Here is a 57,671-nt window from a genome sequence, read left to right on the forward strand (position 1 = left end):
CGCCAAGTGCCAGCGGCACCAAAGGCTTCCTGGACAAGCTGAACAACCCGAATAACGCCTTCAAGATACCGCTGCTGCAAGACTTGTCCAAAGTGCTGGACCTGATCATGGGCAAACCGGTAGACCTGGTGACCTACACCCCGCCTAGCCTGGGCGTGGGTGTCATGATCGATGTCGGGGCTTTTGTGTTCCCGGGCCTGAAAGTGGGCATGCGCGGTTCGCTGGATATCGCAGTGAACCTGACGCTGGGCTTTGATACCAGCGGCATCATCAAGTTTATCGACTCGGGTAATGCGCTGGATATCTTCGACGGCTTCTATGTCAGCGATAACTTCAAGAACGGTATCGACCTGCCGGAAATCGACGTGCTGGCCAAACTGGCCATCTACGGTGAGTTCAACGCCGGTGTGCTGCGCGCCGGTATCGAAGCGGGCCTGAAGCTGAAAGGCGAAGTGGACTTCTGGGACGAGGAAGGCCCGGGCGCCAATGACGGCAAGTTCCGCGCCAAGGAAATCATCAATGCCCTGATGTGCAACCCGCTGAACGTGGTAGAAGCCAGCATTGCCGGCTCGCTGTACGTGGATGTGTACGTGAAGCTGTTCGTGCTGTTTGGCTGGGCCACCGTGTTCGACAAGACGCTGCTGGAGGTGGACCTGTTCGAGCTGCAGTGGACCCCGACACCGTGCATGCCGATCCTGGCGTCCGACGACAACGGCGACGGCACCTGGGTGCTGCATATGGGCTCGTTTGACGGTGCCAACCTGATCGACGTGGATGCCACCTACGGCAGCGACATCAACAAACAGGCCCGCGACCGCATCAACCGCAATATCGAAGACGGCGACGAGAAATTCGTCATCAAGGAAATCGGTAACGGCGAGATCGAAATTACCGCCACGCTGGACGGCGTGGAGTACGTCAAGACCTATAGTGGCGTGAAGCGCATCCTGGGCTACGCCGGCAAGGGGAATGACATCATCGACGCCAGCGGCCTGAAAACCATCCAGGCCGTGCTGGTGGGCGGTGCTGGCAAGGACCAGATTCTTGGCGGTGCCAAGGACGATATCCTGATCGGCGGTACCGGTACCACCATCCTGCGTGGCAATGCCGGTAACGACCTGCTGCTGGCGCGCGGTGGCAGTACCGAGATGATCGGCGGCAGCGGCAGCGATAGCTATCGTTTCCTGGAAAACTGGGCCAGCGCCACCGTGCACGACGACGATAGCGGCGGTGCGGCCAACGTGTTCGACTTCTCGGCCGTGGCCAGCAGCCTGGTACTGGATACCGCTGGCCTGAACGTGTCTGCCGGCAGCAACCTGATGAGTTTCGATGCTGTTACCGAAGTGGGCCTGTTTGTGGGTGGCCAGGGTGACGACACCATCGACATGTCGGCCGAAGAAGCCATGCTGCATATCAATGTCAGCAATGTGGCCGAAGACGTCGCCGCACTGCAGGCCGGTATGGGCAGCAAAGCCGCTGCCAAACTCGATAGCCTGATCACCGCTGACGAGGCGCTGGACGAAGGTGTCATCACCAATACCGCCGCGGGCAAAGCCAATGGCGACAATAACTTTGGCGACCGCCTGTTCCGCTTCCTGGGCGTGGAAAACCTGATTGGCGGCAGCAATAGCGATGTATTCGTGTTTGCCAACCAGGCCGCCATTACCAACAGCCTCTACGGCGGCCCCACCCGTGGTGTTGGTGTGTCTGGCGGCAACGAAAAAGCCGGTGCCCGCAATATCCTGGACCTGTCGCAGTACAACAGCGGCGTGCGCATCAACGAAAGCGGCCGTGCCTACACCATTCCGGCAGCCGTAAAAGGCCCGCTGGCCGACGTGCCGTCGGAAAGCCGCTTTACCAACGAGGCGGCCAAGGTCACCGTGCGCGGCTTCCACACCATGATCGGTGGTGCCGGCGACGACGTACTGGTGGGCGATGCCAGCCAGAACGTGATACTGGGCATGAAGGGTAGCGACGTACTGGTCGGCATGGAAGGCAACGACCTGCTGGTGGCTGACACCCTGAAAATGAAAGAAAGCGGCAAACTGGTCGAGCTGGTGTCCGGCAAGCCGGCGTGGGAGCTGCTGCCAAGCCGTACCTGGACCTGGTACGGCACCACCATCCAGAACGCCAAACTGGGCGACCTGCCGGGCGCGCAAGTGCTGATTGGCGGCCTGGATAGCAACGACGGCAACGACGTGCTGATGGGCTCCAGCGGTGCCGACCGCTTCTACACCGGTGGCGGCGACGACACCGTGGTAGGCGACTTTGGCCGCCTGGCGTTCGAAGCCCGTGGCGAGCTGAAAGACGGCGATGCCAGCCAGGCGCAGTCCACGGCTAACGGTGGTGGCGGCAACGACACCATCGTCGGCCTCAACGGCAACCATGTGGTATTGGGCGGCCTGGGGCAGGACAGCATCACGCTGGGCAACGGCAATAGCCTGGTGCTGGGCGACCTGGGCAGCTTTACGCTGAAATCCGATACCCGCCTGACCCTGACCGCGCAAACCAGCGTGGGCAACAGCTTTGACGAAAACGGTGCGACCGACACCATTACCCTGGGTAGCGGCAGCAATGTGGTGATTGCCGGTGCCGGTGCCGACAGCGTCAGCATCAACGACGCCGCCGACAGCCGCAATGTGGTGCTGGGCGATAGCGGCCAGGTGGTGTTTGGCAGCGCCAAAAAGGATGCGCATCTGCTGCAAAGTGTCGACGCGCAAGTGCGTGAAACCACCGGTGCCGCCGACAGCATCAGCCTGCAGTCCGGCAATGCCGTACTGGCCGGTGGTGCCGGTGCCGACGTGATCACCGTGAGTGCCGCGGCCTCGGCTGCGGCCAACTACCGCTACATCAGCGGCGACCACGCCATCTTCAGCTTCGACACCCTGGGCGGCCTGACCGACCTGGTGACGACTGACGTGGCCGATGCCACCGGCGGTAACGACAAGATCACCATCGCCAGCAGTGGCATGGCCAGCGATATCGGCCTGAACATGGTGGTGGCCGGCATGGGCAGCGACACCGTACTGGTGAGTGCCGAAATCGACCCGGTGACCGGTGAAATCCGCCGCGGCACTGCCACCAGCCAGGACATCCTGCTGGGCGATAACGGCGAAATCCACCGTACCGCCGCCGATGCCGGCAATGGCCAGCGCAACCTGATGCTGCAGGTCAAGAGCACGGTAAACGACAAGGGCGGCAACGATATTCTGGCCAGCGGCGACGGTGGCAAAGTGCTGCTGGGCGGTTTTGGCGCCGACACCCTGTACGCCCGCGATGGCGCACAGCTGGTGGTAGGCGATAACGGCGAGCTGAACTACGACAGCGTGGCGCGCAACGGCATGCTGCGCGAGATGCAGAGCACCGACCCGGTGATCGGCGGCGCCGACCGTATCTTGCTGCGTGACGGTATCAAGCACGTGATCGGTGGCATTGGTGCCGATGTGGTCGATATCGACGCCACCGGCCTGCCGCAGTCCAGCAGCCCGGCCACGGTGACTGGCCTGGATCTGCAAGACAACCTGGCCGGTAGCCAGGGCCGTTTTGTGGCCGGCGACAATGCCCGCTTCAGCTACGACGCGCGCAGCGGCCTGACCGACCTGGTGACCACCGATGCCATTACCGCCACCGGCGGTGACGACGTGATCAGCCTGGGCCAGAAAGACCTGGCGACCAACCTGGGCCTGCAAGTGGTATTTGGTGGTATGGGTGCCGACCAGATCGTGGTGCGCAGCGTGGCGCGCAGCCAGGACATCCTGTTTGGCGACAACGGCGAGCTGCGCCGTAAACCGCTGGGCTATGGTGTGCTGTCGGCTAGCAGCCTGGCTGCCAGCCTGGGCGGCGACGACCAGATTCGTACCGGCAAAGGCGACAAGCTGATCGTGGGTGGTTTCGGCAACGACCGCATCGTGGCCGAAACCGTGCGCGAAGGCAGCGCGGTAGAGCGCGTGCTGGCGCTGGGTGATGCTGGCCGCGTGGTGTTTGATGCGGCCGGTAGCGTGCAGCTGCAAAAAATGGAAAGCACCGACATCGGCTTTGGTGGCGACGACCAGCTCACCCTGGGCGATGGTGACATCACCGTGATCGCCGGCTATGGCCGCGACGGGGTGCAGGTCAATAGCACCGAAAACGCCTTCCGCACGCTGGTGGGCGACAACGCCCAGCTGCTGTTCTCGGGCGAGGGCAACGTGGCCCGCCAGGCGGCCAGCCTGGTATCCCTGCTGACGCTGGACCAGACCGCGGTGACCGGTGGCGGCGATACGCTGCAGATCGGCAGCACCGGGGCGATAGCCGGCGAGCTGGGCGAGGCGCAGCTGGTAGGCGGGATGGGCGAGGACGTGCTGTCGGTCTACGGTGCCTCGGTCAATGCCGTGCTGCTGGGCGATAACGGCCAGCTGCAGCGTAACAGCGGGCGCAATGCTGCGCTGACCAGCGTGGGCAGCCTGCTGCCAGAACAAGGCGCGGGCGATACGCTGACCCTGACGCATGGCGAGCACGTGGTGATTGCCGGCCAGGGTGCCGACAAAGTCACCGCCGGCAAAGGCTTTGGCGTGGTGCTGGGCGATAGCGGCAATGTGAGCTTTGGCAGTAGCGGCAAGCTGGCCTCGGTCAGCAGCAGCGGCATTGCCCAGGGCGGCAACGACGTACTGCAGCTGGGCGTGGGCGTGTCGGCTATCGACGGTGACAAGGTGGTGGTGGGCGGCTTTGGTGCCGACACCATCAGCGTGCAGTCGCAGCGCGGTACCGCCAGCCTGGCGTCCGAACGCGCGGTGGCGGGTGATAACGCCAGCATGATCTTTGATATTGCCGGCCGCCTGACTTCGTTTGGCACGCTGGATAGCGACCCGTCTACCGGCGGTAACGACGACATCACCGTGTCGATGACCGGTGATGCCATTGCCGGCGTGATGGCCGACTTCAATATCGTGGCCGGCGGCATGGGCAGCGACCGCATCAATGTGCTGGGCAGCGTGCTAAGCCGCGACGTGGTGTCCGGTGACAACCTGGACTACCGCCGCAGCGGTGCCGCTAGCGGCTACCAGCACCTGTTTGCCGAAAGCAGCCAGCCGCAAAGCGGCGGCGACGACAGCATCCGCGTGGGCAGTGGCGACAAGCTGCTGTTTGGCGGCGCAGGCAGCGACAAGGTGGAATCGCTCACTGTCGCGGGCGACCGCAATATTGCCTTTGGCGACGCGGGCAGCGTGTCCTTTGCCGTAGACGGCAGCGGCAAGCTGGTGCGCGTGGGCACACAGAGCGACAGCAGCGGTGGCGACGACACGTTGAATATCGGCGCCGGTACGGCCTATGTGTTTGGCGGCTTTGGCCGCGATGCCCTCACGCTGAGCGGTGGCGATGCCGCCTTGCGCGTGGTGGCCGGCGACGGCGCCCAAGCCAATTTTGATGCCACAGGCGCACTGCAGCTGGTGCAAAGCACCGGCAGCGATGCCGCGGACCCGCTGCTGACCAGCGACAGTTTCGTGCTGCCCAACAGCGGCCGCAATATCGTACTGGGCGGCACCGGCGTGGATACCTTGTCCGGCAGCGCAGAGCTGGATGCGGCCAACCCGCAGCACAGCATTATCCCGGGTAGTGGCCTGGCCGACCTGGTGCGCCAGATTGTCAGCGTGGTGATGCTGGGCGAGTACGGTGAAATGGGCGTGACTACCAGCGGCTACGTGAAACCGCAAAACGGTGGCGGCAGCGGTACGGTGGAAGGTGACCTGGACGGCAAGGGCACGCTGACAGAAGACAGCAGCACCCGTGCCAGCGGCCGTATTGCCTACCCGGCGCTGTCGGGCGGCGTGGCCAGCTTCGACCCGGCTGCCAACACCCAGCAAGGCCGCTTCGGCAAGCTGGAAGTCAAGGTGGATGGTAGCTGGAGCTACACCTTGGGCAACGACAGCACCAGCAATGCCCGTGTGCAAGCGCTGCGCGACGGCGATGTACGCAGCGAGGTGTTTGTGCTGACCACCACCGACGGCAGCCAGACCACCGTTACCTTCACCATCAACGGCAGCAACGACCAGCCGCAGGCACAGCTTGCCAGCCTGGTAGAAGACGGTGCCACCAGCAGCAGCGGCCGCCTGCAAGACAGCCTGGCGGGCCTCGCCAGCGTGTTCTTGCCGGGCAGCTTTGTGGGCGAGCTGGGTACGCTGCAGCTGTCGGCCGACGGCGCCTGGCAGTTTGCGCTCAGCGCCAATGTGCAGGCGCTGGCAGCCGGTAGCAGCCGCCGCGAGAGCTTTACCGTGCAAACGGTAGACGGCGCCACTACCACGCTGACGGTGGACATCATCGGTGTGAACGACGCCGCCATCATCAGCGGCCAGCAAAGCGGCAGCGTGGCGCAAGACGGCGCGCACAGCAGCAGCGGCCAACTGCAGATCAGCGATGCCGACGACGGCGAGGCGCAGTTCCAGGCAGGCAGCCAGGCAGGCAGCTACGGCACCCTGCAGCTGGATACCAACGGCAGCTGGACTTACACCCTGAGCAACGGCGCGGCCGTGGCCAAGGGCCAGACCGTGGCAGAGCAGTTCACCGTCCTGGCCAAAGACGGCACCAGCAGCAGCGTGAGCATCAGCGTAACGGGTGGCAACCACGCCGCCCAGATCGCCGGCCAGCAAAGCGGCGCCGTGGCCAAAGACGGCCAGCAGCAGGCCAGCGGCCAGCTCAGCATCAGCGATATCGATGCGGGCGAGGCAGCGTTTGTAGCGCAGACCATCGCCGGCCAGCATGGCAGCTTCAGCCTGCAGGCCGACGGTAGCTGGGCCTACCAGCTGCTGGATGGCAGCAGTATTGCCAAGGGCGCTACCGTGCAGGAAAGCTTCCAGGTACAGAGCGTAGACGGCAGCAGCAGCACCGTGGTGGTGGCCGTGACCGGTGGCAACCATGCCGCCAGTGTTAGCGGCCAGCTGGCGGGCGCGGTTGCGCAAGATGGCCAGCGCAGCAGCAGCGGCCAACTGCTGGTGAATGACATCGATGCCGGCGAAGCGGTATTTGTGGCAGGCAATAGCCAGGGCCAGTACGGCCAGCTGCAGCTGCAGGCCGATGGCAGCTGGGTGTACTTGCTGCAAGACGGCAGCAGCATTGCCAAAGGGGCTACCAGCCAGGACAGCTTTACCGTACGTACCGCCGAAGGCAGCACTGTGCAGCTGGTGATTACCGTGACGGGTGGCAACCATGCCGCCGTGATCGGTGGCGCACTGGCCGGTGCCGTGCAGCAAGGTGGCAGCACCCTGGCCAGCGGCCAGCTCAGCATCAGCGATAGCGATGCTGGCGAAGCCGCCTTTGTGGCGCAGCGTTACCAGGGCAGCTACGGCGTGTTCAGCCAGGCAGCCGACGGCCAGTGGCAGTACCAGCTGCAAGACGCCAGCGCACTGGCCAAAGGGGCGGTGGTAAACGAGACCTTTGTGGTGAACAGTGTGGATGGTAGCCAGACGAGCGTGAGTATTGCGGTAACGGGTGGCAACCACAGCGCGGTGATCAGTGGCGACAGCCAGGGCAGCGTGAAGGCGGATGGCAGCCAGCAGGCCGCCGGCCAGCTGCAGGTCAGCGACATCGACCAGGGTGAAGCCAGCGTGCAGGCAGGCAGCCTGGCAGGCGTGTACGGCCAGCTGAGTCTGGCTGCCAATGGCCAGTGGCACTACCAGCTGGCAGCAAACGCCAGCCTGGCCGCCGGTAGCCAGCAGCAAGACCGCTTTACCGTGCTGTCGCAAGACGGTAGCGCCCGTTTCGATATCGTCATCTCGGTCGCCGGTGCCACGCTGGTAGCCCAGCCAGTCACCGACCAGCAAGTAGTGCAGGCGCAACAGCTGGCCAATAGCGGTAGCACGGCAGCGGGTGGCACCACGGCTGGCAGCACGGCCAATGGCAGCCAGGCTAGCCAGCAGTCCGGCCCTGGCCAGACCATGGTTGGCCGCACGGAAGCTGGCGGTAGCGCCAGCAGCCAGCAGGCAGAAGAGGGCGAGCAGGACAGCCAGCAGCCAGTGGTGTCTGTTGCCACGCTGGGCGATGTGCTGTTTAGCGCTACCCAGCCGCTGCAGGGCAGCTTGCCGCCGGTCAGTACGGTGGCGGTCGAGCTGGCACCGGTAGCCACGCCGGCACAGCAAGCCATGCAGGACGTGGTGCTGAGCACGCAGGCCGAGCCGGAAGCCGACGCCACGCCTGCTGCCGAGGCCGCATCCGCCCAGCCGGACGTGCCGGCAGATCCTGCCACACCTGCCGCTGAAACTGGTAGTGATGTGGTATCCTCTGCCGCGCCTGTTGCACCGGAAAATATCCCGGCCCAGCCGCAGCCTGCCGCGCCGGCAGCCGCCGCCGAGCCGGGTAATACCGCCGCAGCCGGTGCCGCTAGCGATGTGATGGCACAGGCGCAAGACCTGGCCCTGGGCTTGGCCGCGCTCACCAGCGCGGGCCGCAGCAAAATTCTGTGGGACCGTCAGCCAGGCAGCGACAAGCGCGCTGCCGAGCGCGGCACCAAGAATCGTCGATAACAACGTTTTTTCGTAACCATTGCTAGATGCAAGGAATGAACATGAGCCAACAACAAGAGAACAACGAAGCTGTCGTGCCGCAAATCGTCTGGGATGATTCCCGCATGGTGACCAGCTACGCCAACGTGTGCAATGTGCTGGGTACCCGCGAAGAAATCATGGTGCTGTTCGGTGCCAACCAGGCCTGGCAGAGCGACCAGAAACAGGTACAAGTGACCCTGAGCAACCGCGTTGTACTGAACCCGTACGCGGCCAAGCGCCTGCTCACCATGCTGGAGCTGGGCCTGAAAGAGTACGAAGCACGCTACGGCGAGCTGAAACTGGGCTAAACCCCATCGCGCCGCCAGCCTTGCCGCTGGCGGCTTTTCTTTGTCTGCCGTTTGCCGTTTGCCTACATGACCACACACTCCACCGGCGCGCCTGATGCCTGGTTGCAGCTAGCCCATGCTCCGTATAACGACCACGCCTACTGGCAAGCCTGGCTACAGTGCTGCCGCCAGGGCCTGCCGGCCTTGGCCGAGCTGGCGATTGTGTTGTCCGACGTGCCGGATGAGGGCCCCTATGCACCGGCCTTGCTCTGGCCCAGGGCCGACAGCGTGTCGCCGCTGCTAGCCAGCCTGTGCGAGCGTGTGCTGGATATGCGCCTGCCGCTACAGCAGGTGCAGGACGGCGTACTGGTGCTGGCTCTGCCGGTGTTGGCGGGCGAGCAGCTGCACGGCGTGCTGGCGGTGTCCATGCCGGCCGCAGCCTATACCCGCGAAAGCCTGGCCTGGCTCAAGTGGGGGCAGGGCTGGCTGCTGCCCGCCGCGGCAGGCGTGACGGCAGACAACGCCGCTTTTACCGAGCGGCTGCTGAAATCACTGGATTTGCTGATGCTGGTGGTGGGGGAAAACACCGCCCACGACGCCAGCCATGCCGTGGTCACCGATATGGCCGTGGCGCTGGGCTGCGACCGCGTATCGGTAGGCTTTGCCCAGCGCATGACGGTCAAGCTGCAGGCCTTGTCGCATTCTGCCGAGTTTGCCGGGCGGCAAGATCTGGCCGCTTTTCTGGCGCGGGCCATGAACGAGGCCGCCGACCAAGGGCAGGCTTTTTACTTTCAGCCCGGCGAGGCCGGCCCGGCAGGGGGCTTACGCATCGACCGCGAGCACCGTGCGCTGGCCGAGCGCTTTGCGGCCAACCATATTCTGAGCGTGCCGTTTTATCTGGATAAGCAGCGCTACGGTGTGTTTGTGTTCGAGTGGGCCGAGCCGGTATTGCCGGACGAAGCCAGCCACCTGGCCCACATGCTGTCGCCCATTGTTGGCCGCATGCTGCTGGACAAACGCCACGCCGAGCGCCCGTGGTGGCGCCGCGCAGCCGATGCACTGAAAACCGAGCGCGACCGCCTGCTGGGCCCGCTGCACGCCGGGCGCAAGCTGGCGGCCATCGTGCTGCTGGCGCTGGGGCTGTTTCTGGGTCTGGCCACCGGTGACTACCGTGTCGGTGCGCAGTCGGAGCTGGAGGGGGCGGTAAAGCGCACCATCGTGGCGCCGTTTGACGGCTTTGTGGCGCAGGCCTACAAGCGCGCCGGCCAGGTGGTACCGGCCGGTGGACTGCTGGCGCAGCTGGACGACCGCGACCTGCAGCTGGAAGCCAGCAAATGGCGCAGTACCCAGTCGCAGTACCAGAACCAGCTGCAAGACGCCCAGGCGCAAAGCGACCTGTCGCAGATACAGATTTCCATTGCCCAGTCCGAGCAGGCACAGGCGCAGCAGGCGCTGTCGCAAAGCATGCTGGAGCGCTCGCGCATTCGCGCCCCGTTTGCCGGCTTTATCGTGACGGGTGATTTGTCGCAGCAGCTGGGTGGCGCGGTGAAGAAGGGCCAGACCCTGTTCGAGATTGCGCCGCTGGACTCCTATCGCGTGATTCTGTACGTGGAAGAAGCCGATATCGACGAAATCAGGGTAGGGCAGCAGGGCCAGCTGATGGTTACCGCCATGCCGGGCGAACGCTTGCCTTTTAGCGTGTCGCTGGTGACGTCGGTGGCGCAGGCGCGCGATGGCAAAAACGTGTTCCGGGTAGAAGGCGTGCTGGCTACACGCAACCCCACACTGCGCCCCGGCATGGATGGCGTGGCCAAGGTATACGTGGGAGAGCGCAAGCTGGTATGGATCTGGACGCATAGCCTGTTTGACTGGCTGCGGCTGAATATCTGGTCGTGGCTGGGGTGGTAGGCGCATGAGTGCATCGCTGTTTTCCCCGTCCTGGTACCGCGTGGCCCCGCTCAAGCCGCGCCTGCGCCAGCAAGCCAGCCTGGTGCGCCATGTCTACCGCGGCGAACGCCACTATATTCTGCAAGACCAGGGTAGCGGGCGCTTTCTCAAGCTGAACCCGGCTGCCTACCAGATTGTGGCGCTGATGGATGGCCAGCTCACGCTGGACGCCATCTGGCAACGCACCTGCGAAACGCTGGGCGACGATGCCCCGACGCAGGACGAAGTGCTGAACCTGATGACCCAGCTGCACCAGGCCAACGTGCTGCTGACCGACCAGGCACCCGATCTGGCCGAGCTGAACGAGCGGCGCCAGCGCCTGGGCCGCATGAAGCTCAAGCAGTACCTGATGAACCCGCTGTCGCTGAAGATTCCGCTATTCGACCCGGACCCGTTCCTTACCCGCCTGTACCAGCTGGCCCCCGCCTGGCTGCTGCGCTTCATCCTGCCTTTGTGGCTGCTGGTGGTGGGCAGTGGCGTGGTGATGGCGGGCATGCACTGGGACGAGCTGACGCGCGACCTGACCGCGCGCGTGTTCCGCCCGGATAACGTGCTACTGCTGGCGCTGATCTTTCCGCTGCTCAAGGCCATTCACGAGATAGGGCATGGCCTGGTGGTAAAGGCCTTTGGCGGCAGCTGCCATGAAACCGGCGTGATGATGCTGGTGATGATACCGGTGCCCTATGTGGACGCCGGTTACGCCATCAGCCTGCCATCGCGCCGCCAGCGCATGCTGATTGGCGCGGCAGGCATGATGACCGAGCTGTTCTTTGCCGCGATTGCCATCTGGCTATGGACCTGGGTGGCACCGGGCGTGGCCAAGGCTGCACTGCACCAGGTGGTGATTCTGGCGGGGGTGACCACCTTGCTGTTCAACGCCAACCCGCTGGTGCGTTTTGACGGCTATTACATTTTTTCCGACTGGCTGGAAATCCCCAACCTGGGGCAGAAGGCCAACCAGTACATGGGCTATGTGTTCAAGCAGCACGTCTTCCGTGTGCGTAGCGAGCAAACCCCGCCGCCCACCACCCCAGGCGAGCCGGGCTGGCTGGTGTTCTATGCCATCGGCTCGTTTTGCTACCGCATCATGCTGTCGCTTTCCATCATTTTGCTGGTGGCCGAGCGCTTTTTCTTTGTCGGCGTGCTATTGGCAGTGTGGAGCGCGGTAAACATGCTGCTGCTGCCGCTGTCGCGGCAGATCCGCTTCTTGCTGGATGACCCGGTGCTGCAGGGCGTGCGGGCGCGGGTGCTGTCCATCGCGGGCGGGCTGCTGTTGGGCTTGCTGCTGCTGGTGCTGCTGGTGCCGGTGCCGTCGTGGACCATGGCCGAAGGCGTGATCTGGATGTCGGAACAGTCGCGCGTGCGTGCCCCCGCCAGCTGCATCGGCAGCCGCGTGCTGGTGCCGTCTGGCAGCCAGGTGGTGCGCGGCCAACCTTTGCTGGCGTGTGACGAGCCGGAGCTGGGGGCGCTGCTGGCGGAAACCCGCTCCAAGATTGCCGAGATGGAAAGCAAGCGCAACAAGGTGTTGCTCACCGACCGCGTGCAAGCCCAGATCATCGAGGCCGAAACCGGCTACCACCGCAACCGCCTGCACGACCTGCAAACACGCCAGGACGCGCTGCTGATCCGCAGCCCGCTGGCTGGCCGTTTCGAGGTGGCTTCCACGCTGGATTTTGTCGGTGCCTACGTAGCGCGTGGTGATGTGGTGGGCTATGTGCTGGACCCGTCACGCTACACCCTGCTGACGGTGGTGCCGCAGGCCGATGTCGACCAGGTGCGCCGGCACAATATCGGCGTGGAAATCCGCAGCGCGGTAGAAGTAGACGGCCTGATTCCCGCCACCATGGTGCGCGAGGTGCCCGGCGCCACGCGGGACCTGCCCAGCCTGGCGCTGTCGCTGCAAGGCGGCGGCAAGATCGGCCTGGACCCGGACGCCAGCCACGAGGCGCCGGTAGCGCTGAATGCGCTGTTCCAGTTCGAGCTGCGTTTTGATAACCGGGCCGTGCCGCGCACCCTGGGTAACCGTGTGTACGTACGCTTTATCCAGCAGCCCGAGCCGCTGGCCAGCCAGTGGTACCGTGCGCTGCGCCAGATGTTCCTCAAACGCTTTGCGGTGTAGCCATGTTTGCCCTTTCCCTGCTTGCCGACCTCTACCCCCAGCGCCGCGACTGGCAAGACCGCAGCTGGCTGGACCGCCAGAGCGAGCGCCTGCGTACCTGGCTGCAAGCCAGGCTTGGCCTGTCGCCGTGGCGGCTGAATCGTTTTGTGCGCCAGGTGGATGCCGCCCAGCCGGCGGTGGACGCGCTGGACGAGGCAGCCCTGCAGGCGCTCACCGCAGAGCTGCAGCTGCTGCTGCGCCGCGATGGCCTGCAAGACCGCCACGTGGCGCGGGCTTTTGCCCTGGTGCGCCGCCGGGCGGGCGAGCTGCTGGGCAAGCGGCATTTTCCGACCCAGCTCAAGGGTGGCTACATCCTGCTACAGGGCTTTTTGCTGGAAATGGATACCGGCGAGGGCAAAACACTCACCGCCACCCTGGCTGCGGCGGTGGCCGCCATGGCCGGGCGCAAGGTGCACGTGGTGACGGTGAACGACTACCTGGCCGAGCGTGACGTGGCGCTGATGGCGCCGCTGTACCACGCGCTGGGGCTGAGCACCGGCCTGGTACGCGAAGACATGAAGCCGGACGAAAAAAAGCCGGGCTATCTGGCCGATATTGTCTATTGCTCCAATAAATCGGTGGTGTTCGACTACCTGCGCGACCGCCTGGCGCTGGCCGACAAGATGTCCCCCATGCAGCTGGCGCTGGGGCGGCTTAGTGGCCGCAGTGCGGCCAACATACTGCTGCCGGGTTTGCAGTTTGCCATTGTGGACGAGGCCGACAGCGTGTTCATCGACGAAGCACGCACGCCGCTCATCATCTCGGCCAGCCGCCCGGGCAGCGAAAGCGAAGCCTACTACCGCCAGGCCATCGAGCTGGCGCGCGCACTGCAAGCGGGTGTGCATTTCGAGCACGCCGGCCCCGGTGCGCACCCGCATCTGAATGGTGCCGGCCGCGACGAGCTGGCCAGGTTGGCCGCACACCTGCCAGCGGTCTGGCGTGCGCGCAACCGGCGCGAAGAGGTGGTGGGCATGGCACTGATGGCCTGCCATGGTCTGCGGCGCGATATCGATTACATCGTGCGGGAGGGCAAGGTGCTGATCGTGGATGAAAACACCGGCCGCACCATGGCCGACCGCTCGTGGGAGCGCGGCCTGCACCAGATGGTGGAAGTCAAAGAAGGCCTGCCACCGGGGGACGAGCGCGAAACGCTGGGCAAAATCAGCTACCAGCTGTTCTTCCGCCGCTACCTGGTGCTGTCCGGTATGACCGGTACCTGCCGCGAGGTGGCCGGCGAGCTGGGCGAAGTCTACGGCCTGGGGGTGGTGCGTGTGCCGCCATACCGGCCATCCAGGCGCCGCTATCTGGGTGCCCGTCTGTTTGCTACTGCCGACGAGCGCTGGCGCGCCGTGGTGGGCGCGGTGCAACAAATGCAACAGTCTGGCCGGCCAGTACTGATTGGCACCCGCAGCATCAAGGCGTCCGAAGTGCTGGCGGGCTACCTGCAGGCCGCCGGCATCGGGCACCGCGTACTGAACGCCAAGCAAGACGCCGAGGAGGCCGATGTGGTGGCCAGGGCCGGTGCTGCGGGGGCGGTCACCATTGCCACCAATATGGCTGGCAGGGGGACCGACGTGCTGCTGGATGATGACGTGAAAATGAAAGGTGGCCTGCACGTGATCCTGACCGAGCGCCACGATAATGCGCGCGTGGATCGCCAGCTGATCGGCCGCTGTGCCAGACAGGGCGACCCTGGCAGCTATGAAATCATGCTGTCGCTAGAAGATGATCTGGTCGTGCAATTTGTAGCAAAATTTAATGTTATATTATCGAGATTGTTACAAACTGCTAAGTATCCTCTAATTGGTGGCGCAGGTCTGCTGTACTACCGCGCGGCACAGAGATACGTGGAATGGCAACACCGTCGGCTGCGGCAGCACATGCTGAGCGCAGACTTCAGGGCACGGCAGGCACTGTCTTTTTCTGGCCAGTCCGAGTAGCCCGGCACAAGGGAAAACAACACAACAATGAACCAACTTGTCACTCACCCCCCGCGCACGCTGGGCGCTATGTTTCTTGTCTGGCCGTTGCTGGCTGCTGCGGCGCCGGCAGCGACGACTTGCCTGATTGTGCCTTCGCTGGAAGTCAACGTTGGTACGCCGGTAGACGGCGTGCTGGGTCAGGTGTTGGCCGACCGTGGTGATGTGGTGCGCGCTGGCCAGCTGCTGGCCAAGCTGCAAAGCGGTGTAGAAGAGGCCGCGGTGGAATATCAGGCGGCCAAGGCGCAGTTTGGTGCCCGCAAGACACAGCGCAACCAGGAGCTGCAAAAGAAACAGCTCATTTCCAGCCAGGAGCTGGACGAGATGGCCACCGAATACAAGCTGTCCGAACTGGAGCTCAAAGAGCGCCGCGAGCAGCTGCGCCTGCGCAGCCTGTTCAGCCCGATTAACGGCGTGGTGGTAGACCGCTACCGTCAGCGCGGCGACCTGGTAAAGCAAGAGCGTATCTACCGTATTGCTCAGCTGGACCCGCTGTTTGTGGAAACCGTGGTGCCGGCCGCGCTGTTTGGCAAGGTACGCAGTGGCCAGAGCTACGATGTGACGCCGCAGCTGTCCAGTAGCCCGCTGAAGGCACGTGTGGCCAACGTAGACAAGGTCATTGATGCCGGCAGCGGCTCGTTCCGCGTGCGTCTGGTCCTGCCCAACCCCAAGTACGCGCTGCCATCCGGCCAGCGCTGCAAGATTACCTTCCCTGAATAAACGCGCCTGGGTCACATCACAACACCATGGAACACTCCAGTCAGACTACCCGCCAGCGCCGTGCCAAGCCCGCCACCCTGAGTGTGCCGGTTGTCGCGTTTTCCCTGCTGCCTCTCGTGCTGCCGGCTAACACCGTCATCGCTGCCGTTACCCAGACACCGCCGTCGCAGGACGCCGGTGTCGTTTTCAATGCCCAGAAGTTGCCACCCGCCAGCCTGTTTCCGCGCAAGCGCGACAAGGTACAGCTGCGCGCCAGCATGCCAGAGGTTAAAACCGACAACGAGGCTATCCGCTTGTCGATAGGTGGTTTCCGCTTTGAGGGGGAAACCGGGCTGGACCAGCAGGCTTTGCAGGGGGTGTTGCAGCCATGGCAGGGCCGTGACCTGAGTTTTGCCGAATTCGAGCAGGCCGTACACGCCGTGGCAGAACACCTGCGTACCCACGGCCACCCCTATGCCGAAGTCAGCATGAACCGCGCCATGCTGGGCGAAGGCACCGTGGCCATTGCCGTGCAGGGCCTGACCATGCCGCCGGAGCCTGTGGTACCGCAGGTGCTGGTGACCGGCTTCAGTTTTGAAGGCCTGACCCTGGCCAGCAATGAAGAAATGCAGTCGGTACTGAAAGCGCAGCTGGGCAAACCGCTGAGCCTGCCACAGCTGGAAGCGGCGGCCCAGCAAGCGGCCGCCCACCTGCGCGCCAAGGGCTACCCGCTGGTGCAAGCCTACCTGCCGCCGCAAAAAATCCAGGACGGCGTGGTACGCATCGCCTTGCAGGAAGGCGCACTGGATGGCGCATCCGGCCTGAACGGTATTGTGGTGCGCAGCAATGCGTCGCCAGTAAAAGACAGCACCGTGGCAGCCTTGCTGGCTGAGGGCGCGCCGGCAGGCAAGCCTATCCAGGCCGCCGAGCTGGAGCGCGCGCTGCTGGTGGCGGGCGAGGTGCCGGGTATCAAGAAAGTGCAGGCCGAGCTGACGCCGGGTAGCGTGGCCGGCACTACCAAGGTAGAAGCCGACGTGGAAAGCGCGGGCCTGTTCAATGGCGCCGTGTGGGCCGACAACTACGGCAACCGCCATGCCGGTATCGCCCGCCTGAATACCCAGCTGAACCTGAACAGCCCGCTGGGCTACGGCGAGCAGCTGTCGCTGAACGCCACCAAGTCCGACAGCCTGGATAGCGGCAAGGTCGCCATTCAGCTGCCGGTAGGCCACCGCGGGGCCAAGGTGGGCGTGTCGGCATCCAGCATGAACGTGGATATGGGCATTACCACCGACGTGCCGCGCAACCTGAGCGGCGATACCAAGGTGGTATCGCTGTTTGGCAGCCTGCCGCTCACCCGTTCTGGCACGGCCAACACCACGCTGACCGCCAGCCTGGACCAGAAAGACATGAAAAACAGCCTCAGCACGCTGACGCTGGATGACCGCAAGATCACCATGCTGAGCCTGGGCCTGAATGGTGACCGCTACGACAGCTGGGGCGGCCGCCTGGGCTGGAGCGCCGTGCTGTCTGCCGGCGATAACGACCTGTCCCGCGACCTGGGCTACGCCGCACTGGACGACGCCTCGGCGCGTACCGGCGGTGGTTTCCAGAAGCTGAACCTGGCGGTAAGCCGCCTGTCGCGTCTGGACAAGGCGGGGAACTACCAGCTGGCGCTGTCGCTGTCTGCCCAGCTGGCCAGCAAAAACCTGGATAACAGTGAAAAACTGCAGCTGGGTGGCCCTAGCGGCATCCGCGCCTACCCGATGGGCGAAGGCCTGGGGGATGACGGCTGGCTGGCCAATGCCGAAGTGCGTACCGCGCTGGGCAAATTTGCCGGTGGCGATGTCACCTTGTTCGGCTTTGTCGATGCCGGTGGTATCAAGCAGTACAAGCACACCTGGAACGGTGCGCTGCCGGCCGGCAAGCCTAACCAGTACACCCTGGCCGGTGCCGGCGTGGGCATGAAACTGAGTTACGACGATAAAGGTGGTGTCAGCATCACCGTGGCCAACAAGCTGGGCAGTAACCCGAACCAGAGCGCCAACAACACCGATGCCGATGGCCGTAACCGTGCCGCCCGTGTATGGGTAATCGGCAATATTGCCTTCTGACCGCGGCTGCAGAACGGATAAAGATAATGAAAGCAAACCACTCGCGCGATGTCGCTCACCTGGCCATCCGTACCCTGCCACTGTTGGTGGCCATGGCCTTTAACCCCGCACTGGCGCAGCTGGCAGGTAATGCCCTGCCTACCGGTGGCCAGATCGTGGCTGGCCAGGGGGCCCTGCAGCAGGCAGGCAATACCCTGAACGTGCTGCAAAACAGCCAGCAGATGATTACCAACTGGCAAAGCTTCAATATCGGCCAGCAGGCGGCGGTGAACTTCATCCAGCCCAATGCCAGCGCCCTGGTGCTGAACCGGGTCATCGGTGCCGACCCGTCGCAGATCTTTGGCCAGATGCGTGCCAATGGCCAAGTCATGCTGATTAACCCGAACGGTATCCTGTTCGGGCCCACCGCCCAGATCAATGTGGGCGCGCTGATGGCGTCGTCGCACGCCATCAGCAACGAAGATTTCCTGTCCGGCAAATTCACCCTCGGCGGTGCCAGCCAGGCAGTACGTAACGCCGGTAGCATCAATGCCGCAGACGGTGGCTATGTGCTGCTGGCCGGTGCCCAGGTAGACAATAGCGGCAGCATTACCGCCAACAACGGTACCGTTGCGTTGGCCGCTGGTCGCGATATCAGCGTGACCGTAGGCCAGACCGGCCTGTTGAAAGTGAAGGTAGACACCGCCGCGGCCCAGGCCAGCATCAACAATGCCGGCGCGCTGGTAGCAGATGGCGGCCATGTGTTGCTTACCGCCAAACAGGCCGCGCCGCTGGCGTCGGTAGCCATCAACCAGACCGGCGTCGTGCGCGCGGATACGCTGAACCAGAAACAAGGCGAAATCTGGATCGACGGTGGGGCCGGCAAGGTAGTGCTGGCTGGCGACACCCGCGCCCAGGCCGCCAGCGGCCAGGGTGGCCGTATTGTGGCAACCGGTGGCGAGCTGGAGATCAGCGGTACCGTGAATGCCTCCGGCGCGCAGGGCGGCGGCCAAGTGTATCTGGGCGGTGGCTGGCAGGGTAAAGACCCGGCTATTGCCGAAGCCGGCAGCGTCACCATCCAGCAGGGCGCACACGTGGCCGCCAGCGCTACCGACGCCGGTAACGGCGGTACGGTGGTGGCGTGGTCGGCCGATGCTACCCGCCTGCTAGGCAGCATCGAGGCAAAAGGCGCAGGCCAGGGCAACGGCGGCCAGGTGGAAACCTCCAGCCGCGGCGTGCTGGGTGTATCCGGCAGCGTTAGCGCCGCGGGCGGGGCGGGTGGCCAGGCCGGCCGCTGGCTGCTGGACCCCACCGACATCACCGTGGTGGGCGGCGCCACCGGTACGGCATGGCCAACGGCCAATGGCCAGTCCGGTGCCGTGAATAATGTGCTGGCCAGCAGTATCGAAGCATCCCTGAATGCTGGCAGCAGCGTAGAGCTGCAGGCCGACAACAAGATCACGATCCAGAGCGATATTTCCAAAACCGCCGGCGGAGATGCCTCGCTGGGGCTGAGTGCCGGTGGCGATATCCTGCTGGATACCGGGGCGGATATCTCGTCTACCGTGGGCAAGCTGAATGTGGATTTTGGTACCGCCAGCAAAACTGCCGGCAGTGCCACCCTGAAGGGTACGGTGAACACCAACGGCGGCAATGTCACCTTCCACAAGGAAGCCGTCCTGGCGCACGGCACGCCGATTTCCACCAAGATTACCCAGACCAGCAGCGCGGCCTCCGGCAACATCACCTTCAATAAAGACGTGAAGTTGGCCGCACAGGCCTACAGCGTGGCCCTGAATGCACAAGGCGCGCAGAGCGGCGCCAACTACACCGGTAGCGGTGGCAATATCATTTTCAACGGCAGCATCACGTCCAGCACCCCGGACCTGGTACCGCTGTCGCCGCAGGCGCTGTCGCTGGACAGCACCGGCAGCACCGCCGGCAACATCATTCTGGGTAGCCAGGCCAGCGACCGCATCGGCGGTAGTGGCAACGAGGCGCTACGCAGCCTGACGCTGGCAGGCGATACCGATATCGCGCTGAAGGCCGGCACCATCAATCTGCTGAGCTCCAGCGGTGATGTGCTGACCGCGTCCAATATTGCCAATACCACCACCACGCTTACCCTGAACGCCGACACGGTCATCAATGTGGGCGGCGGCACCATTCCGGGGGTGGCTACCGGTTATACCGACTACCGCCAGCAAACCTTCAATATCAGTGGCCAGGCGTATGCGCTGACCATCAACTCGGCACGTTCCATCAAGCTGAAAAACACCGGTATTGATGTCAAGACCCTCAGCCTGAACGCCTTTGCCGACAGCGCCGCCACAGCTGGCGGTGTGCTGCTGGACAACGCCAGCCTGACCACCCGTGGCGGTAATCTGTTCATTGGCAAGGATGGCGGTTTTGCTACCGGCTACGGCGGTGATGCAGACGGTGTGACAGACGGCGTACGCCTGAGCAACGCGGTGATCAACACGCAGGGCGGCAACCTGCAGATCAGTGGCCAGGCGCCCACCAGCAGTAGCGCGGGTGCCGGTGTGAAAATTACCGGTGCGGCCACGCAGGTCAATACCGGTGCCGGCAATCTGACGATCAACGGCAAGGTGGCCAACCAGGCCGGCTCCGGCAACAAGGACGGCGTGATTATTGGCGAAGACGGTGCCTCGCGCGTGACGCTGCAAACCAGCAGCGGCAAGCTCACCATCGACGGTGATGCCAGCAGCCTGACCACTACGCCTACCGGCGGTACGCGTTACGACGGGGTAATCATCTCGTCCAAAGCGCTGATCAAGACCGATAGCGGCGATATCCAGATCACCGGCAAGGGCGGTGGCGGCAGCCACGCTTTCCTCACCGAAAACCACGGTATCCGCATCGAAGACACCGAAACCAGCATTGTGTCCGCCAGCGGCGACATCACGCTGTCCGGTACCTCGGGCGGTAAGACCAGCGCCACCGGTGGTGAAAACAGCTTTGGCATCTACGCCAAGGGCCAGACCATGTACCTGGGCAGCTCGGCCACCGAAAGTGTTGCCGCGACCGGCGTGGTGACTGTCGAAGCCGACAGCATGCAGTTTGTGAACAGCTCGGACTTCCACCTGAACGTGGCCAGCAGTGGCGAGCTGCGCGTGCTCCCGCTGAGCACCGGGCGCAATATCGATATCAGCAGCGCCGGTGCGGTAGACAAACTGTACCTGGGCAACGACTGGTTCAATGGCAGCAGCCGCGCTATTTTCCGCCCCGGCTTTGGCAGCGGCAGTGCGGCCAACCCCGGCATTACCCTGGGCCGTACCGATGGCACCGGCAGCCTCACGGTCAGCAGCGCCACTACCCTGCGCGACAACACCGCACTGGTGATGGGCGGCGCAGGCGGCAAGGTGCTGATCAACGCCGCACTCACGGTAAAAGCCAGCGACGCAGCGCAAAGCCGCCAGCTGGTGCTGGACGTGAACGGCGGTGCCACCGGTAACGGCGTGATCAATACCAACAAGCTGTTGCTGAACGGCAGCGGCGACGTGGTACTGGGCGGCGCCAACCTGGTGGACACCCTCACGGCCAACCTGGCCGACCGCCTGGACTACACCAACGCCAAATCGCTGCTGATTGGCCAGGGCAGCTATGTACGCACCAACGACCCGCTGGCGGCCAACCTGCAGCCCAATACGCAGACCACCACCAGCAGCGACGGCATTGTCACCAGCAACGATGCGGTCAATATCACCCTGAGCAACGGTGACCTCACGCTGGACCGCAACATCAGCGCGGGCACCGCCACGGTGGCGCTGACGACCCAGGCCGGCGGCATCACCGAGCAATCGGCGGCCATCATTACCGCCGACAAGCTGGCGCTCAGCAGCCAGGATAGCGTGACGCTGGATAACACCAACCAGATCAACGTGCTGGCAGCCAACGTGAGCGGCAGCGGCGCGGACCTGAAACTGACCAACGGCAAATCGTTGCTGCTGGACCGCGTGGCCGTGACCCCGCTCAGCGCCGACAGCAGCGCCACCGTGACCGCAGGCAGCACGCAGCAGCGCGATGGCGTCAGTGTGAACGATATGGCGCGCCTGAACCTGAGCGCCGGCGACCTGAGCCAGTCCGCCACCGCCGGCCAGGGCCGGGTGACGGCGGCCAACGTCAAGCTCACCCTGGCCAGCGGCCAGGTGGCACTGAACGACACCACCAACGACATCGGCACCCTGGCGGCCACGCTGCAAGGCAGCGGCAAAACCCTGAGCGTGAAAGACAAAAACGCGCTGCAGGTCGGCACGGTAGACGGCAGCAACGGTGTGCAGACTACCAACGGCGACATCACGCTGGAGGCCTCGGCCGACGCTGCCTCCACTGCGGGTGACCTGCAGCTGGCCCAGCAAGTCAACGCCGGTACCGCCGACGTGCGCCTGGCCTCCGGTAAAGGTGCCATCAACGAAACCGCAGCCAGCGGCATTATCACCGCCAACGAGCTGAAACTGGTGGCCGTGAATACGTCCACGCTGGACAGCAATAATGCGGTAGACGAAGTGACCGCCAGCATCAGCGGCAGCGGCCAGGGCGTACGCCTGAGCAATACCCGCAGCCTGGTCGTAGGCGACCTGGACAGCCAGACCGGCATTACCGCGCCTGGCGACGTGCGCCTGACGCTAGCCGCCGGTAACGCCAGCGTGCGCAACCTGACGCAAACGCAAGACATCAAGGCTGGCGGCCTGAACGTGGCCAGCGACACCGGCGATATCACGCTGGAGCGTACGACTAACGAAATCGGCAAACTGGCCGCCCGTCTGGACGGTGCCGGCAAAGCGCTGAAGCTGAAAGACAAAGACGGCATCGAGATCGCCACCGTGGATGGCCGCAGCGGCCTGCAAACCAACGGCGGTGACATCAACCTGGTGGCCGCAGCCGACGCTGCCAGCAGCAGCGGCGACCTGGTGATGACAGCGGATGTCAGCACCGGTGGCAGCAACGGCGTGGTGCGCCTGTCCTCGAAACAGGCCGCCGTCAGCGGCGCAGGCAAGCTTACCGCCAAGGCCCTGCTGGCACAGTCGGTGTCCGGCGTGAACCTGTCCAGCAAGCTGAGCGATGTGGACACTGTGGCCGGCTCGGTCAGCGGTAGCGGCGTGTTCAGTTACAAGGATATCGATACGCTGGAGGTGGGTAGCGTGGCCGACGCGGCCAACGTGGCGGTAAACGGTATCAGCACGCAGAACGGCAACGTACAAGTGTCGGTAGCCGAAGATACCACCGCCACCGGCGGCGACCTGAACCTGACCCAGTCGGTAACAGCAGGCGGCAGCGGCAAGCATATCGCCCTGCAGGCGTACAAAGGCAAAGTCACTGAAACGGCCAACGTGAGCCTGAGCGCTGACCAGCTGCAGCTGCTGGCACGCGATACCACCGAGCTCACCAACCCGGCTACCGGTAGCGGCGTACACAATATCGGCACGCTGGCAGCCACCATTACCGGTGCCGACCAGAGCCTGACGTACTTCAATAGCGGCGCGCTCACCGTGGGTAGCGTTACCGCCAACGACAGCGTTAACCCGCTGCAGGGTGTCAGCACCGCCAGCAGTGGCCACATCGCCATTGCTACCGGCAACGGTGCGCTGACGCTGGACAAAAACGTGAGCGCGGGCGGCGCAGGCTCGGTAGACCTGCGTGCCGGTAGTAGCGGCAGCGATATCGTGTTCAATGGTGGCCAGGCCACATCCGGCAGCGGCACCGTGCAGCTGGTGGCCGCGCGTGATATCAGCACCACCACGAATAACAGCCAGGTCAACGAAGTACAGACCACTGGCAATGTGCTGCTGCAAGCTGGCCGCACCATTGGCGCCGACGGCAAGCGTATTGAAGTGGCCGACGCCGACAAGCTGGCCGCCGGGGCCGGTGGCGACGTATGGCTGCACAAAACCCGCCAGAGTGGCAGTGGCGATGTGAAAGTGGATGCCGTTGGTAAAACCACTTACAACAACAGCAGCTTTGGTGGCGCCGCCAGCGACCAGTCCGGCATTCGTGCCGATGGCAATATCGCCCTGAACGTGGCGGACGGCCAGCTGGCCATCAACCGCGACATCGTCGCTACGCAAGGCGGCAGCATCGACCTGCGCACTGGCGGCAGCGGCAAGCACATTGTGTTTGACAGCACCGCAGGCGTAGAGAGCAGCGGCAACAGTGGCGACCGCCGCATCCAGCTGATCAGTAGCGGTAATGTGCTGGCTAACGGCGTGGACGCCGATGCCAATAACGAAATCCGTACCAGCGGCAGCGTGCTGATCTCGGCCGCCGGCAGCGTGGGCGCCAGCGGCAACCGCATAGAAACCAGCGCAGTCGATACGCTGGCGGTGGAAAGCGGCAGCGAGCAGTGGCTGCGCCAGCATAACGGCAGCCTGACCATCGGCAGTGTGGCGGCCCTGACGCCCGGCGACAATGCGCTGACCCGCACTGCGGCCAACCTGTCCGGCCTGGTGAGCAAGAGCGGCAACAGCGCCATCCATCAGGATGTCAGCGCCGGCCAGCTGGTGGTGGACAAAACCGTGTCCGCCAGCGGCAGTGGCGCGGTAGACCTGCGCGCCAGTGCGGCCATGCGGGTGCAGTCGGGTGCCAATATCACCTCGCAAAGCGGCAACATCCTGCTGTCTACCGGCGGCACCTTCAGCGCGACGGATAACAGCCTGGGCGTGCAGACCATCAGCACCGCTGGTGGTACGCTGGTGATCGAATCCAATGGTGCCATCGACCTGAGCCAGGGCCGCCTGGATACCTCGGGTGCGGCAGCAGGTCAGGGCGGTGAAATCTACCTGCACAATGCCGGCGCCAACGGTGCCATTACCGTGGGCCAGCGCATCAAGAGCCAGGGCGGCAGCAACGCCAATGGCGGCACCGTGACCCTGCGTAACCAGAACGGCAACATCCTGCTGGCCAACACCATCGACGTGACGCGCGGCATTGGTGGCAGTAGCGATGGCGCCATCCAGCTGCAGGCGCATGGTGACATTACCGATACCGCCAACGGCCTGCTGGTAGGCGACAGCAATGGTGAACTGTCGGTCAGCAGCAGCGATGGCAAGATCAGCCTGCTGGCCAGCAGCAACGGTGGCCACCAGATGGCGACGGCAGCCTTTGCCACCAGCGCCAGCGGCAAGACAGCCACCGTGGACTACCACGACAAGACCGCGCTGACCGTGGGTACCGCCGGGGGCAAGGGCTCGGCCCTGGCCGGCCCGCAGGCCGCACCGAGCAGCCAGGTGGCAGCTGTATCCGGCGTGCGTACCGTAGCCGGTGGCGCACAGGGTAGTGTGGTGGTGCAGAGCGGCGGCGCGCTCACGGTGAGCCAGGCCATCAATACCCAGCCGGCCACCGGTACCGGTGCCAAGGTAACGCTGCGCAGCGACGGCGCCCTGCAAACCCAGGCCAGCATCAATACCTCGGGCAGCGTAGCCGGTGGCGACGTGCTGCTGGCGCGTACCGGCAGCGGTGCCGCCGACATTACCGTGGGCGCCGCTATTAATAGCAACGGTAGCCAGGGCGGTAGCGTGACCCTGCACAACCCGGCCGGCAAGCTGCTGATCAATGGCCAGATCGACACTGACGGCAGCAGCCAGGGTGGCCGCATCCAGCTGGCCAGCAGTGGTGACATCAGCCAGAGTGCTGCGCTGAAAGCCAGCGGTGGCAGTGCCGGCGCGTTGAAGATCATCAGCGCCGGTCAGGTCACGCTGGAACACACGGGTAACAATGTCGATACGCTGGCGGCCAGCCTGAGTGGCAGCGGCAAGGCGTTCAGCTACCTGGACGCAGACGGCCTGACCGTGGGTAGCGTGCCTGCCCACGAAGGCCAGGCGGCCATCGCCGGTATCAGCAGTAACAACGCCGACATCACCCTGCGTAACCAGGCCGGTGACATCACCGTGGCGCAAGCCGTGGCGAGCCAGGGCGGCAAGGTGGTACTGAATGCCGCACAGGACGCGCTGGTGAACGCCGGCGTGGCCACCAGCGCGGGCCAGGCCCAGCTGCAAGCCGGCCGTGACATCACCCTGGGTGCCGATGTGCAAACCGCTGGCGGTAACGCCATGCTGAGCGCCGCGCGCAACCTGACACAGCAGGCGGGTAGCCTGCTGGCTGGCAGCGGCCGCGCCACTGTGACTGTGGGCGGCGCCGCTACCCAGGCCGGGGTTGGCCGCATCGAGGCGGGCGAGCTGGCACTTAGCGCGGTGAACAACAGCAGCCTGCAGCAAGCCAACAATATCGGCACCCTGGCGGCCAACATCAGCAACGGCAGCCTGCAGCTACGCGATACCGATACCCTGCGCGTGGGCACGGTGGGCAGCCTCAGCGGTGTAACAAGCAGCGGTGCGCAGCACATCAGCGTAGACGGCGGTGACATCAACGTGGCGCAAGCCATGCAGGCTAACGGTGGCGCACTGACGTTGCTGGGCGGTACCGGTGCCATCAGCATCAACGCCGGCCTGACGGCGCAAGGCGGCGACTTGACCGTGCGCAGCACCAACGGTGCCATTGCACTGAACGGTGATGTCAACGCTGCAGGCAGCACGGCCACCTTGGCCGCAGGCGGTGCCAATGGCCAGCTGCAACTGGCGGCCAACGTCCGTGCCGATACGGTACTGCTGGATGCGGCGCAGGATATCCTGCAGCAGGGTTCGGGCAGCCTGTCGGCTACCCGCACCGAGATCAAGGCCGGTGGTAGCGCCCGCCTGGAAGGCAGCAATAACCTGGCTGGCATCCTGGCTGCACGTACTGGTGGCCAGCTGCGCTACCAGGACGCGGGCGACCTGGCCGTAGGCACGGTGAACGGCAGTCAGGGCATTCAGGCCGGCGGCACCCTGTGGGTGCGCGCCAAAGGGAATGTCTCGCTGGATCAAAGCCTTAGCGCGGCAGGTGGCGGCAATAACGCGCTGGTGCTGGTGGCTGGCAAGCGCCTGCTGAACAATGCCGGCAGCAACGCCCTGCAGGCCAGCAATGGCCGCTGGCTGGCCTACGACGATAACCCGCTGCTGTTGCCAAACGGCTTGAACTACACCTTCCGCCGCCTGGCTACCCACTACGACCGCTACAACGAGTTTCAGGTGGCGGAGCAGGGTAACGGCTACCTCACCACGGCCGTGATCGGCTTTACCGAGCAGTACTCGCGCCTGAACGGCGGTGCGACCGAAGCGGCCGATGCTGGCGTGGGTGTGGCGCTGCCTGGCGGTGCCACCCGCAATCGCGTGCTGGAAGTGCCGGTTCAGCAGCCCGCATCGCTGTACGCAGCCGTGCTGAGCCGCCCGTCGCTGGCCAGCCCGCAGGTATCGGCCAACGGCCCGGTGATCCAGTCCAGCATGCCGCTGGTACTGCCGGTGCAGCCAGGGCGTGATTTCGTGGCCGCCTTCCGCGACCTGGTAGGCAATGCCACAATCGAGTCGGTACGCATGGCCGATGGCAGCGAGCTGCCCAACTGGCTGCTGGTCAACAGTAGCGACCAGACGCTGGCCGGCAGCTTCCCGAAAGACCTGAATACGGCCGTGAAGCTGCAGGTGCGCGTGATGGACGCGGGTAGCTCGGACATCTACCCGGTGGAACTCACCATCCTGCCGCGCGATCGTATGGCGAGTGTCGGGTACCGTTGAGCCTTCAGTGGTTTACAGCACGACAACCCCGGCCAGGCCGGGGTTTTTTCTGACAGGGCAAGGATGGGCATGAAATCCAATATCAGCCGTCTGCTACCGTACGGGCCTGCGATGGCCTGGTGGGGTGTGATGGTCTATCTGCTGTGGTTCAAGGCGGGCGGGCCGCCGTCGGCGATACCGCATTTTGACAAGGTAGGGCATTTTGCCCTGTTCGCGGCCTGGGCGGCCTTGTTGGCCGCACCGGCTTTGTGGCGCGGCCAGCCATTACGCCAGCTCATGCCTGTGGTGCTGTGTGCCTGCCTGCTGTGGGCCGTCGGCTCCGAGCTGGGGCAGGCGCTGTTTACCACGACACGCAGTGCCGAGGTGCTGGACGCCGTGGCCGACATGGCGGGTGCCTTGACCGGCGTCATGTTGGCCGCGCATGGCATCGCCCTGTGGCGTGCACGGGTGTAAACTGGGCGCCGTTTTCTCCTGCCGGGTATGAACACCATGCCACTTAGCCTGCAACACCGCCGCCAGCAGCTGCTGGCCAGCCTGGGAGATGCCATTGCCGTGCTGCCCACCGCACCGCTGGTGATCCGCAATGCCGACGCGCATTACCCCTACCGCGCCGACAGCCATTTCCTGTATCTCACCGCGTTTGACGAGCCGGAAGCCGTGCTGGTGCTGGACGGCCGCCGTGGCAAGTCCATGCTGTTTTGTCGCGATAAAAACCCGGACATGGAAATCTGGGACGGTTTCCGTTATGGCCCGGCAGCGGCGGCCGAAGCATTCGGTTTTGACGAGGCCTACAGCATCAGCGAGCTGGACACCCGCTTGCCCACGCTGCTGGAAAACGTCCCCGCCCTGTACTGGCCGGTGGGCAATGCCCAGATCGACGCCCGCGTGGCCGGCTGGCTGGCCAGCGTGCGCAGCCGCGCCCGCGCCGGGGTAGACGCCCCCGCGCAGTACGGCGACCTGCTACCGCTGATCGACGATATGCGGCTGCGCAAGGACGAGCGCGAGCTGGCGGTGCTGCATCAGGCCGGGCACATCTCGGCCGAGGCGCATGTGCGCGCCATGCGCGCTACCCGCCCGGGTATGTACGAGTACGAAGTGGAAGCCGAGCTGCTGCACCACTTCATCCGCAACGGTGCGCGCTACCCGGCCTACGAAAGCATCGTCGCCGGCGGTGCCAACGCCTGCACGCTGCACTATGCGGCCAACAATGCGCGGCTGAACGACGGCGACTTGCTGCTGATCGACGCCGGTTGCGAGTTTCGCGGCTACGCCGGCGACATCACGCGTACTTTCCCGGTAAACGGGCGCTTTAGCGGCCCGCAGCGCGACCTGTACGACGTGGTGCTGGCCGCCGAGCTGGCCGCCATCGACACCATCGCTCCCGGCGTGGCGCTGAATGTGCCGGCCGACGCTGCGCTGCGCGTCCTGGTGCAGGGCATGCTGGATTACAAGCTGCTGCAGGGAACGGTGGACGGGGTGATCGAGTCTGGTGAATACCGCCGCTTTTACATGCACGGCATTGGTCATTTCATTGGCCTGGACGTACACGATGTGGGCCTGCGCAGGCCGGGTGGCCAGTGGCGCTGTTTTGAGCCAGGCATGTGCACCACCATCGAGCCGGGTTTGTACATTCGCCCGCACGATAGCGTACCGGCGGCGTATCACCATATCGGTATCCGTATCGAGGACAATGTGCAGGTGACGGCCACTGGCCACCATGTGTACACCGATGCGGCGCCCAAGCGTATCGACGATATCGAAGCCCTGATGCAGGCCTGACGCCTGCGCCAATGTGGAGGCCGCGCAGGCGGCAATAAAGCATGCAGAACATACCTCAGCATAGTGATGTGGTGATTGTGGGCGGTGGCCCGGTCGGTGCCCTGGCCGCCCTGCGGCTGGCCCAGGCCGGCCGCCAGGTGGTGCTGATCGAGGCGCGCGCCGAGAACGAGCCGGTACGCGATGCCCGTGCGCTGGCGCTATCGTGGTACAGCCGCGAGCAGCTGGCGCTGGCGGGTGCCTGGCCGGACAGCCTGCCGGCCACGGTCATCGACACCGTACACGTATCGCAGCAGGGCGGTTTTGGCCGCACCGTGCTGCAGCATACCGACCTGGGCCTGCCGCACCTGGGTGTCGTCATCGACTATCCGGTGCTGACCGCGGCGCTGGCGCAAGCCTTGGCGGACTCTGGCGTGACCGTGTTGTGGCAAACCCGCGTCGAGCAGGCTCGCGCGCTGGCGCGCTACGCTACCGTCACACTGCGCCAGGCCGATGGTGCGCAGGCCACGCTGACCAGCCGCCTGCTGGTGCTGGCCGAAGGCGGGGCGCTGGCGGAAAGCCTGCCGGGCATCCGCCGTCACGTGCACGACTACCAGCAAAGCGCTGTGCTGGCGCAGGTGGAAACCAGCCAGCCGCATGAGCACCGTGCCTACGAACGCTTTGCCAGCGACGGCCCGTTTGCCCTGCTGCCGCACGGCGACAGCATGATGCTGGTGTGGACGCGCAGTCACGCTGACGCCGCCCGCCTGCGCGACGCCGACGACGCCGTGGTGCTGGCCGAGCTGCAGCAAGCGTTTGGCGAGCGTCTGGGGCAATTCACCGCCGTGGGCCCGCGCGCGGTGTTCCCGCTGGCCCTGCGCCAGCTGAACCGGGTAACGTCCGGCCGCGTGGTGATGATAGGCAACGCTGCACAAACCATGCACCCGGTGGCCGCGCAGGGCTTTAATCTGGGCCTGCGCGATGCGGTAGGCTTGGTAGATGCAATAGCGGGCGCTGCTGACCCGGGTGACGCCGCCGTGCTGCGCCGTTACAGTGCCAGCCGCCGGGTAGATAGCCACGCCGTGGTGGGTTTCACACACGGTCTGATCCAGCTGTTTGACGGCCATCACCCGGTAGTGAAAGCACTGCGCGGTGTGGGCATGTCGGCGGTCGACGCAGTGGCGCCGGCGCGGCGTGCCTTTGCCAGTCATCTGGTGTTTGGCGTGGGTGCGTAGCCTTTGCCGTTTTCCTGCGGCCAACCTTGGGTTAAGGTTGGCCGCAGCCATGTCAGAAAGCAGAAAATGAACGAGCAATACGATGTGCTGGTAGTGGGTGGCGGCCTGGTGGGCGCCGCCCTGGCGCTGGCACTGGACAAACAAGGCCGCCGCGTGGCGCTGGTAGAGGGGCAGGGCGAGTCGATCGATAGCCTGCAAGACGGCTGGGATGCGCGCATTTATGCCATCAGCCCGGCCAACCGTGCCTTTCTGGATGGGCTGGGCGCCTGGCCGGACATGTCGCGCATCGGCACCATCGCCAGCATGGATGTGCGGGGCGACCAGGGCGGGCAAATTGCCTTTTCGGCGGCCGATGCCGGCGCCGCAGCGCTGGCCTGGATCGCCGAAAACCGCTGGGTGCTGGCCGCCATCTGGCAGCAGCTGCAACACGCTAGTGGGGTGGAGGTCATCCGTGGCCAGCGCCCGCAAGCGCTGTGGCAGGTGGCTCAGCACGCCGGCCTGGTGCTGGAAGACGGACGCAAGCTGCAGGCGCAGCTGATCGTGGGGGCGGACGGGGCGAACTCGTGGGTACGCCAGCAAAGCGGCATTGCGGCCAACATCAAACCCTATGGCCATAGCGGTGTGGTGGCTAACTTTGCCTGCGAAAAGCCGCATGGCGACATCGCACGGCAGTGGTTCCTGGGTGATGGCATCCTGGCCTGGCTGCCCATGCCCGGCAACCGCATCAGCATGGTATGGTCTACCAGCCAGCCCGAGCCGCTGCTGGCACTACCCGCCGCGCGCCTGGCCGAGGTGGTGGCCGATGCCGGTGGCCATGCGCTGGGGCGCCTGGATGTGCTCACGCCCGCGGCGGCCTTCCCGCTGCGCCTGATAACGCCAGAGCAGGTGATTGCCGAGCGCGTGGCCTTGGTCGGTGACGCTGCCCATACCGTCCACCCGCTGGCCGGGCAGGGCGTGAACCTGGGCTTTCAGGATGCCGCCAGGTTGGCCGCAGCGCTGGCCGGCCAGGCCGATTGTGGCCAGTGGCTGGCGCTGCGCCGCTATGAACGAAGCCGCAAGGAGGCTGTCCGAACCATGCAACTTACCTGCGATGCCCTGTTTGGCCTGTTTCATGCCAAACAGACGCCTGGCCTGGCCTGGCTACGCAATACCGGGCTGAATCTGACTAACCGCCTGCCGCTCATCAAGCGGCAGCTCGCCCGCCACGCCGTGGGTTTTTAACCGTATTCAAAGGACTACCATGTCATTCCGTCTTCGCCAGTTTGCGCTGGCCACCCTGATGTTGCCGCTGATGGCCTGCAGTGCCTCGGCCGCCGAAGAAAGCGCCGACACCGTCAAGGCTGCCTTCAAAACCAAGTTTCCGCAGCACGAAGTCAGCACCGTACAGCCTGCGCCCGTGAGCGGCCTGTACGAGGTGGTGGTGAAAATGAAGCGTGGCGGGCGCGAAGAATTTACCGTGGTGTACGTGGATGGCAAGGTGGATCACCTCATCACCGGTGACCTGATCGACACCAAGACGCGCCGCAGCGTAACCGAAGCTCGTCTGGATGAGCTGAATAAAGTGGTGGTGGACTGGAAGAGCCTGCCGCTGGCCAAAGCCATCAAGGACGTACGCGGCAAGGGCGAGCGCAAGTTGGTGGTGTTCTCCGATCCGGACTGCCCGTACTGCAAACAGCTGGAGCGCGAATCGCTGGCCAAGCTGGATAACGTTACCATCTACACCTTTCTGTACCCGCTAGCCCAGCTGCACCCGGATGCCGAGCGCAAATCCCGCCAGATCTGGTGCAGCAAAGACCCCGCGCAAACCTGGACCGCTTTCATGCGTAGCGGTACCGCGCTGGCAGGTAAAGACAGCTGCCTCACGCCGCTGGCCGAAATTGCCGCATTGGGCGAAAAGCTGGGTATTACCGGCACGCCGGCGCTGATCTTCCCGAATGGCACGCTGGTGCCGGGTGCCATTCCGCTGGCAGCCATAGAGGAAAATCTGGCCGCCAAGTAAGTCATGCATTTTTTGCCACAGAGCCAGGGCGAGCGGCTGCTGGCCAGTACCTTGCTGGCCGTGGCACTCCATCTGATAGTCTATTTGCTGCTGGATGGCTTGCCGCCTGCTAGCCAGAGTCAGCTTGGGCTGAGTGTGCGTCTGGCCAGCCCGCCGGCTCCGGCGCATGCGGTAGCAGAAGACGTGCACCGCCCGGTGGAGGCAGCTCCGGCGCTGCCGGTGCCAGTGCCGGATGCGGCCAACCCTGAGCAGGCCAGCGAGGTCATGCCGGCTCGCCCGCTGGCATTGGCGCGCTATTATCCGGCCAACGAGCTGGATACGCTGGCCGAGCCGCTACAGCCCATCTTGCTGCCCGATCTGGAGGACGAGCTGCCGCCAGACACGATACTGGACGTCTATATTGACTATCAGGGTGTCGTGCAGCGCGTGGTACTGCCGGAAGGGCTGGATGCGAACTTTGCCGCGCAGGTCATGCAGCGTTTTCAAACCGCACGTTTTTCCCCTGCGCTGAAAGATGGCATGCCGGTAAACAGCTTCAAACGCATAGTGCTGCAGCCGGAAGACTTGTGAAACGATCGTTTCATGGTAAATTTGCCACAGCCAGTATCGATGGCGGCTAACAACACATGAACCGGTGGGCGCCAGACGCACCACCCAGAATAGAGAAGGAATCAATATGTCCGATTTGAAAGCACTGTTCGAACAAGCTCAGAAAGACGTGACCAGCCTGGCCGAGCGCCCGGACAACCAGACACTGCTGCAGTTGTATGCGCTGTTTAAACAAGCCACCGAAGGCGATGTGCAGGGTGAGCGCCCAGGCATGATGGACTTTATTAACCGTGCCAAATACGACGCATGGGGCAAGCTGCAAGGCCAGAATGCCGAGCAAGCCATGCAAGGTTATGTGGATGTTGTCAAACAACTGATGGCGTAAATAGCACTTTAATAAAAACTTCGCCTGATGACAGCTGACTTTGTCAGCGCTTCACGCCTATAATGCAAAGGGTTGGTCTCCAATCCTTTGCTTTTTTTTTCTGGAGTGACTTATGAAGAAAAGCCTTATCGCTGCCATGATCCTGGCCGCTGCCGCGATGCCAACCTTTGCCCAGTCTGCCGCTGCAGTTTCTGGCGGTGCAACCGGTGGTACCGCTGGCGCTGCTGCTGGTACCGCTGGCGCAGCCGCTGGTAGTGCTGGCGCCGCTGCTGGTACTGTTGGTGCAGCCGCTGCTGGTGCGGGCGCTGCTGCTGCTGGCCTGTCGGTTGGTACACTTGCCGCGGTTGGTGCTGCTGCAGCTGCTGCTGTTGCTGCATCGTCCAACAGCTCGACTACCACCCACCACTAAGCACTTGCTTGGTCGAAAGCTACCCCTGCCTGGCTTGGGTAGCTTTTTTTTGCCCTATTCCCGGATATCTCATGCGCCTGACCCCGATAGCTTTGTCTTTGTTGTGCTTGCCCTTTTATGCCATGGCGGTCCCCTCCCTGACTGGTCAGTCCGGTCTGATGAATATGCCGGATGGACGGGTGGAAGTGGATGGCCAGTACGGGCTTGGGTATAGCTACGATAGCCCCTATAGCACCCTGTGGACCAATCTGACTTTTCTACCTTATTTGCAGATGAACGCGCGTTTTGTCGGTATTCGGGGGACGCCGGGTTTTAACGGTAAATATCAAGACAGCTATGGTAGTTATAAAGATAAAGTTATCGATTTAAAATTGCGTGTACTGGAGGAGGGGGCGATTCTGCCTGATCTTTCGGTGGGCAAAACAGATATATTGGGCACGGGTCTTTTTGCCGGGCATTATATAGCAGCCACCAAGCAGTTTGGCCGTTTTGATACTACCCTGGGTTATGGCTCGGGTCGTATCAATGGGGCATTCGGCGGTGTGCGCTGGTTGTTACCTTATGGCGACGGCGGCTGGGCACTGTTGGCCGAGTACGATGCCAACAATTACCAGAAGGATTTTCGCGCCAGCCAGACATTTGCAGGAAAGCGGCAGAATGGCCCGGTTTTGGGGGTGAGTTACCGTTGGGGGTGGTTGGGTGCCGAGCTGGTACGAAGCCGTACGCATAGCAGTATCAATACCTTTGTCAGTATCCCTTTTAACGAACGCGAGTTTGTCCCCAAAATCTACGAACCTGCCGCTTATCAAGTGGTACGTTCGCGACCGGATGCACAGGCATGGCGTGCAGACCCGCAGCACCGGCTGGGTTTGCTAGACGCCTTGCACAAACAAGACTATCGCGCAGTTTCCCTAGCCTATCAAAATGGTGTGCTGCATCTGGATTTTACCAATACCCGTATCAGTGATATCGGTCGCGCGGTAGGGCGTGCTGTGCGTACGGCGATGTACTATGCACCGCTTGAAACGCGCGTTATCAAGTTGCGCGTCAATCGGCGTGATCTGGCGGTGGCCGATTATGAATTTTTCAACCTTCCGGTTCTGACTGCCTACCTGAATGGTCAGGCGACGCGTGCGCAACTGCGCGATGTTGCATTGGTCAGCCACGCAGACCCGGACAAGAGCCGGGAGGAGTTTGATGCACTCTCGGCCGAGCTGGATCAGGGCGTTGACCTGGGTCTGATCGCGAACGAAGACGGGCAAAGTATCCAGCTCAAAGGTCAGGATAAGCAGCTGAACCGCTTTAGTCTTGCGCCCAAGCTGGTGATGCATTTCAACGACCCTTCCGGCGCCTTGCGCTATGAGGTTAACGCCCAGGCCACTGGACAGTGGCGCCTCAGCCCGCGCAATTATGTGGATGGAGCGGTCACGTATAAGCTGTTCGAAAACGTCAGCAAACTGGATAACCCGTCTAACAGTTTATTGCCCCATGTACGTACCGATATTGCCGAATACAAAAAGGGTAATCCACTGCGCCTGGGGCAGTTGACGTATACGCATTTATTCCAGCCTGCACAGCGGTTATACGGCAAAGTATCGGCGGGTATGTTCGAAGAGATGTTTGGTGGTGTGGCTGGCCAGTTGGTTTATTTTCCCCCAGCCTCTCGTTGGATAGGTGAGCTGACCGCGGAGGCGGTGCAGCAGCGCGATTATCAGGGCTGGTTCGGGCGGAAAGATTACAAAACCGTCACGGCTTTGGCCTCATTGCATTACAAGCTGCCAGCTGGGGTAACGTTGACCGGGCGCGCCGGGCGTTTTCTGGCCAAGGATAGCGGCGTGCGCATGGAAGTGAAGCGCCGCTTTAATAGTGGTATCGAGGCAGGGGCTTGGTACACCTATACGGATGGTAAAGACATTACTTCTCCAGGCTCGCCCAGCAGTCCTTATCATGATAAGGGCCTTTTCATGAGTATCCCCCTTAACAGTATGTTGGCCGTGGATACGCAGTCGACTGTCAATATGTCGATCTCGCCGTGGACGCGCGATGTAGGGCAGCAGGTAGAGGTGCCGCATAACCTGGTACGCGAGATGGCCGATGTCGAGCGGCAGTTGGCCGTGGGGGATTCGCTGGGTCGGCTGGGTGAGCGTGACGATGAGCCCCAGGGTGGTGATTTGCCAGACCCGGCGTGGTGGCCGAGTGCGTCCGGTGTGCGTATGCGGATGGACGATAGCCTGGCGGCACTGCCAGAGCTGGATTCGGCAGCGATGGCCACTGTCCTGGGTGTTTCTGCCGTAGCAGTGGCCAGTACGCGTGACAAGGCTACCTACAAGCAGCTGGCAAAGCATGGTGACAATCAGGTAGTGAAAGCTTGGGATGTTGCCGGGCGGGCCGCGCCGTTGCTGGCAGTGGGCGCGGCAGGGGCGGCCATGACTCTGGCTGATGACCCTGTACTGGTCAATACCGGTATCATCAGCTTACAATCCGCAGCGTTGGCGGGTGGTGCGTCCATGTTGGGCAAGCGGCTGATCAATCGGGCTCGCCCTGCCGAGTCTGGTTCGCATGTGTGGCAGCAGTCTGCAAGTGGTGATCCCAGCTTCCCGTCCAACCATGCTGCTGTCACGATGGCTGCCATCACGCCATTTGCCGAAGAGTACAAATTGCCCTGGCTCTATGTGGCGGGTGGCATGGCTTCTGCAGGCCGGGTGGCAAAAGGAAAACACTGGCTCTCTGATGTTGTAGCGGGTGGATTGCTTGGTTACGGTGCAGGTTATACCCTGTGGAAAGGTCAGCGTAACACGCTGTTGGCACCATCCGTATCAATAGCAGACAAGGCCGTATCACTCAGTTTGACTCATCAATACTGATCATGTTGGCCGCGGCCCGATAAAACAAAACTGGTAGGACACAATGAACAAGAAGATTTGCTTGCTTGGCTTGATAGGGTTGGTGGCTACCGCACAGGCGGCCGATGATGTCGATAGTGTGCAAAGGTCAGGCGCCTCAGCTTCGCCCGTGCTGGCTAATCAGTCGGCCAAGCGTGACGGAATGACCGTTACCCAGGTAGTCGCGCCAATGCCGGTAGCAGCCGTGCTGCCCGAGTTTGCACGCTATGTGGCAGACAGCACGGGCGATCAGCTGCCGTTGTTTGGTGCTGCCTATTTTAGCCAGACGCCTTCGACCTTCGCACCGCTGCAGAATATGAATGTGCCCGATGATTACGTGATTGGTGCCGGGGATGATTTGCAGATTCGCGGTTGGGGCATGGTAGATATTGACCTGGTCAGCAAGGTAGATAGAACAGGTGCCATTTATATCCCCAGAGTGGGTAATGTCAGTGTTGCTGGCGTCAAGTTCAAGGACCTGCAAGGTTATCTGAAAAAGTCCATCAGTAAGATCTTCACCAATTTTGAACTGAGCGTTTCTTTGGCCCAAACCCGGGCGATTCAGGTGTTTGTGACGGGTTTTGCCCGGCAGCCGGGCAGCTATCAGCTTAGCTCCTTGAGTAGCGTAGTCAACGCCTTGTTTGCCGTTGGCGGCCCTGCGCCTGAGGGCTCGATGCGAAGGGTGGAAATCAAGCGTGGCGGTAAAACCGTAGCCACATTTGACTTGTATGCCTTTATTGCAGAGGGAAGCAAAGCAGGAGACGTTGCGCTACAGGATGGCGATATTATTCATATTCCTGCCATGGGCAACCTGGTTGCGATTGCAGGGCTGGTGAAGCAGCCTGCCATTTACGAAACACTGCCCAATGAAAGTGTCGCGACCCTGATTCGCCGCGCCGGTGGGGTGCAGCCGGTGGCAGAAACTAGCCGCCTGCAGATCGAAATGGTGGATAAAGGCTGGCTCAAACCACTGGAAAATACCCCTGATTATGCCGGTTTGAATGGTTTGTTACAGGCTACGGCGAAGCTGCCACTACGCCAAGGCGGGGTGTACCGCTTGTCCAGCGTGGATGCTACTGCTTTGAGAGCCAATAGTAGCCAGCACTATGTCAAAGTGGATGGCGAGGTTGTTAACCCGGGTGTGTACAAGCTTGGCAAGGGTGAGACGCTGCGCGAGTTGTTATCCCGTATCGGCGGGGTGAGCGACGATGCTTATTTGTACGGGATGGTATTTACGCGCCCCAGTATTCGTGACCAGCAACAGAAGGCTTTGGCGGAAGCGGTAGATCGTTTCGAGAAAGAGTCTGAAGCGACGGCAGCCTCCAAGTTGGCCGCGACTTCGCTGAGTGAGAATGCCTTGTCTATCCAGGCCGAGCTGGAGCGTAATCGCAAGCGCGCGCAGAGCATGCGTAAAGTACAGGCCATTGGCAGGGTGGCGCTGGAGTTCAGCAGCTACAAGCTCAAACTGAAGGATGTGCCTGACTTGCCGCTAGAAAATGGCGATGCAGTTTATGTCCCGCGCCAGCCTGGTACGGTCAATGTATTTGGTGCTGTTAACAATGCCACGGCCTTCATGTTCAAGGAAAATCGCCGTGTAAGCGATTATGTGGAACTTGCGGGTGGCGCCGGCCGGAACGCAGACACCGATGAGGTCTATGTTCTGAGGGCGGATGGTACCGCAGTGAGTCGTAGTGGGCTGGGCTGGTTCAGCTCTGTGAATGGTTACAAGATTTTCCCTGGTGACAGTATCATTGTGCCAGAGGCAATCGAGCGTGGCGTCAGCACGACGCAAAGTCTGAAAGAATGGACCAGCATCCTTTACCAGTTTGGTTTGGGTGCCGCGGGTTTGAAAGTGCTTAAAGACTGATGCGTATAACAGTGCAAGTTAAATAACAGGACTGCCATGAATAATAATCAAGATGATATGAATGATCTGGACGCCGAGATTGATCTGAAGGCGCTGATATTACAGCTGTGGCAAGGGCGCAATACCATTCTGGCGGCCACGTTTGTTTGCGGTTCCATTGCGCTGGCCACGAGTTTGGCCATCCGGCCAACGTTTACGGCATCTGCCAGTATCCTGCCGCCACAGCAGCAAACTAGCGGTCTGTCAGCAGCGCTGGGGTCTTTGGGTGCCATGGCCGGGGTAGCAACCGGTGGTGCTTTGAAAAACCCTAATGACTTGTACGTTGCGATGATGAAGAGTCAGACGGTTGCTGACAGGTTGATCAAGCAGTTTGATCTGCAAGGGCGCTACGAGCAGGAAACATTGTCGTCCACGCGTAAAGTGTTGGAGGCTGCCGTGATGATCAGCTCGGCAAAATCAGGGCTCATCGAGATCAATGTCGATGATCATGACCCGCAGTTTGCGGCCAACCTGGCGAACGCCTACGTGGCTGAGCTAAAACGGCTCAATCAGCATTTGGCGGTAACAGATGCTGCCAAGCGTCGTGTATTTTTTGAGAAGCAGCTGCAAGATGTCAAACAGAGCCTGGCCAAGGCTGAGCTGGGTCTCGAAGTACTGCAAAAGAAAACAGGGCTGGTGCTTCCGGAGGGGCAGGTCAGTATTGTTCTGAAGACAGTGGCGGAGCTGAAGGCAAAGATTGCAGCAAAAGAAGTCGAGATCGTGGCTATGCGCAGTTTTGCCACGGACAAAAACCCTGATTTTGTTCGTGCCCAGGATGCGCTGGAAGCCATGAAGCAGCAGCTGGCGCAGCTGGATGAAAAGGGCGGTGAGGGTAGCCTCTCTGTGGGGGCCAAGAGTCTGCCACAAGATGGCTTGGCGTATGTTCGTGCTGTGCGCGATGTTAAATATAACGAAACACTACTGGAACTCATGGCCAAACAGTACGAACTGGCTCGGGTGGAAGAGGGGCGAGACAGCTCCATGATTCAGGTGCTGGATGTGGCAACCGCTCCAGACCAGAAATCCAAACCAAAGCGTTCGCTGATTGTTGTCTCCGGTCTTTTGCTGGGCTTGATGCTTGGTGTGCTGACTGTGTTTGCACGCCCATATGTTGCGAAGCTTCGCGCCGGTCAGTAACGGTGTCTACGGCAAGCCAGAGTGTCAATCCAGCTTTGTCGTGATACGAATCTGTTTTTTTGCCTGGACTTTCTGATTGTAAGTGAATGGAAATCTACTTGTTTTTTTCAAGTCTTGTGAGCTCGCTGGTGGTGGCGATGTTGATCATTCGCTACCAGCATCTGCATGCGCGTTTTTCGCTGGATCACGACCTGGTGGGTGTACAGAAATTCCATGTCACACCCACGCCCAGGATTGGTGGGGTGCCGGTATTTAGTGGTTTCATTGCTGGTGCTGTGGTCTATGGCTTACAGTCGGATTTTGCGGAAATCGGCTTGTTACTTATTGCATCGCTACCCGTATTTCTGGCGGGTTTGCTTGAAGACCTCACCAAGCGAGTCAGCCCCATGGTGCGTTTGCTGGCCGCATTTTTGTCGGCGGGTTTGGGGGTGGTCTTGCTCAATGCGGTACTGGTGCGTTTGGGGTTGCCTTTAGTAGATGGGCTGCTGGTGGCCTATCCCGCGCTGGCGGTACTGGTCACCGTTTTTGCTGTGGGGGGGGTATGTCATTCGGTCAATATCATTGATGGTTACAATGGTTTGATGGGTGGTGTGAGTGTGCTGGCCTCGCTTGCTTTTGCCTATGTTTCGTACCAGCTGGGCGACATGCTGCTCTTTGCTGTATCGCTGTCTTTGGTGGCTGCTTTATTGGGCTTTCTTGTGTGGAACTTCCCGAGGGGGCTGATTTTTGCGGGGGATGCGGGGGCTTATTTTGTCGGTTTCATCCTGGCGGAATTGGCGGTGTTGCTGGTGGCCCGCCACCCGCAAACATTATCCCCGTGGTTTCCTTTACTGGTATTGATTTATCCGATTTTCGAGACGGTCTTTACCATTTTGCGGCGGCGCCAGCGCAAGATGGCAGCCGGTCTGCCTGATAGCATGCATTTTCACCAGGTGGTGTACAAACGCCTGGTGCGCTGGATGATCGGTAGGCGCAATGCGAAACATTTGCTTAAGCGCAATAGCATGACCGCGCCTTACCTGTGGGCCATGGCGTTGCTTACTGTTTCTCCCGCCATGCTGTTTTGGCAGTATGAATGGGTGTTGCAACTATTCTGCGTGCTGTTTATTGCGACTTATGTCTGGTTGTACCGTCGTATCGTACGGTTCCGCTCTCCGCGGTGGCTGGTTTACCGCAAGGTTGCCAAAGAGAAAGATCCCTTGCCGCAGTACGATTGATTCATATCGGGTTGTAGCAATAAAAAAAGCCGCCATAGGCGGCTTTTTTCATTACGTTGCTTATGCTTTGACAATATTGGCAGTGGGGCTCAGGTACTTGCCCCGGCTATCCACCACCAGCTGGGCATGCTGGCGGATCATGTCGTAGTCGAATTTGTCGTGGTCGGTGGCCAGTAATACGCAATCGTATGCTGCCAGGCTCTCGGCCGACAGGGCGACGCTGCTCAGCTCGAAATGGTGCTCGCGCATCTTGGGGAATGCCGGTACATGCGGGTCGCTATAGCTGATTTCTGCCCCGAGGTCGCGCAGTTTTTCCATCAGGAACACCGACGGGCTTTCGCGCATGTCGTCTACGTTTTTCTTGTAGGCGATACCCAGAACCAGAATCTTGCTGCCGTTGATGGCTTTCTTGCGTTCGTTCAGCGCTGAGGCAATCTTGCTCACCACGTAGTCGGGCATGGACGAGTTGACTTCGCCGGCCAGCTCGATAAAGCGGGTATGAACACCGTACTCGCGGGCTTTCCAGGTCAGGTAGAACGGGTCGATAGGGATGCAGTGGCCACCCAGCCCCGGGCCGGGGTAGTAGGGCACAAAGCCGAATGGCTTGGTAGCAGCGGCGCGGATCACTTCGTGAATGTCGATGCCCATTTTGTCGGCCACGATCTTCATCTCGTTGACCAGGCCGATGTTGACTGCACGGTGGATGTTTTCCAGCAGTTTGGTCATCTCGGCGGCACGGGTGCTGGATACCGGCACCACTTTGTCGATGACAGCGCCGTACAGTGCTACGCCGATCTCCTGGCATGCTTCGGTAATGCCACCGCATACTTTGGGGATGGTACGGGTGGTGAAGTTCGGGTTGCCCGGGTCTTCACGCTCGGGCGAGAACACCAGGAAGGCATCCTGGCCTACCTTGAAACCACGCGATTCGATGCGTGGCAGCAGCTCTTCGTCGGTGGTGCCGGGGTAGGTAGTGGATTCCAGCGACACCAGATGGCCGGCGCGCAGGTGCGGTACCAGGCTGTCGATGGTATTCAGGACGAAAGACAGATCCGGTTCGCGGTATTTGTTTAGCGGGGTCGGTACGCACAGGATCAGCGCATCTGCCTCTGGTGCGCGGCTGAAGTCGGTAGTGGCTTCAAAACCGGCAGCCCGGGCGCTGGCGATACTGTCGGCGCTGATGTGTTCGATATAGCTTTTGCCCGCGTGCAGGGCATCGACTTTGCTCTGGTCGATATCAAAGCCCAGTACCTTGTAGCCGACTTCGGCAAAGCGCAGCATCAGCGGCAGGCCGACATAGCCCAGGCCGACAATGCCGATGACGGCAGATTTGTCTGCAATGCGGTTCAGAAACGCGTTTTTCACAAAGTGTCTTCCATTAATCAATAAGCGGCGCTGCAGGGTGGGGCTGCCGCGAATGGCTGGTATTTTACGCCAAAACACGCAGCACAGCAGGCTGCGCTTGTTGCGGCCTGTATAAAGCAAAAAGCCCTGCCGGCCATGTGGCGGGCAGGGCTTTCATCAGGCTGACTTACAGGCTAGGCATGCTGAAGCCCTGAATGTCGGCGGCTTTAACCAGCGAGCTCAGGTATTCGTGCATGGCCTGGCGACCAGCCATTTCGTTCAGGTACTGCTGCAGGCGCGGGAACACATCGGCAAACGCCAGCTGGCCGCCTTCGGCGCGCTGTTTTACCTGGATGATGTGGTAGCCAAACTGGGTTTCTACCAGGTTCGGAGTGATCTGGCCGGCTTCGGTGCTGAATACGGCTTGTTCGAATTCCGGCACCATCTGGCCGCGGCCAAACTGGCCCAGGTCGCCACCTTGTTTGCCGCTAGGGCAGGTGGAGTGCTCGGCTGCCAGGGCGGCAAAGCTGTCCGGGTTGGCTTGTACTTGTTCCAGAACGCCTTGTGCTTTGGCTTTGGCCAGCGATGCGGCCAACTCGTCGCCCTGGCCCAGCGGGAACAGGATGTGGCTGGCTACCGCGCTTTCGCCCTGCTTGAAGTATTGCGGGTTGGCGTCGTAGTACGCCTGGCAGGCGGCTTCGTCCGCCGGGGTGAAGCTCAGCTCCTGGTCCAGCAGGGCGCCGATGGCCTGGCCTTCGTTGGCCGTGTCAAAACCACTCTCGCTGGCTTTTTGCAGCAGCAGCTGGTGCAGTACCAGCTGTTGAACGGCGGCGTCGCGCGGGCTGGCGGTGTCTTCGTGGTTTGCCTGCTCGGCCTGCACCATGGCTTCGGTGATTTCTACGCCGTTTACGGTAATGGACATGTCGGTTTCCTGTGGAGAGTTGGTCTTTTGCTGCCGGCTATCTGGCGCAATAAGGCAGTGTATGAGGGCAGTTTCCGTAATATCAATAGCCGGATTATGGATTTGTGTGTGAAAAATTCATCTGGTGGGCCAGGGGGCAGACGCCGCTGTCTGGCTGCGGTACAGTGCCGGCTGTTTGTCACTTTGTCAGGTGGCCAGGCTGCCATGTTTCCTATTGTTACCGCCCGCTTGCGTCTGCGTGAGTTTGTGCTCGGCGATGCGCCTTTTGTCTTGCAACTGCTGAATGACCCGGACTTTATCCGCTTTATTGCCGACAAGCAGGTCCGCAGCCTGGAGCAGGCGCAGCAATACCTCATCGATGGCCCCGTGGCCAGCTATGCCGCCAACGGTTTTGGCCTGTGGTGCGTGGAGCGCTTGTGCGATAGCCAGCCTGTGGGGATGTGCGGCCTGATACGGCGTCATAACGTGCCTGATGTGGATGTAGGCTACGCCTTCATGCCTGCGGCGCGTGGCTATGGTTATGCCGTAGAAGCGGCGGCGGCGGCGCGGGCTTACGGCTTGGGAGAGCTGGGCCTGTCGCGGGTGGTGGGCTTTATCGACCCGGCCAACCTGGCCTCGGCCCGCGTGCTGCTGGCTATCGGTTTGCAGTCGCAGGGGCTGGTGGCGTTTCCTGGCGTGGAAGGTGATACCGAATTATTTGCCTGAGCTGTCATGCAGCTCAGGGTTGGCCGCAGCCGCATGGAATACCGGCAACGAGCAAATGCTCTATTTTGTTGGATTTTATCGAGTTGCTTGGGCGATAATGCCGGCCATCTAAATGGAGAGATGTGTAATGCGTTGTCTGGATGATTTCCGTCTGCACCTTGCGGGCAAGGACCTGGTGCCCATCATGCAGGGTGGCATGGGTGTGGATATTTCTACTGCAGCCTTGGCGCTGGAAGTGGCCCGTCTGGGCGGTATCGGCCACATTTCCGATGCCATGCTGCCTACCGTGGCAGACCGTCGCTATGACACAAAGTACGTCAAGAACAAGCTCAAACAGTACAAGTTCAACGTAGAAAATGCCGACAAGTCGGTGGTGAAGTTTGATCTGGACGAGGTAGCCGAATCGACCCGCCTGCACGTCGAGGCCACCATGAAAGCCAAGCAGGGTGATGGGCTGATTTTTATCAACTGCATGGAAAAGCTCACCATGAACGCGCCCAAGGACACGCTGCGTGTACGCATGCGTGCCGCCATGGACGCCGGGATTGATGGCATTACCCTGGCTGCCGGCCTGCACCTGGGGTCCTTTGCCTTGATCGAAGACCACCCGCGTTTCCATGATGTACAGCTGGGGATCATCGTGTCCTCGCTGCGTGCCCTGCAGCTGTTCCTGAAGAAAACCGCCCGCACCAAGCGCTTGCCGGACTATATCGTGATCGAAGGCCCGCTGGCTGGCGGCCACTTGGGCTTTGGCATGGACTGGCAGGACTACCACCTGGAAACCATCCTGGTAGAAATCCGCGACTGGATGCAGGCCGAAGGCCTGAGCATTCCGCTGATTGCTGCCGGTGGTGTGTTTACCGGTGCCGACGCAGTACGCATGCTGGAGCTGGGTGCACAGGGTGTGCAGGTGGCCACCCGCTTTACCGTGACGCACGAATGCGGCCTGCCGGACAAGATCAAGCAGGAATACTTCCGCGCCAGCGAAGAGGATATCGAGGTCAACCAGCTGTCGCCTACCGGCTACCCGATGCGCATGATCAAGCAGTGCCCGGCCATTGGCGATGGCATTCGCCCCAACTGCGAAGCCTACGGCTACCTGCTGGATGCCAGCGGCAGCTGCCAGTATATCGAGGCGTATAACCGCGCCGTCGCCGCGCACCCGGGCGAGCGCCGGGTGAAGGTGATGGACAAAACCTGCCTGTGTACCCACATGCGCAATTTCGATTGCTGGACCTGTGGCCACTACACCTACCGCCTCAAGGACACCACGCACCGCTTGGCGGATGGCAGCTACCAGGTGCTCAGCGCCGAGCACGTGTTCCGCGACTACCAGTTCAGCACGGAAGGTGTGGCCCTGCCTGCGTTGGCCGGCTAAATAGAACACGGTGTCAGAAACGATAAAAGGTTGGCCGCAGCGGCCAACCTTTTGTTTTGATGGTGTCGTATGCGCTCAGGCTAGCGCTTTGTACAGGTTCCAGATCGACAAACCACTGATCAGCAAGCCGACCACTGTCATCAGGGCGCGTGCCGGCAGGTAGCGCGTGGTCCATGCGGCCAGCGGGGCAGCGACCATGCCGCCGATCACCAGGCCGGCAATCAGCTCCAGCTGCTCGAATACGCCGATAAACACCGCAAACGACGCGGCACCGGCTACTGACAGGAAAAACTCGGCCGCATTCACCGAGCCAATCACCGTACGCGGTGCGCCGCCACGGCCGATCAGCGAGGTTGTCACCACCGGGCCCCAGCCGCCGCCGCCGATAGAGTCCAGCGCACCGCCCAGAAACGCCAGCGGAGCGATGCGTTTGGGCTGGCCACGATCCGCCAGCTGTTGGCGTGCTTTCAGCAGGATATAGATGCCCATCAGCAACAGATAAGCCGACACCACCGGCTTGATGATGCTCACATCGACAAAGGCCAGCACCGCTGCGCCTGCTACGCCGCCCAGTACGCCGGGTATCACCAGGCGCTTGAACAGCTGGCGGTCGATATTGCCGAATTTCAAATGCGCCAGGCCGGAGGCGCCGGTCGTGAAAATCTCGGCCAGATGAATGCCGGCGCTGGCCGCGGCGGGCGGTACGCCAGCCGACATCAGTGCGGTATTGGCAGTCACGCCGTAGGCCATGCCCAAGGCGCCATCGATAATCTGTGCCATAAAGCCAATGGCAATGAACGTCCAGAACAGTGGATCGCTGGTCCAGCCGCTGGTGGCCTGTAGTGCTTGGCGGGCAGTGTCACCCAGGTGCAGGGTGCCGGCCAAGTGAAGCAAGGCGGCGCTGGCCAGTACGGCCATGAGCGAGTAGGTAGTCCAGTGGCGGCGCAATCGGTGCAGCATGGTAGGGCTCCGGGTAAGGTTGGCCGCAGTGTAGAGCCTGCCTTTATTGCCCCAAAGCTTGATTTCTGATGTTCTTAGCAGGTTTTTTCATAAAGCAGGCCATGGTGTTGTGCCAGCGGGCTGGTAATGCCGGGCGGCAGTGCTAGAATCCGCTCATTCTCGACTTAGCTTGGTACCCGTGCATGACCCCGATGATGTCGCTGTTTGTCAGCAAATTCCTGTTTGTGGCGGCCGCCCTGCTGCCCATCATCAACCCGCCCGGTCTGGTGCCTTTTTTCATTTCGCTTACTGCGCACAATAGCCAGCCGCAGCGTGCGTTTCTGGCGCGTCGCATCGCGATTTACTGCTTTCTGCTGTTGTTGGGCAGCATGTATATCGGTGGTTTTGTGCTGAGCTTTTTTGGTGTGTCGCTGCCAGTAGTACAGCTGTCCGGTGGCCTGCTGATTACCTTTGCTGCCTGGCGTATGCTGAACGATGCACCGGCAGAGGCCTCGCCGGGCGTAGAGAAAATAGAAAACCGCGAAGTGCTGAAGCAGCGGGCATTCTATCCGCTGACTTTTCCGCTGACAGTTGGCCCCGGTTCCATCTCGGTGGCCATTACCGTGGGCGCGTCGCTGAGCAGTGCAGGCCGTGGCTTGGAAAAATTTGCCGTGGCCCCGCTGGCGGCGGTGGCGGCGGTGGCGGCCATCAGCGTGCTGACCTGGTGGTGCCTGACCCACGCCGACAAGCTGATGCGCTATCTGGGCCGTACCGGCTCGGTCGTGTTTCTGCGCCTCACGGCCTTCATCCTGCTGTGCCTGGGGGTGCAGATCATCTGGGAAGGCTTCTCTGGTCTGGTGGAGCCGCTGTTGAGAACCATCGGCAAATAAACACGGCCGCGAATGGTGGCTGCACAAAGGGGGCGCGGCCCCCTTTTTTCATGCTGCGTGCCGGCTAGCGCGTATCTCGCGCCATTTCATGGCCAGAATGATGGACGACAGCAGTAGCGTCATGCCATTGGCCAGCACAATGGGCAGCGCGCCCAGCAGCAAGCCGTAGGCCAGCCAGGCGGCTACGCCCGCGACCAGCATCAGGTACATGGTGAACGAAATGCTGCGCGTGTCGCCGGTGCGCAGGGTGCGGATCACTTGTGGCAAAAAGCTTGTGGTGGTGAGAAAGGCGGCAATATAGCCCAGCAGGTCGGTAGTCATGGTGGTCGCAGTGCGGCATGGCAAGGGTGGAACCGATACTATCCCTGTATCGGGCAAAACATGCACGCAGTGTTTTGCCGATAAAACCGCAATGCCCCGACAGCGCGCGCATATCCCGTTACAATGACGCCTCGCAAAAAAACGGGGTATGTATGTTCACGCTGGCTTTCCTGTGCGTCTTTGCTTTTCTGGCCGGCTTGATCGATGCCGCGGTTGGCGGTGGCGGGCTTATCCAGATACCGGCGCTATTCAATGCGCTGCCGCAGGTGTCGGTGGCGACGCTATTTGGTACTAATAAAATGTCATCGGCGGTGGGTACCGTGTTTGCTGCACGTTCCTACCTGAAGCGCGTCACCATTCCATGGCGTCTGGTGTTGCCGGCTGCGGCGGCTGCCTTTGCCATGTCGTTTGCCGGTGCCGCCGCTGTGAGCTATATCCCCGCGCACTATATGCGCCCGCTGGTGCTGGTGCTGTTGATCGTGATGGCGGTGTATACCTTCCGCAAAAAACAGCTGGGTGCCACGCACGCGCCGGTGGCAATAGGCCGGCGCGAGATGCTGGTGGGCCTGGCCATTGGCGGCGGCATCGGTTTTTACGATGGCCTGTTCGGCCCCGGCACCGGCAGCTTTCTGATGTTTTTGTTCGTACGGTTTTTTGCCTTTGATTTCCTGCATGCCTCGGCCTCGGCCAAGGTAGTAAACCTGGCCACCAATGTGGCGGCGCTGTGCTTTTTTATCCCGAGTGGCAATGTGTTGTTTGGCTATGCCGTGCCCATGGCGGTGTGTAATGTGCTGGGTGCCCTGGTGGGTAGCTGGCTAGCTATGCGCAAGGGGGCGGGGTTTGTGCGGCTGTTGTTCCTGGTGCTGGTGAGCGTGCTGATTTGCAAGCTGGCTTACGATATGGTGCTGGCCTGACAGCTAATTGAAAGTTTCTGCGGCGATAATCACGGCTGCTCGTTGTAAAAGTTTTGAGGGAGGATGACAAGATGTTTGAAATGATGGGTGAAAGCACCTTCTGGATTTCTGTGCTGCAGATTATCGCCATTGATATTCTGCTGGGTGGTGATAACGCAGTCGTGATCGCCCTGGCTTGCCGCAGCCTGCCGGAAGACCTGCGCAAGAAAGGCATTTTCTGGGGTGTAGTGGGTGCCATTGGCCTGCGCGTGGTGCTGATTGCGTTTGCACTGCAGATTCTGGATATCCCGTTCCTGAAGCTGGTGGGCGGCCTGCTGCTGCTGTGGATCGGTATGAAGCTGCTGGTGGGTGAGGACGATGATGGCCACGACGTAGACGGCAGTGCCCACCTGTGGGGTGCGGTCAAAACCATTATCGTGGCCGATGCCGTGATGAGTATCGATAACGTGATTGCCGTGGCCGGTGCCTCCGGTGGCCACATGCCATTGGTGGTGTTCGGCATCGTGATCAGTATTCCTATCATTGTCTGGGGTAGCCAGATCGTGATGAAGCTGATGGACCGTTTCCCGATGGTGATTACACTGGGCGGCGGCTTGCTGGGCTGGATTGGCGGCTCCATGCTGGTGAGCGATAAGGGCCTGACCGGCTTTATCGGTACGCTGCCGGGCTGGTCGCACCAGGTTGCAGGTGCGGTAGGCGCCGCGCTGGTGGTGATTACCGGTACCGTGCTGGCAAAACGCAAGGCTGCTACAGTCAGTGCCGAGTAAGCCGGTACGGCTGCGCTGAAAAAACCGCCTGCGGGCGGTTTTTTCGTACCCGCTTTGTGTATCAGCCCAAAACGCTGCGGCCAACCTTCAAGGTTGGCCGCATGCGTCCGGCGCGCGGCCGGCATGTCTTTTGTCCCGGGTGCTTGTGCCCCTTGTTTTACGCCTGCAGCTTGTGGCCCTTGTGGGGTGGCTAGCTGTGTGTGCAGCCCGTAGCGTGGGTGGCTGGCGGTGGTCAGCGCGCTGGTGGCGCGTTGTCTGCGGTGCGTGTCAGTGTGTTTACTGTACCGTGCGGCCCGCAGAAGGTGCTTTTGATTGGCCAGCTGTTTTGCTATGTGTCTGGATAAATATTCTGCTATTGCGCAAAATGTCGGAACAATCTGCCGGAGTGGTGCCATGGAAGAAAATACCTACAGCCTGAGTGCGCAAGACAGAAAGATTCTGCGCGAGCTGCAGCACAATGCGCGGCTGTCCAATGCCGAGCTGGCCGAGCGCGTGGGCATGTCGGCCAGTGCCTGCTGGAACCATACCCGCCAGCTGGAAAAAGAAGGCTATATCCAGGGCTATGTAGCGCTGATAGACCAGAAGCGCATGGGCCTGCGCGATACGGTGTTGATCGAGGTTACCCTGAATGCGCACGAGGAAGACACGCTGGCGCGCTTTGGCGCCGAGCTGGCAGCGCTGCCAGAGGTGCTGGAGGCGCACCTGGTGTCGGGCGAGTACGATTACCTGATCAAGGTGGCGGTAGACGGCACCGCCGGGTACGAGCGCTTCCTGCGCGAGAAGCTATACAAAATCTCCGGCATTCGTCACAGCCGTTCGCACTTTACCTTGCGCTGCATGAAGTCGGTGCCGTCGGTACAGGTGTAAGCCGGTCTGTACCGGCAGCACACAAAGCAAAGCGGCCAACCTTGTCACGCAAGGTTGGCCGCTTTGTCATGGTGTCGTGCTTAGTTTTCGCGGTATTCCAGGCTGTGCCAGGCGCCGTCGTCCACTGCCAGCGCCTTGCTTAGCCAGGGCAGGGTTTCCTGCAGCGTGGCGTGCAGCGTCCACGGCGGGTTGATGATGAACATGCCGCTGCCGTGCATGCCGAAGCCGTCTTTGGATGGCGTGCGCACCGTCAGCGTGGCGTCCAGCCAGCTGTGGCAGGGCAGGCCTTTCAGGTCTTTCACCATCTCCTTGATCTCGGCGCGCTGCAGCAGCGGGTACCAGATGGCGTAGGTGCCGGTGGCAAAGCGTTTCAGCGCTTCTTTCATGGCTTTGACCACGTGCTGGTAATCGGCCTTGTCTTCGTACGGCGGGTCGATCAGCGTGAGCGCACGGCGCGGCGGTGGCGGCAGCAGCGACTTGATGGCTTCAAAGCCGTTGGCACGCTCTACGCGTACACGGCGGCCGGCATCGGCAAAGCAGTCTTGCAGCAGCTGGTGGTCGCTGGGGTGCAGCTCGAACAGGCGCAGCTTTTCGCTGCCGGCCATGGTTTCGGCGGCAAACCACGGCGAGCCGGGGTAGTAGCGCAGTGCGCCGTCAGCGTCGGTATTGATGGCGGCTACCACCTCCAGGTAGCGCTTGACGGCGGCGGGGGCGTCGTCGCGCTGCCACAGGCGTGCCACACCTTCGGTGTATTCGGCGGTTTTGGTGGCGTAGCCTTCGGTCAGGCTGTAAGCACCGGCGCCGGCGTGGGTGTCGATATACCAGAACGGTTTGGCTTTCTGGCCCAGGTAATCAATGATCTGCACCTGGATCAGGTGTTTGAGCACGTCGGCGTGGTTGCCGGCGTGAAAGGCATGGCGGTAGCTCAGCATGGGTGGTGCACGGTATGAAGTTGGCCGCCATTGTAGCGCATCGGCTGCGCGGCTGCCCGCACCGGTGGGTGGCAGGGCCGGCGCTGCCGCCGGCCCTGCGGTTGCTTAACGTTTTTTACCGACGGCCGGTGCGCAGTTTTGCGTGGCGGTGGCGTAACTGGTGTTCTTGATGGACGTGTAATAGAGGCGGCAGGCTTGTACTTCGTTCTTCCAGGTTTGTGTGCAGCTGTCCATGGTGGTTTTGGCATCGGCCGACGGGTTTTTGCCCATGGCGGCTTGCCAGCAGGCCACGGTCAGGTCCTGGCGCATGATGCTGATACCCTGGCTGTCGCTACCGGCGTTCCAGATCAGGCTGGGGTGATTGCCGATGGCTACGGGTACTTGCTTGTTGCTGCCGACGTCCAGCGGAAACTGGTCGCCCACTTTCAGCGTGCCCAGCTTGAACTGGCTGGCCAGCCATTTGCGTGCCGGGCTGCCCAGTACCACCATAGGGCGCGGTACGCTCTGGCCGACTTTGGGTGCGGTCCAGCTTTGCATCAGCGCCAGGGTGTACGGGGTAAAGGTGTCGTACACGCCTTCCAGTGCGGTGCCGGCATCGGCGGGGGCGGCGATGGGAGCGATGTCGTCGATCGTCTGGTACAGGCCGTTCTGGCGTACATCCACGCCATTAAAGCCCAGCAGGTTGCCCCAGCGCACGGTGGTGGCAGCGCTCAGGTAGTCTTGCGTGTCGTTCAGCACGGTGTCTGGCGGGAAGTGCAGCAGCTGGACGGTGTTGTGGTTGCGCAGGGCCATGCCCAGCGTCAGGAAAAAGCGCCAGTTGCTTTGCCATTGCGGGGTCTTTTTCAGCTCTTCGGCTTTGGCGTAGCCGATATCGCCGATGTCCAGGTAGCTGCGGATGGCGTCGCCGTAGTCATCGGGTACCGGGTATTTGTTTTCGTCCTTGTTGGCCGGGTTGGCCGCACGGTTCAGGTCGGCGTACAGGCGGTCATCTTTGCGGTAAATGCGCACGGCCGAGGTGTAGCCGTCGCGCTGCACGCTCTGGCTTAGCCAGTGGCTGACGGTTTGCTCCAGCGAGCTATCCGGGGCAGGGCAGTTGCTCAGGCAGTTGGGGTAGGAAAACAGCCTGGCTGCGCGCTCGGCAGTGCCCAGGTCCACAATCAGGTTGTCCGCCTGGGCCAGTGGGCTCAGTAGCAGGGTGAGGCTAAGGGTGGCAAGCGTCTTCATCTGGGCTCTCGGTGTGGATCTTCGGTGGTGTGGAAGTGCGCTTTCAGCCCGGCCTGGATGTCGTCAATGGCGCAAGCCAGCTCTTCAACCAGTTTGGCCGGTGGGCTACCCGCTTTGGCTTGGGCGTCCAGTTCTTTGGCGAGCTGCTGCATGTGTTGTGCATTGATATAGTGCCCGACCGATTTCAGGTTGTGGGCAATCAGCTGGATGGTGTCGGTATCGCCTTGTTGCCAGGCCTGGCGCAGCTGGCTGGCGTCGTCTGCGTGATGCTGGCGGAACTTGCGCAGCAGCGACTGAAACTGCTCCGGGTTGAGCGACATTGGCAGCGGGCCAGGCTGTATGCCAGGCAGCGCAGGGGTGCTGGTACTGTTGCTGCTGTTCGCCGGTTGTTGTTCCGCACTCGGCTGGCCGATAAAGCGGCACAGCAGGCTGTACAGCTGCTCCGGCGTGTAGGGCTTGCTCAGGTGCTCGTCCATGCCGGCTTCCAGGGCTTCCTGTCGCGCGGCATCGAAGGCGTGGGCGGTGACGGCAATGATGGGCAGGGTGGTGAGCCCCTGGGCACGGATCTGGCGCGAAGCTTCCATGCCGTCCATGACTGGCATGTGCACGTCCATCAGCACGGCATCAAACAGGCCGTGCAGCGCCATTTCTACTGCTTGCTGGCCGTTCTCGGCACAGCTTACGCGGGCGCCAGCATCTTCCAGCAGTTCGCAGGCTATCTGGCGGTTGATTACATTGTCCTCCGCCAACAGGATCTGCTTGCCCTGCAGGCAGCCCCCTTTTTTGCCAGGCGGGCTGGCGGGCTGCGGTTGGGCCTGCTGTTCGTGCAGAATGGCTTGGCGTAGCTGTTCCGGGCTGAGTGGCTTCACTAGCAGGGGGGCGGGGCTGTCGTATTCTGCTGCGCTGCTGCTGTAGCGCGGCGCGATCAGCAGGATATCGGGCTCTCGCCCGGGTACCAGCCGGCGCAGATTGGCCAGGTGATCTGTCGCATTGGTGTGATCGGGTAGCTCGGCCAGCAGCAGCGCCGGGGTGACATCGCCATGCTGGTACAGCATGGCACGGGCGGTGCCGATGCCGCTGGCGCTGATCACGTTGAGCCCCATGCCTTGCAGCATCGCGCTGGTGTTGTCGCGTATGCCTTCGTGGCGGTGAATCAGCAGTGCGGTTTTTTGCCCGGCCAGTGGGGCGACTTCGGTGCCGGCCTCAAAGGGCAGGGTAATGGCAAAGCTGAAACAGCTGCCCTGGCCCGGGCTGCTGGCGGCGGTAATCTGCCCGCCCATGGCGGCCACCAGCTGCTGGCAGATGGCCAGGCCCAGGCCGGTGCCGCCGTAGCGGCGGGTAATGGACTCATCTGCCTGGGTGAACGGCTGGAATAGCCGTGCCAAGTGGCTCTCGTCTATGCCGATGCCGGTATCGCTCACCGCAAAGCCCAGGGTCACGACACCTTCCTCGGTGGCCTGCTGCGCGGGGCGGCTAATGTGCAGGCTGACCTCGCCGCTTTCGGTAAACTTTACCGCATTGTTCAGCAGGTTCAGCAGGATCTGGCCCAGCCGCACCGTGTCGCCACTGAGCACACGGGGGACGTTAGGGGCAATATCCACAATCAGTTCCAGCTGTTTGCTGTCCAGCTGCGGCCGCAGCTGGTCGGTTAGCGAGCCGATGAAGCTTTCCAGCTTGAAGGCACGTTGTTCCAGCTGCAGCGTGCCGATCTCGGAGCGCGAGAAATCCAGAATGTCGTTAATGATCACCAGCAGCGAATTACCGGCGTGGTGGATCTTTTGCAGATAGTCGCGTTCACGCGGGCTGTTGCTGTGCTGTAGCGCGAGGTTGGACAGGCCGATGATGGCGTTCATCGGGGTGCGGATCTCGTGGCTCATGCGTGCCAGAAAACCCGATTTGGCGCGATTGGCCTCTTCGGCATGGCGTACGGCCTGCTGCAGTTCGCCGATCCAGGTGCGTACAAAGCGGTAGCCTAGTGACGCCATGGCCAGGAACATGATGGATAACACCATGTAGACCGACGAAGACGATGCGGTAATCAGCTCGGTAGCCTGCTGCCAGCCGGCCACCGTGTTCAGGTTGGTGCTGGCGGTGATGGCCTCGTGGCTGAGCCAGAAAGACAGGGCGATATACATGTACACGCCAATCACCACCATGCTGGCGGCCAGCAGCATCCAGCGCAGGCTGGTGCGCGGGCTGTTGGTCAGCTGAAACAGGGCGCGGTTGCGCCAGTTGCACACCGGGTCGGCCACGATGGCCAGTATCGGGGCGGTAATGAACAGCATTTGCAGCAGGTTACCTAGCCACCAGCCTTGCCACAGCCCAAAGGCATCGCCGGATGCCATGTGGTTGGTGTGGGTCCAGATGAATGCCCCGCTGGCGCTGAATACGCTGCTGAAAAATGCCAGCAAACCATAAAACAGCAGCGAGTCCATGCTGCGCAGGTTAAGCGGAATCGCGATGGCGCGGTAGGCGATGGTGAACACGGTCAGGCCTAGCGGGTTGGCCAAGGCAAACAAGGCCGCCCAGCCCGGGGCCATGCCGGCGTACACCGACAGGATAAAGGTCGACAGAAACGCCGGAATGGCACCCCAGGCCAGACCGAACAGCAGTGTCCACAGCAAGCAGATAGTCAGTGGCGGGTAGGCGGAAATATAGAATGACACACCGCCAAAGTGCATGGGCATGCCCGACCACTGGAAGATGACGGCGCCCAGCCCCAGCGTCACGCATGCGAGCGTGGAGAATACCCACGCCAATAACAACAGGCTACGCGGCGCATTGGCGCTCATGCGTAAGCGGCGTAGGGAAATGGGGCGGTAGCTACCATTTTCCACCGGTCTATTGCTTTGTATATCCACGCTACTGTCCTGTCGGATAGATAAATCGGCTGATGCAGCTAGGATTTTGGCATAGGAGCGTGGCTTTTGTGTGTTAGATATTGGCAAAATTCAATAAAAAAGCGACGCAAAATAGCGTCGCTCGGTGATCTGCTGTCAGCTTGGTGTAATTGGTAAGCAAGTACTACAAGCTGATGCAGAGGTTTGTTTTTAATGAGCCGGTGTTACCGGGCTTTTGCCACCAGGCGCCAGGCGTGCAGCAGCGGTTCGGTGTAGCCGGATGGCTGGGCGCAGCCCTTGAACACCAGGTCGCACGCGGCCTTGAACGCTACCGAGCTGTCGAAGCGACCGGCCATGTTCTGGTAGGCGGCATCGCCCGCGTTCTGCTGGTCTACCACAGCGGCCATGCGCTGCAGGGTTTCCATCACCTGTGCCTCGGTCACAATGCCGTGGCGCAGCCAGTTGGCAATGTGCTGACTGGAGATGCGCAGGGTGGCGCGGTCTTCCATCAGGCCTACGTTGTGGATGTCCGGTACTTTAGAGCAGCCCACGCCCTGGTCGATCCAGCGCACCACATAACCCAAAATGCCCTGTGCGTTGTTGTCCAGCTCTTGCTGGATATCGGCAGCGCTCCAGTTAGGGTTGGCCGCTACCGGAATGGTGAGCAGCGCGTCCTGCAGGTCTTCGGCAGGCTGGGCTTCCATGCCTTTCTGTACGTCTTGCACGTTGACCTGGTGGTAGTGCAGGGCGTGCAGTACCGCAGCGGTCGGCGACGGTACCCAGGCGGTATTGGCACCGGCTTTCGGGTGGCCGATTTTCTGTTTCAGCATGTCGGCCATCAGGTCCGGCATGGCCCACATGCCCTTGCCGATCTGGGCTCGGCCACGCAGGCCACTGGCCAGGCCTACTTGCACGTTGTTGCGCTCGTAAGCTTGAATCCAGCTGCTGGTTTTCATGTCGCCTTTGCGGATCATCGGGCCTGCTTCCATTGAGGTGTGCATCTCGTCGCCGGTGCGGTCCAGGAAGCCGGTGTTGATGAAGGCTACGCGGTGGCGGGCGGCGGCAATGCAGGCGGCCAGGTTCACGCTGGTGCGGCGCTCTTCGTCCATGATGCCCAGTTTTACCGTGTATTGCGGCAGGCCCAGCAGGCTTTCCACCGCGCCGAACAGCTCGTTGGCAAACGCCACTTCGTCCGGGCCGTGCATTTTCGGCTTCACGATATAGATGGAACCGGTACGCGAGTTGCCGCGGCGCTGCTGGTCGTGCAGGGCGATCAGGGTGGTGACCACAGCGTCCATGATGCCTTCCGGAATCTCGCGACCTTCGCCGTCGATAATGGCCGGGTTGCTCATCAGGTGGCCCACATTGCGGATGAACAGCAGGCTGCGGCCGTGCAGGGTCAGGCTGCCACCGGCTGCTGCGCTGTACTGGCGGTCGGCGTTCATGCGGCGGGTGAAGGTCTTGCCGCCTTTGGCTACTTCTTCGGTCAGCGTGCCTTGCATCAGGCCCAGCCAGTTGCGGTACACCACTACCTTGTCGTCGGCATCCACGGCGGCTACCGAGTCTTCGCAGTCCATGATGGTGCTGATGGCCGCTTCCATCACGATGTCTTTTACGCCGGCGCCGTCCTGGGTACCGATGGCGCTGTTTTTGTCGATCTGGATTTCAAAGTGCAAGCCGTTGTTTTTCAGCAGTACGGCAGTCGGGGCGGCGGCATCGCCGTTATAGCCAATGAATTGTGCCGGTTGCTTCAGGCCGGTGCTGCTGCCGTTTTGCAGCACGACTTCCAGCTGGCCATTGGCCACACGGTAGGCAGCGGCCTGGCTGTGCGAGCCGGTTTCCAGTGCGGCGGCCTGGTCCAGGAAGGCGCGGCCAAAGGCAATGACCTTGCCGCCGCGTGCCGGGTTGTAGGCCCCGGCGCGGGTGGCGCCGTCGTCTTCGCTGATGGCGTCGGTGCCGTACAGCGCATCGTACAGGCTACCCCAGCGGGCGTTGGCCGCGTTCAGGGCGTAGCGGGCGTTCATCACCGGCACCACCAGCTGCGGGCCGGCTTGCTCGGCTAGCTCGGTATCAATATTGCTGGTGTCGATGCGGCTGTCGGCAGGGGCTGGCTGCAGGTAGCCGATGCTGGACAAAAAGGCTTTGTAGGCCGCCATGTCGGCAATCGGGCCGGGCTGCTGGCGGTGCCACTGGTCGATTTCTGTCTGCAGACGGTCGCGTTCGGCCAGCAGGGCACGGTTTTTGGGCGCCAGGGTGTGGACCAGCGCATCGAAGCCTTGCCAGAAGGCGTCGCTCGCCATGCCCGTACCCGGCAGGGCTTCATGTTCGATAAAGTCGTGAAGGTTGGCCGCAACGGCGAGGCGATGCTTCTGGATACGTGCAGTCATGGAAGGCTCTCTAGTGTCGTGTTGCGCGGCTGCGCATGGGTTTGGAATAAGTATCGATGGAGTCAGTGTAGCCATGTTGCTGCGCTGCGCAAAGCGCTAAAATGCCATAACATTTTTTACTTTTGGTGCATTAATGGCCGCGCTAAAGCAGCTGGAAACCTTTGTTTCGGTGGTGAATCTGGGCAGCCTTTCTGCCGCTGCCAGGCAGGAAGACGTGGTGCCGGCCATTATCGGCCGCCGGCTGGACGCGCTGGAAAACCGTCTGGGCGTGAAGCTCTTGGTGCGCACCACGCGCAGCATTTCGCTAACCCAGGAGGGCTCGGCTTTTTACGAGGATTGCCTGCGCATTCTGGGGGAGCTGGCCGAGGCGGAGTCGGCCGTGGCCAGCGGCAGTGCCCGTGCCCGTGGGCATTTGCGCCTGTCGGCGCCTGCCGGCTTTGGCCGCCGCCATGTGGCGCCGCATGTGGCCAGCTTTTT

Annotated in this window: 35 protein-coding genes (2 of these 35 cut by a window edge); 27 read left to right on the forward strand and 8 right to left on the reverse strand. The window is 62.0% G+C overall.

The window, feature by feature from the left end:
• The 20 genes from ACZ9XP_RS04080 to ACZ9XP_RS04175 all read left to right on the forward strand — a co-directional run.
• On the forward strand, nucleotides 1–8,489 hold the 3' end of the coding sequence (locus tag ACZ9XP_RS04080) for a VCBS domain-containing protein (protein ID WP_465188045.1). Its footprint begins 20,836 nt before the window's first position; the window shows 8,489 of its 29,325 coding nt (coding positions 20,837–29,325); its start codon lies off the left edge, out of view; the stop codon is at nucleotides 8,487–8,489.
• 41 nt (nucleotides 8,490–8,530) lie between these two features.
• Complete coding sequence (locus ACZ9XP_RS04085) at nucleotides 8,531–8,818, forward strand: DUF3467 domain-containing protein (RefSeq protein ID WP_206208714.1); 288 nt, start codon at nucleotides 8,531–8,533, stop codon at nucleotides 8,816–8,818.
• Nucleotides 8,819–8,884: 66 nt separating this feature from the next.
• Nucleotides 8,885–10,705, forward strand: coding sequence for an efflux RND transporter periplasmic adaptor subunit (locus tag ACZ9XP_RS04090; protein WP_465188046.1), 1,821 nt, complete (start codon nucleotides 8,885–8,887; stop codon nucleotides 10,703–10,705).
• A 4-nt stretch (nucleotides 10,706–10,709) separates the two neighbouring features.
• Nucleotides 10,710–12,863, forward strand: a complete 2,154-nt coding sequence (locus tag ACZ9XP_RS04095; RefSeq protein WP_147684769.1) for a PqqD family peptide modification chaperone — start codon at nucleotides 10,710–10,712, stop codon at nucleotides 12,861–12,863.
• A gap of 2 nt (nucleotides 12,864–12,865) precedes the next feature.
• Nucleotides 12,866–14,842: a preprotein translocase subunit SecA gene (locus ACZ9XP_RS04100; RefSeq protein ID WP_147684771.1), complete on the forward strand. Its 1,977-nt coding sequence runs from the start codon at nucleotides 12,866–12,868 to the stop codon at nucleotides 14,840–14,842.
• Nucleotides 14,843–14,869: 27 nt separating this feature from the next.
• Complete coding sequence (locus tag ACZ9XP_RS04105; protein WP_465188048.1) at nucleotides 14,870–15,601, forward strand: efflux RND transporter periplasmic adaptor subunit; 732 nt, start codon at nucleotides 14,870–14,872, stop codon at nucleotides 15,599–15,601.
• A gap of 26 nt (nucleotides 15,602–15,627) precedes the next feature.
• Nucleotides 15,628–17,691 (forward strand): POTRA domain-containing protein, encoded by a 2,064-nt coding sequence (locus tag ACZ9XP_RS04110; RefSeq protein WP_465188049.1) that lies wholly within the window; start codon nucleotides 15,628–15,630, stop codon nucleotides 17,689–17,691.
• Nucleotides 17,692–17,717: 26 nt separating this feature from the next.
• A complete protein-coding gene (locus ACZ9XP_RS04115) occupies nucleotides 17,718–27,290 on the forward strand; it encodes a two-partner secretion domain-containing protein (RefSeq protein WP_465188050.1) in 9,573 nt (3,190 codons plus the stop codon).
• A 69-nt stretch (nucleotides 27,291–27,359) separates the two neighbouring features.
• Nucleotides 27,360–27,743 carry a VanZ family protein gene (locus tag ACZ9XP_RS04120; protein WP_465188051.1) on the forward strand — a complete coding sequence of 128 codons (384 nt, stop codon included), beginning with the start codon at nucleotides 27,360–27,362 and terminating at the stop codon, nucleotides 27,741–27,743.
• Nucleotides 27,744–27,779: 36 nt separating this feature from the next.
• The gene (locus ACZ9XP_RS04125) at nucleotides 27,780–29,069 is read left to right on the forward strand and encodes an aminopeptidase P N-terminal domain-containing protein (RefSeq protein ID WP_465188052.1); all 1,290 of its coding nucleotides are present in this window, start codon (nucleotides 27,780–27,782) and stop codon (nucleotides 29,067–29,069) included.
• Between the two features lie 41 nt (nucleotides 29,070–29,110).
• Entirely contained in the window at nucleotides 29,111–30,280 is a 1,170-nt protein-coding gene (locus tag ACZ9XP_RS04130) for an FAD-dependent oxidoreductase (RefSeq protein WP_465188053.1), read from the forward strand.
• A gap of 66 nt (nucleotides 30,281–30,346) precedes the next feature.
• Nucleotides 30,347–31,501: a UbiH/UbiF family hydroxylase gene (locus ACZ9XP_RS04135; RefSeq protein ID WP_147684786.1), complete on the forward strand. Its 1,155-nt coding sequence runs from the start codon at nucleotides 30,347–30,349 to the stop codon at nucleotides 31,499–31,501.
• A 19-nt stretch (nucleotides 31,502–31,520) separates the two neighbouring features.
• The gene (locus ACZ9XP_RS04140) at nucleotides 31,521–32,279 is read left to right on the forward strand and encodes a DsbC family protein (RefSeq protein ID WP_147684788.1); all 759 of its coding nucleotides are present in this window, start codon (nucleotides 31,521–31,523) and stop codon (nucleotides 32,277–32,279) included.
• Between the two features lie 3 nt (nucleotides 32,280–32,282).
• On the forward strand, nucleotides 32,283–32,849 hold the full coding sequence (locus ACZ9XP_RS04145) for a hypothetical protein (protein ID WP_147684790.1): 567 nt from the start codon (nucleotides 32,283–32,285) through the stop codon (nucleotides 32,847–32,849).
• A gap of 106 nt (nucleotides 32,850–32,955) precedes the next feature.
• Complete coding sequence (locus tag ACZ9XP_RS04150; protein WP_017508078.1) at nucleotides 32,956–33,213, forward strand: acyl-CoA-binding protein; 258 nt, start codon at nucleotides 32,956–32,958, stop codon at nucleotides 33,211–33,213.
• A gap of 112 nt (nucleotides 33,214–33,325) precedes the next feature.
• On the forward strand, nucleotides 33,326–33,622 hold the full coding sequence (locus ACZ9XP_RS04155; protein ID WP_170253632.1) for a hypothetical protein: 297 nt from the start codon (nucleotides 33,326–33,328) through the stop codon (nucleotides 33,620–33,622).
• Nucleotides 33,623–33,693: 71 nt separating this feature from the next.
• Nucleotides 33,694–36,486, forward strand: a complete 2,793-nt coding sequence (locus ACZ9XP_RS04160) for a YjbH domain-containing protein (RefSeq protein WP_147684794.1) — start codon at nucleotides 33,694–33,696, stop codon at nucleotides 36,484–36,486.
• A 43-nt stretch (nucleotides 36,487–36,529) separates the two neighbouring features.
• Nucleotides 36,530–38,371, forward strand: a complete 1,842-nt coding sequence (locus tag ACZ9XP_RS04165) for an SLBB domain-containing protein (protein WP_147684796.1) — start codon at nucleotides 36,530–36,532, stop codon at nucleotides 38,369–38,371.
• Between the two features lie 36 nt (nucleotides 38,372–38,407).
• Complete coding sequence (locus ACZ9XP_RS04170; RefSeq protein WP_147684798.1) at nucleotides 38,408–39,547, forward strand: Wzz/FepE/Etk N-terminal domain-containing protein; 1,140 nt, start codon at nucleotides 38,408–38,410, stop codon at nucleotides 39,545–39,547.
• An 86-nt stretch (nucleotides 39,548–39,633) separates the two neighbouring features.
• Nucleotides 39,634–40,764, forward strand: coding sequence for an MraY family glycosyltransferase (locus ACZ9XP_RS04175; protein ID WP_170253641.1), 1,131 nt, complete (start codon nucleotides 39,634–39,636; stop codon nucleotides 40,762–40,764).
• Between the two features lie 60 nt (nucleotides 40,765–40,824).
• On the opposite strand, the gene ACZ9XP_RS04180 is transcribed toward ACZ9XP_RS04175, so the two are convergent.
• A complete protein-coding gene (locus ACZ9XP_RS04180) occupies nucleotides 40,825–42,129 on the reverse strand; it encodes a nucleotide sugar dehydrogenase (RefSeq protein ID WP_465188054.1) in 1,305 nt (434 codons plus the stop codon).
• 166 nt (nucleotides 42,130–42,295) lie between these two features.
• Nucleotides 42,296–43,030, reverse strand: coding sequence for a peptidylprolyl isomerase (locus tag ACZ9XP_RS04185; RefSeq protein ID WP_147684802.1), 735 nt, complete (start codon nucleotides 43,028–43,030; stop codon nucleotides 42,296–42,298).
• Between the two features lie 204 nt (nucleotides 43,031–43,234).
• On the opposite strand from ACZ9XP_RS04185, the gene ACZ9XP_RS04190 reads away from it, so the two are divergent.
• Together ACZ9XP_RS04190 and ACZ9XP_RS04195 are read left to right on the forward strand one after the other, a co-directional pair.
• A complete protein-coding gene (locus tag ACZ9XP_RS04190; RefSeq protein WP_465188055.1) occupies nucleotides 43,235–43,735 on the forward strand; it encodes a GNAT family N-acetyltransferase in 501 nt (166 codons plus the stop codon).
• Between the two features lie 127 nt (nucleotides 43,736–43,862).
• Nucleotides 43,863–45,113 carry a nitronate monooxygenase gene (locus tag ACZ9XP_RS04195; RefSeq protein WP_147684804.1) on the forward strand — a complete coding sequence of 417 codons (1,251 nt, stop codon included), beginning with the start codon at nucleotides 43,863–43,865 and terminating at the stop codon, nucleotides 45,111–45,113.
• A 75-nt stretch (nucleotides 45,114–45,188) separates the two neighbouring features.
• Here ACZ9XP_RS04195 and ACZ9XP_RS04200 read toward each other — a convergent pair whose 3' ends face one another.
• Nucleotides 45,189–46,073, reverse strand: a complete 885-nt coding sequence (locus tag ACZ9XP_RS04200; protein WP_147684806.1) for a sulfite exporter TauE/SafE family protein — start codon at nucleotides 46,071–46,073, stop codon at nucleotides 45,189–45,191.
• A 182-nt stretch (nucleotides 46,074–46,255) separates the two neighbouring features.
• Here ACZ9XP_RS04200 and ACZ9XP_RS04205 point away from each other — a divergent pair, with 182 nt between their 5' ends.
• A complete protein-coding gene (locus ACZ9XP_RS04205; RefSeq protein WP_240803405.1) occupies nucleotides 46,256–46,942 on the forward strand; it encodes a MarC family protein in 687 nt (228 codons plus the stop codon).
• A gap of 48 nt (nucleotides 46,943–46,990) precedes the next feature.
• On the opposite strand, the gene ACZ9XP_RS04210 is transcribed toward ACZ9XP_RS04205, so the two are convergent.
• Nucleotides 46,991–47,263 carry a SemiSWEET transporter gene (locus ACZ9XP_RS04210; protein ID WP_147684808.1) on the reverse strand — a complete coding sequence of 91 codons (273 nt, stop codon included), beginning with the start codon at nucleotides 47,261–47,263 and terminating at the stop codon, nucleotides 46,991–46,993.
• A 152-nt stretch (nucleotides 47,264–47,415) separates the two neighbouring features.
• On the opposite strand from ACZ9XP_RS04210, the gene ACZ9XP_RS04215 reads away from it, so the two are divergent.
• The 3 genes from ACZ9XP_RS04215 (at nucleotide 47,416) to ACZ9XP_RS04225 (ending at nucleotide 49,811) form a co-directional block, all read left to right on the forward strand.
• Entirely contained in the window at nucleotides 47,416–48,177 is a 762-nt protein-coding gene (locus ACZ9XP_RS04215; RefSeq protein ID WP_147684810.1) for a TSUP family transporter, read from the forward strand.
• A gap of 71 nt (nucleotides 48,178–48,248) precedes the next feature.
• Nucleotides 48,249–48,944 carry a TerC family protein gene (locus ACZ9XP_RS04220; RefSeq protein WP_147684812.1) on the forward strand — a complete coding sequence of 232 codons (696 nt, stop codon included), beginning with the start codon at nucleotides 48,249–48,251 and terminating at the stop codon, nucleotides 48,942–48,944.
• A 393-nt stretch (nucleotides 48,945–49,337) separates the two neighbouring features.
• Nucleotides 49,338–49,811, forward strand: a complete 474-nt coding sequence (locus ACZ9XP_RS04225; protein WP_147684815.1) for an Lrp/AsnC family transcriptional regulator — start codon at nucleotides 49,338–49,340, stop codon at nucleotides 49,809–49,811.
• Between the two features lie 80 nt (nucleotides 49,812–49,891).
• On the opposite strand, the gene ACZ9XP_RS04230 is transcribed toward ACZ9XP_RS04225, so the two are convergent.
• The 4 genes from ACZ9XP_RS04230 to ACZ9XP_RS04245 form a co-directional block, all read right to left on the reverse strand.
• Complete coding sequence (locus ACZ9XP_RS04230) at nucleotides 49,892–50,743, reverse strand: 23S rRNA (adenine(2030)-N(6))-methyltransferase RlmJ (RefSeq protein ID WP_147684817.1); 852 nt, start codon at nucleotides 50,741–50,743, stop codon at nucleotides 49,892–49,894.
• A gap of 105 nt (nucleotides 50,744–50,848) precedes the next feature.
• Entirely contained in the window at nucleotides 50,849–51,967 is a 1,119-nt protein-coding gene (locus tag ACZ9XP_RS04235) for a hypothetical protein (protein WP_147684819.1), read from the reverse strand.
• Complete coding sequence (locus ACZ9XP_RS04240) at nucleotides 51,964–54,759, reverse strand: hybrid sensor histidine kinase/response regulator (RefSeq protein ID WP_465188056.1); 2,796 nt, start codon at nucleotides 54,757–54,759, stop codon at nucleotides 51,964–51,966. The genes ACZ9XP_RS04235 and ACZ9XP_RS04240 overlap by 4 nt, the downstream gene beginning before the upstream one ends.
• Before the next feature lie 272 nt (nucleotides 54,760–55,031).
• Nucleotides 55,032–57,194 carry a malate synthase G gene (locus tag ACZ9XP_RS04245; RefSeq protein WP_465188057.1) on the reverse strand — a complete coding sequence of 721 codons (2,163 nt, stop codon included), beginning with the start codon at nucleotides 57,192–57,194 and terminating at the stop codon, nucleotides 55,032–55,034.
• Between the two features lie 133 nt (nucleotides 57,195–57,327).
• Between ACZ9XP_RS04245 and ACZ9XP_RS04250 the strand changes: the two genes are divergently transcribed.
• Nucleotides 57,328–57,671: the start of a LysR family transcriptional regulator gene (locus tag ACZ9XP_RS04250; protein WP_147684824.1), read on the forward strand. It continues 553 nt past the right edge of the window; only the first 344 of its 897 coding nucleotides appear in the window; it begins with the start codon at nucleotides 57,328–57,330; the stop codon falls past the right edge of the window.

It is taken from the genome of Vogesella perlucida, from assembly GCF_979366545.1.

Bases quoted from the DNA above. Each gene is read 5' to 3' on its own strand.
- ACZ9XP_RS04085 (WP_206208714.1), top strand. From the start codon at position 8,531: ATGAGCCAACAACAAGAGAACAACGAAGCTGTCGTGCCGCAAATCGTC.
- ACZ9XP_RS04090 (WP_465188046.1), top strand. From the start codon at position 8,885: ATGACCACACACTCCACCGGCGCGCCTGATGCCTGGTTGCAGCTAGCC.
- ACZ9XP_RS04095 (WP_147684769.1), top strand. From the start codon at position 10,710: ATGAGTGCATCGCTGTTTTCCCCGTCCTGGTACCGCGTGGCCCCGCTC.
- ACZ9XP_RS04100 (WP_147684771.1), top strand. From the start codon at position 12,866: ATGTTTGCCCTTTCCCTGCTTGCCGACCTCTACCCCCAGCGCCGCGAC.
- ACZ9XP_RS04105 (WP_465188048.1), top strand. From the start codon at position 14,870: ATGAACCAACTTGTCACTCACCCCCCGCGCACGCTGGGCGCTATGTTT.
- ACZ9XP_RS04110 (WP_465188049.1), top strand. From the start codon at position 15,628: ATGGAACACTCCAGTCAGACTACCCGCCAGCGCCGTGCCAAGCCCGCC.
- ACZ9XP_RS04115 (WP_465188050.1), top strand. From the start codon at position 17,718: ATGAAAGCAAACCACTCGCGCGATGTCGCTCACCTGGCCATCCGTACC.
- ACZ9XP_RS04120 (WP_465188051.1), top strand. From the start codon at position 27,360: ATGAAATCCAATATCAGCCGTCTGCTACCGTACGGGCCTGCGATGGCC.
- ACZ9XP_RS04125 (WP_465188052.1), top strand. From the start codon at position 27,780: ATGCCACTTAGCCTGCAACACCGCCGCCAGCAGCTGCTGGCCAGCCTG.
- ACZ9XP_RS04130 (WP_465188053.1), top strand. From the start codon at position 29,111: ATGCAGAACATACCTCAGCATAGTGATGTGGTGATTGTGGGCGGTGGC.
- ACZ9XP_RS04135 (WP_147684786.1), top strand. From the start codon at position 30,347: ATGAACGAGCAATACGATGTGCTGGTAGTGGGTGGCGGCCTGGTGGGC.
- ACZ9XP_RS04140 (WP_147684788.1), top strand. From the start codon at position 31,521: ATGTCATTCCGTCTTCGCCAGTTTGCGCTGGCCACCCTGATGTTGCCG.
- ACZ9XP_RS04145 (WP_147684790.1), top strand. From the start codon at position 32,283: ATGCATTTTTTGCCACAGAGCCAGGGCGAGCGGCTGCTGGCCAGTACC.
- ACZ9XP_RS04150 (WP_017508078.1), top strand. From the start codon at position 32,956: ATGTCCGATTTGAAAGCACTGTTCGAACAAGCTCAGAAAGACGTGACC.
- ACZ9XP_RS04155 (WP_170253632.1), top strand. From the start codon at position 33,326: ATGAAGAAAAGCCTTATCGCTGCCATGATCCTGGCCGCTGCCGCGATG.
- ACZ9XP_RS04160 (WP_147684794.1), top strand. From the start codon at position 33,694: ATGCGCCTGACCCCGATAGCTTTGTCTTTGTTGTGCTTGCCCTTTTAT.
- ACZ9XP_RS04165 (WP_147684796.1), top strand. From the start codon at position 36,530: ATGAACAAGAAGATTTGCTTGCTTGGCTTGATAGGGTTGGTGGCTACC.
- ACZ9XP_RS04170 (WP_147684798.1), top strand. From the start codon at position 38,408: ATGAATAATAATCAAGATGATATGAATGATCTGGACGCCGAGATTGAT.
- ACZ9XP_RS04175 (WP_170253641.1), top strand. From the start codon at position 39,634: ATGGAAATCTACTTGTTTTTTTCAAGTCTTGTGAGCTCGCTGGTGGTG.
- ACZ9XP_RS04185 (WP_147684802.1), bottom strand. From the start codon at position 43,030: ATGTCCATTACCGTAAACGGCGTAGAAATCACCGAAGCCATGGTGCAG.
- ACZ9XP_RS04190 (WP_465188055.1), top strand. From the start codon at position 43,235: ATGTTTCCTATTGTTACCGCCCGCTTGCGTCTGCGTGAGTTTGTGCTC.
- ACZ9XP_RS04195 (WP_147684804.1), top strand. From the start codon at position 43,863: ATGCGTTGTCTGGATGATTTCCGTCTGCACCTTGCGGGCAAGGACCTG.
- ACZ9XP_RS04200 (WP_147684806.1), bottom strand. From the start codon at position 46,073: ATGCTGCACCGATTGCGCCGCCACTGGACTACCTACTCGCTCATGGCC.
- ACZ9XP_RS04205 (WP_240803405.1), top strand. From the start codon at position 46,256: ATGACCCCGATGATGTCGCTGTTTGTCAGCAAATTCCTGTTTGTGGCG.
- ACZ9XP_RS04210 (WP_147684808.1), bottom strand. From the start codon at position 47,263: ATGACTACCGACCTGCTGGGCTATATTGCCGCCTTTCTCACCACCACA.
- ACZ9XP_RS04215 (WP_147684810.1), top strand. From the start codon at position 47,416: ATGTTCACGCTGGCTTTCCTGTGCGTCTTTGCTTTTCTGGCCGGCTTG.
- ACZ9XP_RS04220 (WP_147684812.1), top strand. From the start codon at position 48,249: ATGTTTGAAATGATGGGTGAAAGCACCTTCTGGATTTCTGTGCTGCAG.
- ACZ9XP_RS04225 (WP_147684815.1), top strand. From the start codon at position 49,338: ATGGAAGAAAATACCTACAGCCTGAGTGCGCAAGACAGAAAGATTCTG.
- ACZ9XP_RS04230 (WP_147684817.1), bottom strand. From the start codon at position 50,743: ATGCTGAGCTACCGCCATGCCTTTCACGCCGGCAACCACGCCGACGTG.
- ACZ9XP_RS04235 (WP_147684819.1), bottom strand. From the start codon at position 51,967: ATGAAGACGCTTGCCACCCTTAGCCTCACCCTGCTACTGAGCCCACTG.
- ACZ9XP_RS04240 (WP_465188056.1), bottom strand. From the start codon at position 54,759: ATGAGCGCCAATGCGCCGCGTAGCCTGTTGTTATTGGCGTGGGTATTC.
- ACZ9XP_RS04245 (WP_465188057.1), bottom strand. From the start codon at position 57,194: ATGACTGCACGTATCCAGAAGCATCGCCTCGCCGTTGCGGCCAACCTT.